Annotated in this window: 57 protein-coding genes and 1 riboswitch (2 of these 58 cut by a window edge); of the genes, 37 read left to right on the top strand and 20 right to left on the bottom strand. The window is 57.5% G+C overall.

Annotated features, from left to right (window positions below; all coding sequences use genetic code 11):
• On the top strand, window positions 1–380 hold the 3' portion of the coding sequence (locus IE151_RS06005; protein ID WP_189488904.1) for a hypothetical protein. Its footprint begins 187 nt before the window's first position; the window shows 380 of its 567 coding nt (coding positions 188–567); its start codon lies beyond the left edge, outside the window; it ends in the stop codon at window positions 378–380.
• A 198-nt stretch (window positions 381–578) separates the two neighbouring features.
• Here the strand turns inward: IE151_RS06005 and IE151_RS06000 are convergent, their stop codons facing one another.
• From IE151_RS06000 to IE151_RS05985, 4 genes are all read right to left on the bottom strand, one after another.
• Entirely contained in the window at window positions 579–1400 is an 822-nt protein-coding gene (locus IE151_RS06000) for an ABC transporter permease subunit (RefSeq protein ID WP_189488902.1), read from the bottom strand.
• 1 nt (window position 1401) lies between these two features.
• Complete coding sequence (locus tag IE151_RS05995; protein ID WP_189488900.1) at window positions 1402–2313, bottom strand: ABC transporter permease subunit; 912 nt, start codon at window positions 2311–2313, stop codon at window positions 1402–1404.
• 12 nt (window positions 2314–2325) lie between these two features.
• Window positions 2326–3468, bottom strand: a complete 1143-nt coding sequence (locus tag IE151_RS05990) for an ABC transporter ATP-binding protein (RefSeq protein WP_189488898.1) — start codon at window positions 3466–3468, stop codon at window positions 2326–2328.
• Window positions 3469–3544: 76 nt separating this feature from the next.
• The gene (locus tag IE151_RS05985) at window positions 3545–4645 is read right to left on the bottom strand and encodes a polyamine ABC transporter substrate-binding protein (protein WP_244636639.1); all 1101 of its coding nucleotides are present in this window, start codon (window positions 4643–4645) and stop codon (window positions 3545–3547) included.
• Between the two features lie 306 nt (window positions 4646–4951).
• On the opposite strand from IE151_RS05985, the gene IE151_RS05980 reads away from it, so the two are divergent.
• The 5 genes from IE151_RS05980 (at window position 4952) to IE151_RS05960 (ending at window position 10767) form a co-directional block, all read left to right on the top strand.
• On the top strand, window positions 4952–5941 hold the full coding sequence (locus IE151_RS05980; protein ID WP_210310864.1) for a TRAP transporter substrate-binding protein: 990 nt from the start codon (window positions 4952–4954) through the stop codon (window positions 5939–5941).
• A 63-nt stretch (window positions 5942–6004) separates the two neighbouring features.
• Entirely contained in the window at window positions 6005–6517 is a 513-nt protein-coding gene (locus IE151_RS05975) for a TRAP transporter small permease (RefSeq protein WP_189488894.1), read from the top strand.
• A 34-nt stretch (window positions 6518–6551) separates the two neighbouring features.
• On the top strand, window positions 6552–7835 hold the full coding sequence (locus IE151_RS05970; RefSeq protein ID WP_189488892.1) for a TRAP transporter large permease: 1284 nt from the start codon (window positions 6552–6554) through the stop codon (window positions 7833–7835).
• Window positions 7836–7930: 95 nt separating this feature from the next.
• Window positions 7931–9361 (top strand): glutamine synthetase family protein, encoded by a 1431-nt coding sequence (locus IE151_RS05965; protein WP_189488889.1) that lies wholly within the window; start codon window positions 7931–7933, stop codon window positions 9359–9361.
• A gap of 110 nt (window positions 9362–9471) precedes the next feature.
• A complete protein-coding gene (locus IE151_RS05960) occupies window positions 9472–10767 on the top strand; it encodes an NAD(P)/FAD-dependent oxidoreductase (RefSeq protein ID WP_244636623.1) in 1296 nt (431 codons plus the stop codon).
• Between the two features lie 32 nt (window positions 10768–10799).
• Here the strand turns inward: IE151_RS05960 and IE151_RS05955 are convergent, their stop codons facing one another.
• Entirely contained in the window at window positions 10800–11549 is a 750-nt protein-coding gene (locus tag IE151_RS05955; RefSeq protein ID WP_189488887.1) for an SDR family oxidoreductase, read from the bottom strand.
• A 78-nt stretch (window positions 11550–11627) separates the two neighbouring features.
• On the bottom strand, window positions 11628–13103 hold the full coding sequence (locus tag IE151_RS05950) for an aldehyde dehydrogenase family protein (protein ID WP_189488885.1): 1476 nt from the start codon (window positions 13101–13103) through the stop codon (window positions 11628–11630).
• Between the two features lie 191 nt (window positions 13104–13294).
• On the opposite strand from IE151_RS05950, the gene zwf reads away from it, so the two are divergent.
• Genes zwf through edd form a run of 3 tightly spaced genes read left to right on the top strand, consistent with a single transcriptional unit; the run spans window position 13295 to window position 17359 of the window.
• Window positions 13295–14767 carry a glucose-6-phosphate dehydrogenase gene (zwf, locus tag IE151_RS05945; protein ID WP_189488884.1) on the top strand — a complete coding sequence of 491 codons (1473 nt, stop codon included), beginning with the start codon at window positions 13295–13297 and terminating at the stop codon, window positions 14765–14767.
• A 2-nt stretch (window positions 14768–14769) separates the two neighbouring features.
• Window positions 14770–15483: a 6-phosphogluconolactonase gene (gene pgl, locus IE151_RS05940; RefSeq protein WP_189489064.1), complete on the top strand. Its 714-nt coding sequence runs from the start codon at window positions 14770–14772 to the stop codon at window positions 15481–15483.
• A 52-nt stretch (window positions 15484–15535) separates the two neighbouring features.
• Window positions 15536–17359, top strand: a complete 1824-nt coding sequence (gene edd / locus IE151_RS05935) for a phosphogluconate dehydratase (protein WP_189488882.1) — start codon at window positions 15536–15538, stop codon at window positions 17357–17359.
• Window positions 17360–17406: 47 nt separating this feature from the next.
• Here the strand turns inward: edd and IE151_RS05930 are convergent, their stop codons facing one another.
• From IE151_RS05930 to IE151_RS05920, 3 genes are all read right to left on the bottom strand, one after another.
• On the bottom strand, window positions 17407–17934 hold the full coding sequence (locus IE151_RS05930; RefSeq protein WP_189488880.1) for a PAS domain-containing protein: 528 nt from the start codon (window positions 17932–17934) through the stop codon (window positions 17407–17409).
• Between the two features lie 179 nt (window positions 17935–18113).
• Complete coding sequence (gene folD / locus IE151_RS05925) at window positions 18114–19022, bottom strand: bifunctional methylenetetrahydrofolate dehydrogenase/methenyltetrahydrofolate cyclohydrolase FolD (RefSeq protein WP_189488878.1); 909 nt, start codon at window positions 19020–19022, stop codon at window positions 18114–18116.
• Window positions 19023–19119: 97 nt separating this feature from the next.
• The gene (locus IE151_RS05920; protein WP_189488876.1) at window positions 19120–21162 is read right to left on the bottom strand and encodes a GumC family protein; all 2043 of its coding nucleotides are present in this window, start codon (window positions 21160–21162) and stop codon (window positions 19120–19122) included.
• A 200-nt stretch (window positions 21163–21362) separates the two neighbouring features.
• Between IE151_RS05920 and IE151_RS05915 the strand changes: the two genes are divergently transcribed.
• Complete coding sequence (locus tag IE151_RS05915; protein WP_189488874.1) at window positions 21363–22622, top strand: lipopolysaccharide biosynthesis protein; 1260 nt, start codon at window positions 21363–21365, stop codon at window positions 22620–22622.
• 9 nt (window positions 22623–22631) lie between these two features.
• Here IE151_RS05915 and IE151_RS05910 read toward each other — a convergent pair whose 3' ends face one another.
• From IE151_RS05910 to IE151_RS05895, 4 genes are read right to left on the bottom strand one after another with little or no spacing between them, the layout of a single operon-like run.
• Window positions 22632–23588 carry an omptin family outer membrane protease gene (locus tag IE151_RS05910; RefSeq protein ID WP_189488872.1) on the bottom strand — a complete coding sequence of 319 codons (957 nt, stop codon included), beginning with the start codon at window positions 23586–23588 and terminating at the stop codon, window positions 22632–22634.
• A 34-nt stretch (window positions 23589–23622) separates the two neighbouring features.
• Window positions 23623–24498 carry a DUF6492 family protein gene (locus tag IE151_RS05905; protein ID WP_244636622.1) on the bottom strand — a complete coding sequence of 292 codons (876 nt, stop codon included), beginning with the start codon at window positions 24496–24498 and terminating at the stop codon, window positions 23623–23625.
• Complete coding sequence (locus IE151_RS05900) at window positions 24498–25268, bottom strand: WecB/TagA/CpsF family glycosyltransferase (RefSeq protein WP_189488869.1); 771 nt, start codon at window positions 25266–25268, stop codon at window positions 24498–24500. The genes IE151_RS05905 and IE151_RS05900 overlap by 1 nt, the downstream gene beginning before the upstream one ends.
• Window positions 25265–26437, bottom strand: a complete 1173-nt coding sequence (locus tag IE151_RS05895; RefSeq protein WP_189488867.1) for a glycosyltransferase — start codon at window positions 26435–26437, stop codon at window positions 25265–25267. The genes IE151_RS05900 and IE151_RS05895 overlap by 4 nt, the downstream gene beginning before the upstream one ends.
• 146 nt (window positions 26438–26583) lie before the next feature.
• On the opposite strand from IE151_RS05895, the gene IE151_RS05890 reads away from it, so the two are divergent.
• From IE151_RS05890 to proC, 3 genes are read left to right on the top strand one after another with little or no spacing between them, the layout of a single operon-like run.
• A complete protein-coding gene (locus tag IE151_RS05890; RefSeq protein ID WP_189488865.1) occupies window positions 26584–27576 on the top strand; it encodes a glycosyltransferase family 2 protein in 993 nt (330 codons plus the stop codon).
• Window positions 27545–28867 carry an O-antigen ligase family protein gene (locus IE151_RS05885; protein WP_189488863.1) on the top strand — a complete coding sequence of 441 codons (1323 nt, stop codon included), beginning with the start codon at window positions 27545–27547 and terminating at the stop codon, window positions 28865–28867. The genes IE151_RS05890 and IE151_RS05885 overlap by 32 nt, the downstream gene beginning before the upstream one ends.
• Window positions 28868–28901: 34 nt before the next feature.
• Window positions 28902–29714 carry a pyrroline-5-carboxylate reductase gene (gene proC / locus IE151_RS05880; RefSeq protein WP_189488861.1) on the top strand — a complete coding sequence of 271 codons (813 nt, stop codon included), beginning with the start codon at window positions 28902–28904 and terminating at the stop codon, window positions 29712–29714.
• On the opposite strand, the gene IE151_RS17705 is transcribed toward proC, so the two are convergent.
• Entirely contained in the window at window positions 29715–30446 is a 732-nt protein-coding gene (locus IE151_RS17705) for an META domain-containing protein (protein ID WP_244636621.1), read from the bottom strand.
• 159 nt (window positions 30447–30605) lie between these two features.
• On the opposite strand from IE151_RS17705, the gene IE151_RS05870 reads away from it, so the two are divergent.
• The 10 genes from IE151_RS05870 (at window position 30606) to IE151_RS05825 (ending at window position 39041) form a co-directional block, all read left to right on the top strand.
• A complete protein-coding gene (locus IE151_RS05870) occupies window positions 30606–31715 on the top strand; it encodes a DUF2157 domain-containing protein (RefSeq protein ID WP_189488860.1) in 1110 nt (369 codons plus the stop codon).
• Entirely contained in the window at window positions 31712–32281 is a 570-nt protein-coding gene (locus IE151_RS05865; protein WP_189488859.1) for a GDYXXLXY domain-containing protein, read from the top strand. The genes IE151_RS05870 and IE151_RS05865 overlap by 4 nt, the downstream gene beginning before the upstream one ends.
• Before the next feature lie 46 nt (window positions 32282–32327).
• Window positions 32328–32435, top strand: a riboswitch (TPP riboswitch).
• A 94-nt stretch (window positions 32436–32529) separates the two neighbouring features.
• On the top strand, window positions 32530–33297 hold the full coding sequence (locus IE151_RS05860; protein WP_382344890.1) for an ABC transporter permease: 768 nt from the start codon (window positions 32530–32532) through the stop codon (window positions 33295–33297).
• The gene (gene thiM / locus IE151_RS05855) at window positions 33294–34097 is read left to right on the top strand and encodes a hydroxyethylthiazole kinase (protein WP_189488858.1); all 804 of its coding nucleotides are present in this window, start codon (window positions 33294–33296) and stop codon (window positions 34095–34097) included. The genes IE151_RS05860 and thiM overlap by 4 nt, the downstream gene beginning before the upstream one ends.
• Window positions 34098–34161: 64 nt before the next feature.
• Entirely contained in the window at window positions 34162–35073 is a 912-nt protein-coding gene (locus IE151_RS05850; RefSeq protein WP_382344887.1) for an ABC transporter substrate-binding protein, read from the top strand.
• Window positions 35073–35804 (top strand): hydroxyethylthiazole kinase, encoded by a 732-nt coding sequence (locus IE151_RS05845; RefSeq protein ID WP_210310863.1) that lies wholly within the window; start codon window positions 35073–35075, stop codon window positions 35802–35804. Before IE151_RS05850 ends, IE151_RS05845 begins: the two co-directional genes overlap by 1 nt.
• On the top strand, window positions 35797–36459 hold the full coding sequence (thiE, locus tag IE151_RS05840; RefSeq protein WP_189488855.1) for a thiamine phosphate synthase: 663 nt from the start codon (window positions 35797–35799) through the stop codon (window positions 36457–36459). The genes IE151_RS05845 and thiE overlap by 8 nt, the downstream gene beginning before the upstream one ends.
• Window positions 36456–37256 carry a bifunctional hydroxymethylpyrimidine kinase/phosphomethylpyrimidine kinase gene (gene thiD, locus IE151_RS05835; protein WP_189488853.1) on the top strand — a complete coding sequence of 267 codons (801 nt, stop codon included), beginning with the start codon at window positions 36456–36458 and terminating at the stop codon, window positions 37254–37256. Before thiE ends, thiD begins: the two co-directional genes overlap by 4 nt.
• A 46-nt stretch (window positions 37257–37302) precedes the next feature.
• Window positions 37303–37761 carry a YbaK/EbsC family protein gene (locus tag IE151_RS05830; RefSeq protein ID WP_189488852.1) on the top strand — a complete coding sequence of 153 codons (459 nt, stop codon included), beginning with the start codon at window positions 37303–37305 and terminating at the stop codon, window positions 37759–37761.
• A gap of 434 nt (window positions 37762–38195) precedes the next feature.
• Window positions 38196–39041 carry a hypothetical protein gene (locus IE151_RS05825; protein ID WP_189488851.1) on the top strand — a complete coding sequence of 282 codons (846 nt, stop codon included), beginning with the start codon at window positions 38196–38198 and terminating at the stop codon, window positions 39039–39041.
• Between the two features lie 73 nt (window positions 39042–39114).
• On the opposite strand, the gene IE151_RS05820 is transcribed toward IE151_RS05825, so the two are convergent.
• The 3 genes from IE151_RS05820 to IE151_RS05810 are packed head-to-tail and all read right to left on the bottom strand — an operon-like array spanning window position 39115 to window position 41659.
• Window positions 39115–39912, bottom strand: a complete 798-nt coding sequence (locus IE151_RS05820; protein WP_189488850.1) for a MetQ/NlpA family ABC transporter substrate-binding protein — start codon at window positions 39910–39912, stop codon at window positions 39115–39117.
• 47 nt (window positions 39913–39959) lie between these two features.
• Window positions 39960–40637 carry a methionine ABC transporter permease gene (locus IE151_RS05815; protein ID WP_189488849.1) on the bottom strand — a complete coding sequence of 226 codons (678 nt, stop codon included), beginning with the start codon at window positions 40635–40637 and terminating at the stop codon, window positions 39960–39962.
• On the bottom strand, window positions 40634–41659 hold the full coding sequence (locus IE151_RS05810) for a methionine ABC transporter ATP-binding protein (protein WP_189488848.1): 1026 nt from the start codon (window positions 41657–41659) through the stop codon (window positions 40634–40636). The genes IE151_RS05815 and IE151_RS05810 overlap by 4 nt, the downstream gene beginning before the upstream one ends.
• 343 nt (window positions 41660–42002) lie before the next feature.
• On the opposite strand from IE151_RS05810, the gene IE151_RS05805 reads away from it, so the two are divergent.
• Genes IE151_RS05805 through IE151_RS05775 form a run of 7 tightly spaced genes read left to right on the top strand, consistent with a single transcriptional unit; the run spans window position 42003 to window position 48457 of the window.
• A complete protein-coding gene (locus IE151_RS05805) occupies window positions 42003–42860 on the top strand; it encodes an amidohydrolase family protein (protein WP_189488846.1) in 858 nt (285 codons plus the stop codon).
• Window positions 42857–44311: a class I adenylate-forming enzyme family protein gene (locus tag IE151_RS05800; RefSeq protein ID WP_189488844.1), complete on the top strand. Its 1455-nt coding sequence runs from the start codon at window positions 42857–42859 to the stop codon at window positions 44309–44311. The genes IE151_RS05805 and IE151_RS05800 overlap by 4 nt, the downstream gene beginning before the upstream one ends.
• Window positions 44312–44364: 53 nt before the next feature.
• Entirely contained in the window at window positions 44365–45186 is an 822-nt protein-coding gene (locus IE151_RS05795) for an acetoacetate decarboxylase family protein (RefSeq protein WP_189488842.1), read from the top strand.
• 33 nt (window positions 45187–45219) lie between these two features.
• The gene (locus IE151_RS05790) at window positions 45220–46242 is read left to right on the top strand and encodes an ABC transporter substrate-binding protein (protein WP_189488840.1); all 1023 of its coding nucleotides are present in this window, start codon (window positions 45220–45222) and stop codon (window positions 46240–46242) included.
• The gene (locus IE151_RS05785) at window positions 46242–46856 is read left to right on the top strand and encodes a cysteine hydrolase family protein (RefSeq protein ID WP_189488838.1); all 615 of its coding nucleotides are present in this window, start codon (window positions 46242–46244) and stop codon (window positions 46854–46856) included. Before IE151_RS05790 ends, IE151_RS05785 begins: the two co-directional genes overlap by 1 nt.
• Window positions 46849–47673: an ABC transporter ATP-binding protein gene (locus tag IE151_RS05780; RefSeq protein ID WP_189488836.1), complete on the top strand. Its 825-nt coding sequence runs from the start codon at window positions 46849–46851 to the stop codon at window positions 47671–47673. Before IE151_RS05785 ends, IE151_RS05780 begins: the two co-directional genes overlap by 8 nt.
• A gap of 13 nt (window positions 47674–47686) precedes the next feature.
• Window positions 47687–48457, top strand: a complete 771-nt coding sequence (locus IE151_RS05775; RefSeq protein WP_189488834.1) for an ABC transporter permease — start codon at window positions 47687–47689, stop codon at window positions 48455–48457.
• 14 nt (window positions 48458–48471) lie between these two features.
• On the opposite strand, the gene IE151_RS05770 is transcribed toward IE151_RS05775, so the two are convergent.
• Both IE151_RS05770 and IE151_RS05765 read right to left on the bottom strand, forming a co-directional pair.
• A complete protein-coding gene (locus IE151_RS05770) occupies window positions 48472–49242 on the bottom strand; it encodes a GntR family transcriptional regulator (protein WP_189488832.1) in 771 nt (256 codons plus the stop codon).
• A gap of 214 nt (window positions 49243–49456) precedes the next feature.
• Window positions 49457–50224, bottom strand: a complete 768-nt coding sequence (locus IE151_RS05765) for an SDR family NAD(P)-dependent oxidoreductase (protein ID WP_189488830.1) — start codon at window positions 50222–50224, stop codon at window positions 49457–49459.
• A gap of 35 nt (window positions 50225–50259) precedes the next feature.
• Here IE151_RS05765 and IE151_RS05760 point away from each other — a divergent pair, with 35 nt between their 5' ends.
• On the top strand, window positions 50260–50964 hold the full coding sequence (locus IE151_RS05760) for a carboxymuconolactone decarboxylase family protein (protein ID WP_189488827.1): 705 nt from the start codon (window positions 50260–50262) through the stop codon (window positions 50962–50964).
• Window positions 50965–51007: 43 nt separating this feature from the next.
• On the opposite strand, the gene IE151_RS05755 is transcribed toward IE151_RS05760, so the two are convergent.
• Window positions 51008–52618, bottom strand: coding sequence for a GMC family oxidoreductase (locus tag IE151_RS05755; protein WP_189488825.1), 1611 nt, complete (start codon window positions 52616–52618; stop codon window positions 51008–51010).
• 108 nt (window positions 52619–52726) lie between these two features.
• On the opposite strand from IE151_RS05755, the gene IE151_RS05750 reads away from it, so the two are divergent.
• From IE151_RS05750 to IE151_RS05725, 6 genes are all read left to right on the top strand, one after another.
• Entirely contained in the window at window positions 52727–53476 is a 750-nt protein-coding gene (locus tag IE151_RS05750; protein WP_189488823.1) for an SDR family NAD(P)-dependent oxidoreductase, read from the top strand.
• Between the two features lie 10 nt (window positions 53477–53486).
• Complete coding sequence (locus IE151_RS05745; protein WP_189488821.1) at window positions 53487–53942, top strand: heme-binding protein; 456 nt, start codon at window positions 53487–53489, stop codon at window positions 53940–53942.
• A gap of 60 nt (window positions 53943–54002) precedes the next feature.
• On the top strand, window positions 54003–55070 hold the full coding sequence (locus tag IE151_RS05740) for an ABC transporter substrate-binding protein (protein WP_189489055.1): 1068 nt from the start codon (window positions 54003–54005) through the stop codon (window positions 55068–55070).
• 2 nt (window positions 55071–55072) lie between these two features.
• Window positions 55073–55855 (top strand): ABC transporter ATP-binding protein, encoded by a 783-nt coding sequence (locus IE151_RS05735; protein ID WP_189488819.1) that lies wholly within the window; start codon window positions 55073–55075, stop codon window positions 55853–55855.
• Window positions 55856–55866: 11 nt separating this feature from the next.
• Entirely contained in the window at window positions 55867–56703 is an 837-nt protein-coding gene (locus IE151_RS05730) for an ABC transporter permease (RefSeq protein WP_189488817.1), read from the top strand.
• A gap of 82 nt (window positions 56704–56785) precedes the next feature.
• Window positions 56786–57226, top strand: the 5' portion of a protein-coding gene (locus IE151_RS05725; RefSeq protein WP_189488815.1) for a hypothetical protein. It continues 267 nt past the right edge of the window; the window shows 441 of its 708 coding nt (coding positions 1–441); the start codon lies at window positions 56786–56788; the stop codon falls past the right edge of the window.

Raw genomic sequence — 57226 nt, 5'->3', positions numbered from 1 at the left:
TGCCAAAGAACGAGTCGCTGCGGTTCGAATTTGCCACTTATAATGAGAAGCCCGTCGTCCTTCATGGAAACAAGATCGTCCAGCAACTCGATTTCAACAATGGTTGGCCATCGGACGACCTGAATATGCCCAACACGAAATTTAACAGCAGCTCGACCATCAAATATAAGAGCGGCAAGAGTCTCCCCGAGACCATCGCCGTAAACCTCCATGCCCGCAAGGACGGCTCGCAGCACGTCTCGGAGTATCTTCCCTCCGCAGTCGACCAGGACGGCATCGACGACGGCCCGGCAGCTCAAATTCTTTTCCTGTTCAACGACGACACGCTGACAGCACGGATCGTTTCAATGACGGCAGATGGCGGCCTCGGCGTCGTCTGACCTCTCAAGCCAGGCGGGGGCCAAGGCCTGGCGATATGGCCGCGCACGGACAGCGCAGGCGACGTCGTTGGAACCGGTCATTTTCCGCCCTATGCGGAGCAGGATGAATTGCTCATCGTCATGTCTGCGACCTCCGATGAATGGTCGCGAGGAAGGGCAGGAACGCATCGGCAGGCTAGCCTGCCGATGCGTCTTCCGTCAGCCTCCCATTGCCGCCAAACGCTCATCACGCGCTCGTTGCACGACCCGACGCTTGTTGACCAGGGACGCTATGATGACGCCGATTGCGATGATGCCTATCAGGATCGTGCAGATCGCGTTGATCTCGGGCGTCACGCCAAGACGTACCTGGCTGTAGATCTTGATCGGAAGTGTCGTTGCGCCCGGCCCGGTCGCAAAACTCGCGATCACCAGATCGTCGAGCGAAAGCGTGAAAGCCAGCATCCAGCCCGAAACGATAGCTGGCAGGATGATGGGCAGTGTGATCTGGAAAAAGGTTTTTACCGGCGTCGCCCCGAGATCGAGTGCTGCCTCTTCCAGCGACCTGTCGAAAGATAGAAGGCGCGACTGCACGACAACCGCGACATAGCACATGCTGAAGGTGATATGCGCCAGCGTCACCGTGAGAAAGCCCCGATCGAGGCCGATGGCGACGAAGAGCAGGAGCAATGACAACCCCGTGATAACCTCCGGCATGACGAGCGGCGCGAAAACCATGCCTGTGAAGAGGACGCGTCCCCGGAAGCGCGTGTGGCGCGTCAGCACAATTGCCGCCAATGTCCCCAGCACGGTCGCAACCGTTGCCGAGACGAAGGCAACGCGCGCCGTTACCCAGGCCGCATCCATCAGTCCGGTATTGTTGAAGGCCGCCGTATACCACTTGGTTGAAAAGCCCGACCAGACGGTGACAAGGCGCGACTCGTTGAACGAGTAGATCACCAACAACAGGATCGGCAGGTAGAGGAAGGCGAAACCCAGCGTGAGCGAAACGATATTGAAGGTAGAGAGGCGTCTATCCATGTCAGCGCCCTCCTTCCTGCGCGCGGGCCTGAACCTGCTGGAATATCATTATCGGAATCACGAGGATGAACAGCAGCACGATCGCGACGGCGGATGCCACCGGCCAATCACGATTGTTGAAGAACTCGTTCCATAGCGTCTTGCCTATCATCAGAGTCTGTGAACCGCCGAGAAGATCGGGAATGACGAACTCGCCAATTGCCGGGATGAATACCAGCAGACAGCCGGCGAAGACCCCAGGCAGAGACAGGCGAAACGTGATCTTCCAGAAAGCCGAAAGCGGCGGACAACCTAAGTCCTGCGCCGCCTCGATCAGGGAAAAGTCCATCTTTTCCAATGTCGCATAGAGCGGCAGCACCATGAATGGAAGATAGGAATAGACTATACCAATATAGACGGCCGTATTCGTGTTCATGATCTGCACAGGTTGGTCAATCACCCCCAGCCAAAGCAGAAACTGGTTCATCAGGCCTTCCGGCTTCAATATGCCGATCCAGGCATAAACGCGGATCAGGAAGCTCGTCCAGAAGGGCAAGATGATCAGCATGAGCAGGATCGGGCGGATCGATTCCGGCGCACGCGCCATCCCATAGGCCATAGGATAACCGATCAGCAGGGTCAGGACCGTCGAAACAAACGCAATGCCGACACTGGAGAGGTAGGCGTTCACGTAGAGTGGATCGTCGATCAGCCAGAGGTAGTTCTCGAAAGACAACTCCTTGAACGATTGCCAAAGCCCGGCGACCCCTTCGGCAATGTCGAATGTCGGCAGGTAAGGCGGCATCGCGATCGCCGTCATCGACATCGAGATCTTGAACACGATAAGAAAGGGAATAAGGAAGAATACCGCCAGCCACAGATAGGGCACGGCGATCACCAAGCGGTTCCTTATTGCGCTAGCGATCTTCGACATGCAGCCTCCCCCCTATCGCGTCAGCGTAACGCCGGAATCCGGCGCGAAGGATATCCAGGCGCGATCATACCACGTGAAGGGCTTGTCCACGTGGCGGGAGTCATTGACGACGCTGGTGCGGATGATCTTCCCGTCATCGAGCTTGACATTGTAAAGCGTCATGTCGCCCAGATAAGCGATATCCCAGACTTCGCCCTCAATGGCATTGAAGCTCGCGTCGAGAGGCTTTTCATGGGTGATCTGCACTTTTTCTGGTCGAACCGAAAGCCAGACGGTTTCACCTTCATTGGCCGGCGCACCATTGGTTGTGACGAGCTTGAAACCGTGGGCACTGTCGATTTCGGCGCGCGTGCCCTCCTTCGCCATTACCCTGCCCTCAATGAGATTGACGCTGCCGATGAAGTCGGCAACGAAACGACTGGCCGGCGCTTCATAAATTTCGGCAGGCGTCGCCACCTGCATGATCTGCCCCTTGTCCATGACCGCAATGCGGTCGGACATGGTCATCGCCTCCTCCTGATCATGCGTGACGACGACGAAGGTAAGGCCGAGATCCTGCTGCAAATCCATCAGCTCGAATTGGGTCTCCTCGCGCAGCTTCTTGTCAAGCGCGCCGAGCGGCTCATCGAGCAACAATACTTTTGGGCGCTTGGCTACCGAACGCGCAAGCGCGACGCGCTGTCGCTGGCCGCCGGAAAGTTGATGCGGCTTGCGCTTGGCGAACTTGCTCAGCTTCACCAGATCGAGCATCTGCTTGACGCGGGTGTCGATGTCGGCCCTGTTCATGCCGTCCTGCTTGAGGCCAAAGGCGATGTTCGCCTCCACCGTCATATGCGGGAAAAGAGCATATGACTGAAACATCATATTGACCGGGCGCATGTAGGGCGGGATACCCTTCAGGTCTTGGCCATCCAGCAGGATGCGCCCCGAGGTCGGGTGTTCGAAGCCAGCCAGCATACGCAGCAGCGTGGACTTGCCGCAGCCAGAAGCACCCAGCAGCGCGAAGAATTCCCGCTCGTAGATATTGAGTGAAAGATCATCGACAGCGGTGAAATCACCGAAGATTTTCGTTACGTTTTCGAACACGATGTAAGGACGCGCATCCGCATCCTTCCAGGGAGCAAAACTACGACGGATACTGCCCAGCGACTTCATGATTGCTCCGGAAATTCGTGAGGACAAGCCGCTTCTTCTTACGCCTTGTCCATTGGGATGTGGGCGAAATACGACTCTATTGGCCGGTAATCACCGTCGTCCAAAGGCGCGTTACCACACGCTGCGTGCGCGGGTCGAGCGGCTTGACCGTGAAGAGTTTGTCCATTGTTTCTTCCGGCGGATAGATGGCGGTGTCCTCAAGAATTTCCTTGTCCAGGAACTCCTGCGAAGCCTTGTTGCCGTTGGCATAGAAGACATAGTTCGATGCCTTGGCGATGACCTCCGGCCTCATGATATAGTTGAGGAACTCGTGTGCTTCCTCGACATTCTTGGCATCGGCGGGGATCGCCATGACGTCGAACCACATCTGTGCACCCGTCGGCGGAATCGAATAGTCGATCGAAACGCCGCGATCGGCTTCCGCAGCGCGGTCACGCGCCTGGAAGACGTCGCCCGAATAGCCCAATGCCAGGCAAATATCGCCGTTAGCAAGCGCGTTGATATATTCGGAAGAGTGGAATTTGCGGATCGAGGGACGGATGGCGACCAAGGTCTCCTCCACCTTCTTCAGATCCTCCGCGTTCGTCGTGTTTGGATCCAGGCCGAGATAGTTCAGGACCGAAGGCAGTACGTCGGTTGCAGAATCGAGAACATGGATGCCGCAATCCTTGAACTTGGCGGCGACTTCCGGCTTGAAAAGTATATCCCAGGTCGGCTTGCCATCCGGTCCCAGCGCCGCCTTCACGTCCGGGTTGGCGTCTGCGACTTCCTTTAGTTTCTCGACATTATAACCGAGGCCTGTTGTGCCCCACATATAATCGATGGCATATTCATTGCCCGGATCATAAGCGGCGACGCGCTCGGTGATCACATCCCACATGTGGGAAAGGTTAGGCAGCTTCGACTTGTCGAGCTTCTGAAAGACGCCGGCTTGTATCTGGCGCTCCAGGAAATTCGCGGTAGGCACGACGATGTCATAACCGCTGCCGCCTGCAAGCAGCTTCGTCTCAACGATCTCATTGCTGTCGAAGACGTCGTAGGTAACCTTGATGCCGGTTTCTTTCGTAAAATCTTCGATAATCGAGTTATCGATATAGTCCGACCAGTTGTAGATCTTGACTTCGCGGCTTTGCGCGAACGCGTTGCCAGTCTGCAAAGCGCCGAGTGCACAAAACATTGTCAAACCAAGCGTCCAGCGCTTCATAAGCTCTTCTCCACGTTCCCAATCGGCCTGTCGCGATGGTTCGGACCCAATGCCGAAGCGTTGGCCTGTTTTCAAGCCTATTGACGTTTCAGAAGTGCGACAAGAGCGATTTTTTTAGACAATAAGTCGATGTACAAGCTAGTTTTGCGATGCAGCGCTTTACGCCACGAAACAAAATTTCTAAGACTGTCGGAAGGGAAGCGCCGGAGGAAAGATCAACGTAGCGATACGTTCGAATATTGCTGCGCTTCCGAGTTGCAGGGGTGAGGAGATTTTCCCATGAAAATGCTTATCGGGCGTATGCTCGCATTCACGCTGGTTGCTGGCTCGGCTTTCGCCGCCCATGCCCAGACCACCGACGTCAAGATCGCCTATGCGCTGGCGCGGGATTCCCACTACGGCGTCGCCGCCGACGCATGGGAAAAGAGCGTTGGCGAAGCGACCAACGGCAAGTTCAAGTTTACACACTTCCCCTCATCCGCCCAGGGCGGGGAGCGCGAAGTGATTGAAGGTCTGCAGCTCGGCACCGGCGTTCAGGCTGCCGTCGTTTCATCAGGAACCCTGGCGAACTTTGTGCCGGAAACCGGCGTCACCGACATTCCCTTCCTGTTTCGTGATCTCGCTCATGCGCGCGCCGTGCTGGACGGCCCCATCGGACAGGGCATTCTGGAGAAATTTCCCGATAGCGGCCTGATCGCGGTCTCGTGGGGCGAACAAGGCTTCCGTCACATCACCAACAACCGCCTCCCGATCGAAAAGCCTCAGGACATGGCCGGCCTGAAAATCCGCACGATGGAGAACCCGGTGCACATCACGGCGTTTCAAACGCTGGGCGCCGCCCCGACGCCCATGTCGTGGACGGAAGTGATCAGCGGCCTTGAAGGCGGTACGATCGACGGTCAGGAAAATCCGCTTTCCGTCATTGTTTCCGCCAAGCTGTGGGAAGTTCAAAAATATCTTACGCTTTCCGGCCATGTCTATTCGCCCGCCATGTTGATTGTTTCGCCAAGCTTCTGGAACGAACTGTCCGACGACGAAAAGACCGCCTTCAAGAACGGCGCAGCTGAGGCTTTGAAGGCCATGCGCGTCTATGTCGATGACGCAGAAGTCAACGGCGCCAAGAAGGCGGAGGAATCAGGAATGCAGGTCAATACGCTGAGTGCCGAACAGAAGGCCGAGTTCCAGAAATCCATCCAGTCGGCCTACGAAAACAGCTATTACAAGACATATGGCAAAGAGCTGATCGAGCAGATCCAGAATACCAAGTAAGTCTCTCGTTATGGGGAGCGGCTTGCGACCGCCCCCATCCTCAGACCTGTCGGAAAACATCTCATGAAGCGCTTCGAAGCTATCATCATCGCCGTCAATCGCTGGGCGCTGATCCTGCTACTCGCGGCGATGGCAATCATTGTCTTTGCCAATGTATGTCTACGCTATTTCACCAACAACTCGATCATCTGGTCGGATGAAGTGGCGCGCTATCTTATGATCTGGATGGCATTCCTGGGCGCTGGTCTGGCCTTTCGACATGGCGGGCTGGTCGCGATCGACAATGTCCAGTTCGCGCTCTCGCAGCGCAATGGTCGCATTATGCGGGGTATCGTTGCCGCTATCATGTTCGCCTTCTTCTGCGGCATGATCTGGGTCGGCATCACCTATGTCCAGAGGACAATGTTTCAGATGACCCCAGCCACGCGCGTCCCCTTCGCCTATGTCTATTCGGCGATCCCCATCGGCTTCGGGCTTCTCATCCTCCATTTCCTCTTCGTCGTGAAACAATTCGTCCTTGGCGGCATGGGTTCGCTGCAGGAGGAAGAGGACGCACCGCCGCCGGTCACCGGCTGATTTTTCACTTCTTCAGCATTCAAGCGGTCGTCCCATGATCATCATCCTCTTCGCTTCCTTCTTCGTTCTGCTGGCGATCGGCGTTCCCGTCGCCTTCACGCTAGCTATATCCACCTGGGTTGCCGTCGTGCTCGGCAGCAATTATCCGCAGATCGTCGTCATCAAGGAGATGTTTTCTGGCCTTGACAGCTTTCCACTTCTGGCTGTGCCCTTCTTCATCCTTGCAGCAGAGTTGATGACTGGCGGCGCGCTGACGCATCACCTGCTTCGTCTCGCCACACAGTTCGTCGGCCATTTTCGTGGTGGCCTGGGCTATGCCAGCATTCTGTCTACCACGCTGTTTGCCGGCATCTCCGGCTCCGCCCTTGCGGCTGCCGCAGGCCCCGGAGCCATGACCATCCGCATGATGGAGAAAAGCGGCTACGAGAAGCGGTACGCCTCGGCGCTGGCCTCATCGGTTGCCGTGGTCGATCCGATAATTCCGCCCTCGATCACCATGATCATTTACGCCTTGCAGGATAGTCGTGTGTCGGTTGGCGGTCTCTTCATGGCCGGCGTCATGCCGGGACTGCTGATCGCGCTCGCCATGTGCGCAGTCAATTTCTATGTGGCACGCAAACGCGGCTACCGTTCGATGGATTTACGCCCGACTGCCAAGCAGATGGTTTCGAACACGCTCTATGCCATTCCAGCATTGATGCTTATCGTCATCGTCGTGGGCGGTATTCGCCTGGGCTGGTTCACTCCCACCGAAGCTTCCGTGATTGCCGTGTTCTATGCCCTGTTCTGTGGCCTGTGCATTTATCGCTCGCTCAAGCTCAAGGATTTGCCGGAGATCATCTTTCGAGCTGCACTCGTTACCGTCGGCATCCTACTGATCCTGGCTTCCGCGCGTGCATTCGCCTGGGTTCTCATCATCGAGGGCGTTCCACAGGCGCTCGCCGATACAATCATTTCCTGGAACCTCTCGCCAATCGCGTTCCTCCTGGCGATCAACGTGCTTCTGCTCGTTTTCGGGATGTTCATGGATCCGCTACCCGGCGTCATGATCCTCGTGCCAATCCTGGCACCGATCGCCTATGCGCTCGGCATTGATCCGATCCACTTCGCCATGGTCGTCATCGTCAACCTGACAATTGGCCTTATCACACCGCCGGTGGGAGCCTTGCTCTTCGTCGTGTCTTCCGTGGTCAAGATCAGGGTGAGCGAGATAACGCGCGAGATGCCACCTTTCCTGCTGACCTATCTGGTCATCCTGATGCTGCTAACATTCTGGCCCGCGCTCTCGACATGGCTGCCACATGTGACCGGCTTTTGACAGGAAAAGGGGATGGCGCGTCCTTGATGCTCATCCCTTTTCATTAACGCCAGTGCTTGTATAGTAGCCAGCAACTGCAATCCAACTGGTGATGAATGTCTGCCGAAAAAACGGAAGTCCGGGCTGCTGGCAACCGCCGCGCGCGTATCCCCGCCTTTGTAAAGAATGTCCGCGGCGTCAAGAACTGGAAAGAAGTCGCCGACTGGCTGGCGTGGCGCGGCATCGAAGACATAGAATGCATTACCCCCGATCAGGCAGGTGTTGCGCGCGGCAAGATGATGCCGTCGAAGAAATTCACTTCCAATACGTCGCTCGCCCTGCCCTCTGCCGTATTCATGACGACGATCAATGGCGGTTATCCGGAAAATGGCCACGGCTTCATCTACCCGGAGGATGATGGCGATCTGAAACTGGTCCCAGATCTCTCGACGCTTTCGGTGGTGCCCTGGGAAGACGACCCGACAGCGCAAGTTATCTGTGATCTCGTGCGTCGCGATGGCAGCAAGGTCGAGTTCACACCTCGCAACGTGCTTCGCCGCGTCGTCGACGCCTACAAGAAACATGGCTTCGAGCCGGTCGTCGCGCCTGAAATCGAGTTCTACCTTGTCAACAAGAATCCGGATCCCGATTACCCGCTGCAACCGCCGGTAGGACGGTCCGGACGCGCTATCGCCGGTGGCTCCGGCTATTCAATCGCCGGCATCAACGAGTTCGACGAGTTGATCGACGACATCTACCATTTCTCGGAGAGCCAGGGGCTGGAGATCGACACACTCATCCATGAAGAAGGTGCGGGCCAGCTCGAAATCAACTTGCGCCACGGCGATCCGATCAAGCTTGCAGACCAGGTCTTCCTGTTCAAGCGCACGATCCGCGAAGCGGCTATGAAGCATAACATATACGCGACTTTCATGGCCAAGCCCATCCAGGGACAGCCGGGTTCGGCCATGCACATTCACCAGTCCGTAGTCGAACGCAAGACAGGAAAGAGCATTTTTTCCAATCCGGATGGCACGGAAACGGACACCTTCCGACACTTCATCGGCGGGATGCAGCGCCACCTTCCCAATTCTATGGCGGTGTTTGCACCCTACGTGAATTCCTATCGCCGTCTGGTCAGGAATTCGTCGGTTCCGGTCAACACGCATTGGGGCTATGACAATAGGACCGTGGCGTTGCGTGTGCCTTATTCCGATCCGGCGGGACGCCGTGTCGAAAACCGAATTCCGTCCTCCGATTCCAATCCCTATCTTTCGCTCGCTGCGTCGCTTGCCTGCGGCCTTCTCGGGATCTTGAGCAAGATCGAGCCAGACGCGCCCATGGACAAGTCCGCCAATTCCGATTCCATCGACCTGCCGCGCGGGTTGCTTGAAGCCGTCGAGCTTTTTGAACAGGATGAGCCTTTGCGCAAATTGCTCGGCAATAGTTTCGTCTCGACCTATGGAGCGATCAAGCGAGCAGAATATGAAACCTTCATGGAAGTGATCAGCGCCTGGGAACGCGAATATTTGCTGCTCAACGTTTGAGCCATCAAAAAGCCATTGCGTCTTTATTGGATGAATGAAAACTATCGGCTGTGGTCGCTCTTCGCGCTCACGGCCTTTTCTTTCCGGCACATGATTTCCAAGGTTGTTCCGTGTCCCCGACCATCTATCAAAGCCCGATTTCTCCTGGACATTCCTGGTATGAGGATACTGCTGGCGAGCGTCCATCCTACCCGCGGCTGGATGGCGATTTGAACGTCGATATTGCCATCATTGGCGGCGGCTTTACCGGCCTTTCCGCTGCTGCCCATCTGGCGATGGATGGCACTCGGGTTGCGCTGATCGAAGCCCATCGATTGGGCGATGGCGCGTCGGGCCGCAATGGCGGGCAGATGGGGACCGGCCAACGCTTATGGGTTGAGGAGCTCGAACCAAAGCTCGGATTTACACGCACCAAGGCCCTGTTCGGCCTCGCGGAAGATGCGAAGGCACATATGCATGCCTTCACCCGAGCACATAATATCGAGGTGGACTACCGCCCCGGGCAGCTTTCGGTGGCGCATAAGGCGCGGCTGGTCGATGGTTACAAGCGGCACTCCGATATTATGGCCGAACGCTATAATTATCGCCATGTCAGCTTCATGGATCAGGCCGAAACCGCGGAACGGCTCGGGTCATCAGCTTATGCCGGTGGCCTTCGGGATACCGGTACAGGTCATATCCATCCACTCAAGCTGGTGATCGGCACGGCACGGGTAGCCGCACAGGCGGGCGCTAGGCTTTTCGAAGGCACGAAAGCCACCAGTATTGTCGCGGAAAACGCGAAGGTGAAAATCCGCACGGCCTCCGGCACCATCACCGCTAAGAAAGCACTGATCGCGACGAATGCACATGGCAACGGACTGGAACCGAAGAGCGCGGCGCATATCATGCCCATCGGCTCGTTCATCGGCGCAACAGTGCCGCTGGGCGACACCTCTCCGGTCATTCCAGGCGGTGAGTCTATTGACGATTCGCGTTTCGTAGTTCGCTATTTCCGCAAATCGTCAGACGGCCGCCTGCTTTTCGGCGGACGCGAAGTCTATGGCGTATCGGAGCCGGGAGATATCAAGGACGCTATCCGCCGCCAGATTGCCGAAATTTACCCGGCGCTGAAAAAGGTTGAAATGACACATGCCTGGGGCGGCTATGTCGGCATCACCATCCCGCGCATGCCCTATGTGCGGGAGGTCATGCCGAACGTGATTGCCGCGGGCGGTTATTCCGGTCACGGCGTCATGCTCGCTAATTTTGTGGGTAAACTCTATGCCGATATGGTGGGCGGCAAGCGCGAACAGCTGAAGCTGCTGGAAGAGCTGAAAATTCCGGCTTTCCCGGGTGGGCGCAGCTTTCGGGCACCCCTGCTCTTCCTTGCACTCAGCTGGTATGCGTTGAGAGATCGGTTCTAAAGAGGCGGCATGAGACCGCCCCTTTCTTCAAATCAGATACACCGCCCGCCATCGACTTCCAGCGCGACGCCGGTGATGAACTCGGCCTCGCTGGAAATCAGCCAGAGCGCGGCATTGGCGATGTCGAGCGGGGTGGAAAGACGGCCCAAAGGAATCGAAGCGCGGAACTGGGCACGCTTTTCCGGGGTATCCTCGCCCATGAACTGCGACAACATGCCGGTTTCGCCTGCTACCGGGCAAAGGCAGTTGACGCGAATATTCTTCGGCGCCAGTTCCACGGCCATCGACTTGGTCGCGGTAATCGTCCAGCCCTTTGAGGCATTATACCAGGTCAGGCCCGGGCGAGGACGCAGACCCGCGGTGGAGGCTGTCGTCAGAATCGAGCCACCGCCCTGTTTCTCCATGATTGGCGCAACCGCAAGGGCTGCATAATAGATCGCCTTCATGTTGACGGCGTAGATCAGATCGAAGGTCGTTTCATCGATCGCCAGCATGTCACCATTGGGGTAGGTATAGCCGGCATTATTGATCATCGCATCGACGCGGCCGAACTTCTCCATTGCCGTTTCGACCATGGCATCGATCTGGCTCTTCTGCGAAACATCAACGGTGACCGCGACGGCAGCATCGCCGATTTCGCCGGCAACGCGTTCGGCGCCCTTAGCATTCAGGTCCGCGACGATGACTTTCGCACCTTCCTGTGCGAACCGTTTGGCCATGCCCTCACCGAAACCCGATGCCGCACCCGTGACGATGGCAACCTTGCCCTCAAGACGCCCCATATTCTCACTCCCTGATTTTCAACAGTTTCCTGCGTACCGCAAAGCTGCGGCACGTCCGAGCCTCACTTGGCTTCTCGATCAATCGTGCTTGAAGACAACCGTTTTGGTAGCGGACATGTCATAGAGCGCCTCGAAGCCCTTCTCACGTCCATGTCCTGAGCGCTTGAACCCGCCGAAAGGCAATTCAATGCCTCCACCCGCCCCGTAGCCATTGACGAAGACCTGACCGGCGCGAACACGCTTGGCGACGCGATGTTGACGCGCGCCATCCCTCGTCCATACGCCGGCGACGAGGCCGTAATCGGTGGCGTTGGCCAGGCGAACTGCTTCCTGCTCGTCACCAAAGGCAAAAAGGGTCAGGACCGGACCGAACACTTCCGCCTGCGCAATGCCGGCCTTTGGGTCAAGCGCACCAAACAGCACCGGCGCGTGATAAAAACCGCCTTCCGGTGCACTTTCGGCAATTGACCCGCGAGCGATGACCGACGCCCCATTGGCTTCTGCGTCAGCGACCAACCCGGCGACGCGATCCGCCTGTTTGGCGTTGATCAACGGGCCCAGATCGCCATCGGCGTAATGCGCATCCGCAGTCAGCTTGGCGAAGCGGTCAGCCAGCGCATTGGCGACCGCATCGAAGATCGATCGTTCTATGAGAATGCGGCTGCCCGCCGAGCAGGTCTGGCCGCCATTCTGGATGATCGCATTGACCAGAACCGGCAGTGCCGCCTCAATATCAGCGTCTGCAAAGACGATCTGCGGCGACTTGCCGCCAAGTTCCATCGTCACGCCTCGATTATGTGTGGCTGCCGCCTGCTGGATTGCAGTTCCGGTGCCTGTCGAACCGGTGAAAGTCACGTAATCAACGTCTGGATGAGCAGAAAGCGCTGCACCCGCCTCTGCGCCATAACCGGTCACGACGTTAAGAACACCTGCCGGAATGCCCGCTTCGAGCGCCAGTTCGGCAACACGGATAGCCGTCAGCGACGCGTCCTCCGCTGGCTTAATCACCAGCGTATTTCCCATAGCAAGTGCTGCACCCACGACACGCGCCATGATCTGCAGCGGATAGTTCCAGGGAATAATCCCGGCGACGACGCCGTGCGGTTCACGCAGCGTCAGAGCTGTATAACCCTCCAGGAAGGGAATCGTGTCGCCGTGAATCTTGTCGGCGGCACCGCCATAAAATTCATAATAACGCATCGTCGCTGTCACGTCCGCCTTACCCTGGCGCAGCGGCTTTCCGGTGTCGCGTGATTCCAGCGCCGCCAGTTCCTCGCCTGCACCTTCGATAAGGAAGGAAAGGCGCGTCAGCGCCCGGCCGCGCTCGACGGCAGGCATGCGGCTCCACGGACCGTCCTCGAACGCCTTGCGGGCAGCCTTTACGGCAAGATCGACATCAGCCGCGCCTGCTTGTGGAATGGAAGCAAAAACCTTGCCGTCCGATGGACACAGCACATCAATCCGCTTGCCGGACAGAGCCTCAACGCTCCTGCCGTCGATCAGCTGGTTGAAGGCGATGCCCTCCGCCACTGTCTGCGAAATATGCAATGTCATGAATGACCCCTCCCAAAACTCGTTTTGCAACCATCGTAAGATTGCGTCATTGTCGCATGGAGACAAAGGCCTGTCATGCGGCGCTGTCAAGCTGCTGCCGGATTGTTTCTTGACCTAATGACAGGCACTGGTAATTTTAAACCGATTAGCATAGAGAAAAATCTTAGCGGTCTTCATATGATGGGTAGGTAATGACCAGCCAGACAATTCCAGTCGATCCTTTCGATTTCATCATTTTCGGTGGCACCGGCGATCTCGCTGAACGCAAACTCATTCCAGCACTCTACCAGCGCCAGGTCGCCGGCCAATTCTCCGAGCCAACGCGCATTATCGGCGCGTCGCGTACGCAGATGAGCGACAAGGAGTATCGCAACTTTGCGGAAGCCGCCATCAGGGAGCATGTGAAGAAGGAAGAGGTCGATGCCAAGGAACTGAAGGCGTTTCTGGAGCGACTGACGCACCTTTCCATCGATGCCGTTTCCGGCGAAGGTTTTGCGGGTCTTCGCAAGGCTCTGGGCGAAACCAAACGCATCCGCGCCTTCTATCTCGCGGTGGCACCTTCGCTGTTTGGAAGCATTGCCACCAACCTGAAATCCAACAAGCTGATTACACCCGCTACCCGCATCATCGTCGAGAAGCCGATCGGCCGCGATCTGGAATCGGCGATGAGCCTCAACGACGAGATCGGCAAGGTCTTCAACGAGCGGCAGATATTTCGCATCGACCACTATCTCGGCAAGGAAACAGTGCAGAATCTGATGGCGTTGCGCTTTGCCAACGTGCTTTTCGAGCCGTTGTGGAATGCCACTTATATTGACCACGTGCAGATTACCGTGGCCGAAACAGTCGGACTAGAAGGCCGCGTCAGCTATTATGACAAATCGGGCGCCCTGCGCGATATGGTGCAGAATCATATAATGCAGCTGCTTTGCCTCGTCGCCATGGAGCCGCCCGCCTCGATGAGCGCGGATGCGGTGCGGGACGAAAAGCTTAAGGTTCTGCGTTCGCTCAAGCCTATCCAGGGCAATGACGTTCCCAAGCTTACCGTGCGCGGCCAGTATCGGGCAGGCGCCGCTCCGACCGGTCCGGTGAAGGGCTATCTGGAAGAACTGGAAGACGATGCCAGCACGACAGAAACCTTTGTTGCGCTGAAGGCGGAGATTGCCAATTGGCGCTGGGCGGGCGTGCCCTTCTATCTACGCACCGGCAAGCGCCTTGCTTCACGCGTTTCGGAGATCGTCATTCAATTCAAGCATGTGCCGCACTCGATCTTTGCCGATAATGCGGGCGAAATCGTCGCCAACCAATTGGTCATCCGGCTGCAACCGGACGAGGGCGTCAAGCAATGGCTGATGATCAAGGACCCGGGGCCGGGCGGCATGCGCCTGCGCCACGTGCCGCTCGATATGAGCTTTGCCTCAGCCTTCAACGTCCGCAACCCCGATGCCTATGAACGTCTCATCATGGACGTGGTACGCGGAAACCAGACGCTCTTCATGCGCCGGGACGAAGTCGAGGCCGCCTGGCGCTTCGTAGATCCTATCCTCGGCGGATGGTCCGATGGCGTCCAGGATGTGCAGGGCTACACTTCGGGTACCTGGGGGCCATCCGGCTCGATCGCCCTGATAGAGCGCGACGGCCGCACCTGGCATGAGAGCACTTGACGATGAACATAACCGATCTCGACTGGCACCTTTACGAACAACGCGACCATCTAGCCGAAAGGCTCGCGTCAGACGTGGCGGAGCGGCTGCAAAATGCGATCGAAAGCAGAGGCGGCGCGACGCTGGCAGTGTCCGGTGGATCGACCCCCGCCTTGTTCTTCGAGCAGCTGTCATACGCGGCAATTGATTGGCAGAAGATCACGGTAACGCTCGTCGATGAACGCTTCGTACCGGAAAGCCACGAGCGTTCCAACGCGAAGCTGGTTAAAGAGAAGCTACTGAAGAACGCAGCTGCCGAGGTTCGGTTCGTACCGCTTTACCACGATACGGCGCGCGTCGAAGAAGCAGCTGCGCGTTCGAGTGGCGAAGTTGGGAAGTTTGATTGGCCCCTGGATGTCGTTGTCCTCGGTATGGGCCTGGATGGACACACCGCTTCCTTCTTCCCCGATGCTACCACGCTGGAGATGCTCCTCGATCCGTCCACGAGTGAGCGCGTTCTTCCGGTGCAGGCGCAGAGTGCCGGGGAACCGCGTTTGACGCTGTCGCTTCCGGCTATCGTTTCCGCCTCCTTCCTTGCCCTCCACATCGAAGGCGAGAACAAGCGTGACGTACTTGAGGAGACGCTTGGCGAACTCGGGCCCGAGTTCAGCCGAACACCAACCCGCCGCGTCCTCGACGCGGCTACCACGACGCCCCATATCTATTGGGCTCCCTGACGGAAGCAATCTCCCCGCCCGTCGGAAATTTGCGAAATGAGGATGAAAAGCCATGAGTGTCGCCAACGAACTCCACGCCATCACCCAGCGCATCATCGAGCGTTCGAAGCCGAGCCGCGAGCTCTATCTCGAACGTCTGGCGATGGCCGAACGGAAAGGCGTCAACCGGGCGGTGCTGGGCTGCTCCAATCTGGCACACGGATTTGCCGCCTGCTCTGTGCATGACAAGACCGCGCTCTCCGGCGACACCGTTCCCAATCTCGGTATCATCACCTCCTATAATGACATGCTCTCGGCGCATCAGCCATTCGAGACCTTCCCTGCCCTGATAAAGGAAGCGGCGCGCGAGGTCGGTGGCGTGGCGCAGGTCGCCTCTGGCGTGCCAGCCATGTGTGATGGAGTGACGCAAGGCGAAGCCGGCATGGAGTTGTCGCTTTTCTCCCGCGACGTGATTGCGCTCTCAACGGCAGTCGGGCTGTCGCACAACATGTTCGATGCGGCAGTCTATCTCGGTGTCTGCGATAAGATCGTCCCGGGCCTCATCATCGGTGCCCTCACCTTCGGACATATTCCGGCAGTGTTCATTCCGGCGGGCCCGATGACCAGCGGAATCACCAATGACGAAAAGGCCAAGACGCGCCAGCTCTACGCCGAGGGTAAGGTGGGTCGCGCGGAACTGCTGGAATCTGAATCGAAGTCCTATCACGGTCCCGGCACCTGCACCTTCTACGGAACGGCCAATTCGAACCAGATGCTGATGGAAATCATGGGCCTGCACATACCGGGCGCGTCCTTCGTCAATCCCGGCACTCCCCTGCGCGACGCGCTGACGCGCGAGGCTGCCAAGCGCGCGCTTGCCATTACTCAACAGGGCAATGAGTATACGCCGGTCGGGCGCATGATCGACGAACGCTCCTTCGTCAACGGCATCGTCGGCTTGAACGCCACCGGCGGTTCGACCAATCACACGATCCATATCATCGCCATGGCGAATGTTGCGGGTATCAAACTCACCTGGCAGGATTTCTCCGACATCTCGGAAATCGTGCCTCTGCTCGCCCGCGTCTATCCGAACGGCCTCGCCGACGTGAACCATTTCCACGCTGCTGGGGGACTCGGCTTCATGATCCGTGAATTGCTGGATGCCGGTCTGCTGCATGAAGATGTGCAGACGTGTTGGGGCCAGGGACTTCGTTCCTACACTGTCGAAGCAAAGCTCGGTAGCGACGGCAATGTCGTGCGCGAAGCTGCGCCCGCCGTCAGCGGCAACGACAAGGTCGTCACCACCTTCGACAAGCCGTTCCAGCCCAACGGAGGCCTCAAGCTGCTTGAAGGCAATATAGGGCAGTCAGTCATCAAGATTTCTGCCGTGAAACCGGAACATCGTTTTGTCGAGGCTCCCGCCCGGATCTTCCACAGTCAGGAAGAATTGCAGGTCGCATTCAAGGCCAAGGAACTGGAGAGAGACTTCGTCGCCGTCGTGCGCTTCCAGGGTCCGACCGCCAACGGCATGCCGGAACTGCACAAGCTAACCCCGCAGCTCGGCATTCTGCAGGATCGCGGTTTCCATGTCGCACTCGTCACCGATGGCCGCATGTCGGGCGCTTCAGGCAAGGTACCGGCCGCCATCCATGTTACGCCGGAAGCCGCGGAAGGCGGTGCTATCGGACGTATTCAGAATGGTGACATGGTTCGGCTCGACGCCGAAAAGGGTACTTTGGAGGTTCTGGTGCCGGCAGAAGAATTTGCTACCCGTCCGCTAGCAAAAGCCGACCTGACCGCGAACACTTTCGGCATGGGACGCGAATTATTTGCCGGCTTCCGGCATCTGGCAGGACGCGCCGACCAGGGAGCGCATACGTTCGAGCCAGCGTGATGAGATAATTGAGGGGCGCTCCCCGCGGCCCTCACCTCCATATACGGCTATTGCAGGCGGCCTGTTGCTGCGCTCATATCGTTGACGGATGCCAAGACGGCCAGCATCTGATTGGCCAATCGTTCATTGCCGCTTGTGATCGCCAGATCATAGACGGCAAGACAATGTACCAGTATCTGGTCAGTATCCTTCCTGTCTTCCGCGTGGGGAATGACAACGCCGGAACAATGCAACGGTACACCTTCGGTTGTTCTGAAACACCGGCCGATCACCGTAACATCGTGATAAAAATCGTCGCCCCTCTGCACTGGATAAGTCTCGTGATATGGCACTCCGTGCATCAGCGTATCTGCAATGGAGCGAGCCATTCTGCCCCGGTGTTCGGGATGGACCCGGTCCAGATAGTGCTCCAGAGACAGTCCGCTTGCCGATAGTGAAAGATCATGACCGAATATGTCGGCCGTATTCCCGTCAGCGTAGATCTTCCCTTGAGCTAGATCCCAGCTGAAGAAGCCAGGCTCCAAATATTGTTCCGCGGTGCGGAGTTGCGTTAGCTCCTTGAACGCTGTCCTCATGTTTGCTCCGGCTGATTTCGTCCACATCTGACTGTATCCCCTCTACAGCGAACAGCATGTGGCTAATTATACTGATTTATTTTAGTACCGAGCGTCTCCTCACCCGCGTACCTTACCTTACGGAAATCCAGCCTCAACGTCTTTAAAGTTGCGTGACTAACGTTACGCAGACACGAAACTCAACCGACGGTTATATTCGGTGTACCCTTGCCGGCGCGCAAATACGCACTGCGCAGCGTGTTTGCCATCAGAAGCGCAATTGTCATTGGCCCAACGCCACCCGGAACAGGTGTAATCGCTGCGGCCTCGTCCTTTGCGCTAGTGAAATCGACGTCGCCGACGAGGCGCGTTTTGCCTTCACCTTTTTCGGGGGCGGGAACGCGATTGATACCAACGTCGATGACGGTCGCACCTTCCTTGATCCACTCGCCCTTGATCATTTGGGGACGACCGACTGCTGCTACGAGTATGTCGGCGGTGCGGCAAAGCTCCGGCAGGTCACGCGTCCTGGAATGCGCAATCGTTACTGTCGCATTGGCCGCCAACAGCAGACTCGCCATCGGCTTGCCGACAATGTTGGAGCGGCCGACAACGACAGCGTCCAGACCGGAGAGGTCCTTGCCGTGGATCATCTCAATCAGCAGCATGGACCCGGCCGGTGTGCACGGAACGAAACCTGTGCCCAATTCTCCGGTCGTCAGCTTGCCGACATTGCTGAAATGAAAGCCGTCGACATCCTTCTCCGGCGCAATCGTCTGAATGACCTTGCCGGCATCAATCTGTTCGGGAAGCGGAAGCTGTACAAGAATACCGTCAATGGCTTCATCGGCATTCAGCGTCTCGATAAGCACCAGGAGATCATCTTGGGATGTATCGGCGTCGAGCGTGTGCTGCACGGAATGAAAGCCGCATTCCTCGGCTTTCTTGCTCTTGGAGGCGATATAGACCTGACTCGCCGGATCTTCACCGACCAGGACGACTGCCAGGCCTGGCACCCGATCCGTGTCCTGTTTGAAAAGTGCCGTGTGATCTTTCACTTGTTCGACTACGTTAGCGGCAACCGCCTTGCCATCGATGATCCGGGTCATGGTGTTCTAATCCTGAGCAATGGGGCATTTGCATCATATCAAAGTTGCGCCTTAGCACTCCGATGCCGCAAGCGCTAGTCGGCGCATTACAATGAAATCAATGGCGAAAGCGCTCCCTGTCGGCATTGTCGCGATAATCCTCGACCGCTTCTCGCAGATTGCGCAACCGGCTACGCAGTTCTTCGATGCGCTCGTCTTCACCCGTTTCATCGCCGGCGGCGGCGAACTCGCTCCTATCGCCACGCCTCTCCAGAGCGGCGTCTGGCCCTGACCGGTCCCGGCGAATGATCGCGGTCCGATTATCGTCGCCGATAACTGCCATTTCCGAACCGCGTTCCTCGTGGCGCGCGCGCGCGCCACCACCCGGGTCCGGCCGACCGTCGCGATGCCGGCGGAAGCTTGCCCATGCGCCACGCAATATTCCGATGCCAATGCCGACGAGAAGTCCAACCATGGTCAGCGCAGCAGCGATGGTGGAGCGCGATGGTCCCGTAGGCTGCAACGGTGGATAGGCTGGCGATATTATGCTGATATTCGTCGTATTCAGATCTTGCTGCTCGGTCGTCTCGCGCGAACGCAACAGATACGCCTCGTAGACGCTCCTCTTGGCGCTCGCGTCTCGCTCCAGTTCACGCAGGTGCACCAACTCGCTGGAAACACGGGTCTGACGCTCTTTCAGTTCATCGAGCCGGGCCTGCAACTGCTCTTGCAGCGCCTGCGCGCGTCGACTTTCGATGTTCAGCGTTCCTGCCGTGCGGCGAAGTTCATTCTGGATTTGCGACCGGATGCCGGCAAGCTGCGCCTCTGCACCCTGCCGCTGTGGATGGCGCGGTCCCAGCCGGATCGCAAGACGATCGACTTCCTGCTGCACAGACGAATATTGCGCGCGCAATTCACCCAGCACATTTGACGAAACCTGCTCCGGCAAGGTGCCTCCCAGAACGTCGTCAATGCTGGCGCCTTGCGCGCTCTCAGCGCGGGCAGCCAATTCCAGCGCGCGGGCGCGCGCATTGGTCAGCTGCTCGTTCAGACGCACGATCTCATCATCGGTAATCAGGCGGCCTTGCGCATCGACAAGGTCGTTCGCGGCCTTGTATTGCTCGACCGCACGTTCGGCATCTTCCGTCGTCTGCCGTAATTCACCAAGGCGCGCCTCGATTTCACGGTTCGCACGTCGTGCGGTACTTTGCTGCAGCTCACCAGTCGTATCCAGAAATACTTCCGCCATCGTATTGGCAATCAGGGCAGACTTCTCTGGATTCTGCGTCCTTGCGTTAATCGTCACAACGAAGGTACGGTCGCCGCGTGCAACGCTGATCGCCTTGGCAAGACCTTCTACCGCCAGCGCATGTCGACGGTCTTCATTGCTTTGGCCGGTGGTCGTGGACACCAGGTCCTCGATCAGCCCGCGTATCGACAAGCTATTGCTGCCCCGGCCGTTAAACTCTGGGTCCTCGTCAAGCGACAGGGTATCTACGACCTTGTTGAGCACGATGGATGAGGTCAACACCCGCACCTGATTCTCCACGACGGCAAGAGTGGCGTCGGATGGCAGTTGCGATTGTGTCAGGTCGCGCTCAACGATGAGGATATTGCGGGGATCGACGAGCAATTCCGTCACCGACTCGTAGAGTTTCGGCGTAGAGAGCGCAATGAACACACCGGCTACCGCGCCCAGAATCGTGAACAAAGCGATGATCAGCGGCGAGCGGATAACGCCCATGACCACGTCTACCGGGTCAATTAATGGGTTCCACCCTTGCGGATCGTGACGCGATTGATCCCGCGGGACCTCGAACCGCGTGATTTCGCGTTCGCTCTGGTGGGCTGTGACTGCGGCGGGCGCTGTTGCAACAGGTGCAGCCTCCTCTCCAGCGTCGCGACGGGTGAAAAAGCGCTTTAGCAAACCTGGACGTTTTTCTAAAGTTTCCGTCGGGGCCACCTGCTCCTTCGATGATGCCCGTATGCGCGCGACGAGATCCCTCGTCGTTTCAGGCTTCTCATCCGTCAGGTCCGAAGATGCTACAACATCCGCATCAGAAGCGGCCGGGGTATGCGCTGCATTTTTTTTCAATGCCGGATCGAGGTCGAGAATCGACCCTGGCCGCGCATAGCTGCCAAATTCGCTGCGATCAGCCATCCGTTACCCAGACTATTCGAAAAAGCATCACTATTGATTAAGTGACGCTAAACATTCGCGGAAAACAAAAGGTTAATTTACGGCTTTTATGGATAAGAATTCGCGTGAGTGCTTGCCAAGCAAGAGAAACTGCGCGCACTGCTCAATTACAGTGCGTTAAAGTTTCGCCTTTAGCCTCTGCACCTCGAAAGGACACCCTCATGCAGCGATTGCGGGCGCTCGTTGCGAGCCAGCGCAGGCTTCTGGCCGATTATGCCTCCGCGATCAGCGGCTCGGCGGGGCGGCTGGTCTTCTCGCTCGCCTATTTTATGGCGCTCGCCAATACTTTGCCTATAGCCGAGTTCGGCCTTTTCGCGACCGCGTCGGCTGCGGGGGTCATGCTCTCGCGCATCCTGTCCTTCGGCTTTATTTCGGCGCTATATCGCACCGCCACCGTCCGGCCCAAACTGATAGGCACCTATACCGCCGGCTTCTTGCTACTCGCCGCCGCCTCATTGCCGTTCCTTGCATTGGGAAGCGGTATCACCTACGCGTTGTTCTTCTCGCGGGAGATGGCGTTCTTGCCGTTTGCCCTTATCATCGTAGCTGAAGCACTGCTGTGGCGGCCGGTCGAGGTCGTTATCATCGTCAATAATGGGCAGGCGAAGTTCGGGCGCGCTGCATTCCTGGTGATCCTCGGCACAGCCTTGCGTGCACTCGCCGCCGTCATCTTTGTGCTGACACCTTATTCCGGTCTCGGCGTCTGGATCTGGTTTTATCTGGCAGCCAATGCCGCCTCACTGCTCATCGCCGTCATTTTCTACTATCCGCGCCAGCGCCTGCGCCTGCATCCGGCTCTTTATTGGCGCAGGCTGGTCGATTCAATTTACGTCGCCGGTGCGGAAATGCTCTTCTATATCCAGGCAGAGCTCGACAAGCTTCTGGTGCTGTCGCTGGGCGGCGCGCATCTTGCAGGCATCTACGCCATCATCATGCGCCTGGTTGACCTGACGGCCCTGCCGATCCGGGCCTTCTCCATGATGCTGGTGCAGAAGTTGATGCGTGCGCCGCAGCTCCTGGCGCGGTCCAAGGTCAAGATCGCGCTCGAGACCGGTGTCTTTGCCGTATCGACGCTTGCGCTCCTGACGCTCGCAATCATGCTTTGGTTCGTACCGAACCTGCTTGGCAATACAGTCGCGGAGGTCACGCCCTTCATCGCGCTTGCCATGCTGATCCCTGGCCTGCGCAATCTCGTCGAATATCAGAACGAGCTGCTCTTTGCGCGCGGGCTGACCCTGCTGCGTGTCGGAAATCTGGCGCTGCTTACCATTTTGAAAGGCGGGATGCTCTGGCTGCTCCTGACGCTCTTTACTGACCCGCAGCCGATTATCATCTGGTTGAACGCCGTCTTTGTCGTGCTCTACCTTACTTCCGCGTTGATCACATACAGCGCCATGCGCAGACCGGCGCGGAAGATCTGAAAAGCAAGATCAGAATGCGTATTTGGCCTTCAGCCCGATGGTCGCGGCTTGAAAGGCCGCGCCGCCTCCATCGCGTAAAAACAAGTTCATCTCATTACTTGGGATAGTTACATCTCCGCGCCTTTCGAAAACCTTGTCGAATGATGCATGTCCTACAAGCGTAGTCTTCTTCGATACGCGGTAACCAACCTCGGCCTTCAAACCCAAGGTCGGCGCCGTCTTCATTTTTCCGCTAAAGTACATCTCCCGAAGCAAGTGATGGTCATGATCTCTGTTCAAGAGCGTGAAACCTGCCCGGCCTGACAGCGAATATGACCAGCAATCAAATTCCTGCGAGAAAGTTGCTCCCACAAATCCCTGGAGATGTCTTTGTCGATAGGTGATGCCCAGCTGCGAAACCGGAAAACTCCCTCTATCGTCGCGAAAATCATCTACAGAGTAAATGTAGGGCCCGCCATATGATTTCCAGTAGACGTCGGAATATTGGAAGCCGCCGCGTAAATTGACTTGATATGACTTATTTTCCTGTATCAAATCATAACCTAAGGCCATGTCCGCGGACACGTAATGTTGCAGCTTCGCCAGGTCTAAAGACCAATCCGTCCAATTCGAAAAGCTTTCTTTCTCTTCATATTCTACGATTTCTCTATTCCAGTCATAATCCGCCATCTGGCCGCTAGCGAAGCCGCGGCCGGCGAACGTTCCCGAAATGGATAAAATCCACCGAGGCGCAATCTGGTAAGAGATATCCCCCAGGAGAACGGGCGTTGTCGTCTCCCATATCAAATGACTGATCTTGGAATTGCCGTCCCATACGAGTTCATCGGCCCGCAGAAACGTTAGCCCAACGCCGCCGCTTACCTTCAGCGCGCCGTCGACGCTTACCCAATCAAGATCGCGAGCATGTCCAGTGGACGCAAGAACGCACCCCATGCCCGCTAATGCGGCCACACAAAATGTCTTCATTTAAGATACTCAAATCAAAAGGAAAAATGAATTCTCAAGTCGCAAAGTCGAAAATAATCTTGCGGACCATGCCTATATCCAGCCCGATGAACGACTGCAAGCCCACAGCCACCTGATGCTCCTTCAGATCACCGACAAAATCGCGCAAGTCGTGCTCATCCAGCTTGGGTCCGTTCCAGTAGACTTTGCAGAAATCATTCGTGTCCAAGAAATGGCCCTCGCCGCCCAGCGAATCATCGACGTAGCGGCCATAGATCATGCATTCGGAGAACTTGCGTTTCTTACCAATAGCGGCGACCCAATGGCTGCCTTGCACTGTTTCGATTTGCGCGCACATGTCGAGAACGGTCCGCCGGTCCCAGGCGATCAGCGTAGCGATATAATCCCGCGCAGACACATGTGGCGGCGTAATTCCAAGCACCTTGGCTGCGTTCACCGACCAGACGGGATGATCGCCGGACAGCTTCCGTTCCGACATAGGTCTGTGGAACAGCCGGATCGCTCCGTCATGATGAAAGGTGCTGCAATCGAACGGCCTGACGAAAGCGACATCGGAATCGCAGTAGACTAGCGTCTCTTCCGGTACGTGTCGCGCGATCGCGATACGGCGCAACTGCTGCACGTGCCAGCCCCGCAGGGGTAGGGTGAACGGGCTGATCCAAAGACGGCGCTCTCCCCAATTTGTAGGGTCCGGGATATTGACTAGCCAGCGCGGCAGGATATCGCGCTCGTCCACGATGATACGACGCGGTCCTTCCAGCACCTTGAACATCGCTACATCCCGTCCTTCGACGAGAATATAGTGGGTACTCAGGCCGCTCATGAAACGATCGACTGTTTCGCACAGCATCCTGCATCGCTCCAAATCGCCACGATAGCTCGGCGTTATCAGAGCATAATTATGTTCCATCAGGGGTCTCCTACGCCGCTGCGAAAGCCGAGCCGCTGCCTGGCAACGCGCGCCAGAAACAGAGGGTTGCCAAGAATATAGCGGCGCCAGAGACGCTTAGGCTCGAGATAGAGCCGATAGACCCATTCGAGACGTGCCTTGCGCATCCATACTGGCGCACGCGTCACGTTCTCCGACAGAAAATCGAACAGGGCTCCAACTCCCATAGCCACGCAGGCATGCGTGACGTCGATCCTGTTTGCAATCCACATCTCCTGGCGGGGAACGCCCATCGCGACAATCAATATGTCGGGTTTTTGCACCGCGAGACGCTTGAGGATCACCTCCTCCTCCGGGGCGGTGAAATATCCATCGCTGATGGAGATGAATTTATGCTGCGGAAACCGCTCGCTCAACCTGCTATGAGCCGTTTCCAGCACATTCGGCTGCGCGCCCAGGAGCGCGACACGCAAGGACGTTTGATGCGCTTGCAGGAAGGCTGGCACGAAGTCGGTGCCGTTGAGATTGTTGCGGAAGTTCCGCCCTCTCAACAGTCGCGCCGCCAAATCCACGCCAATACCGTCCGGCACCACGTCGAACGCCTTCAACGCACCCCGGAAATCGGGACGCGCTGCTGCTTGATTCACGAGGTGCGCATTTGCGAAAGCAAGCTTGAGATGAGCCCGTCTGGCAACCACCTCGGAGAGATGCATAATCATCTCAGCCTGACTAGCATCGATCACCCTAACGCCAAGGATATCGACTGTCTCGAAACTGTCCGGCGTGGTCATTCCAGCCCTCCGCCTCGCTGCTCTGACGCCACGTCGAGTCCAAGCAGCAATGCCCGATCAAGTGCATCGCGCTGACTTTCGTAGAAGGTACTGCCGTCGGCACGTGGCGCGTCTCCCATCATCGCGCCTATTGCGGCGGCAAAGGATTTGGCATCATCGGCTACCCGACAGTTGCCGGGGAGATAGGAAATGCCGCGCAGAGAACTCGGCGTCGCCACTGCCGGCACGCCCAGCTCGAAGGTTTCGATGGTTTTCAGTTGCACGCCCGTGCCGACCCGGCTTGTCAGGGCCATGAGACGCGACGACGTCACGAATTGCGTTGCATCCGGCACACGACCGATGAATTTCACACGGGGATGAGCAGTCACGAGATCATGTGGCGGTGTTCCGGCAATTTCCACCCGCACAGATTTATCGAGCAAGGGCACGACATGATTTAAAAACCATTCGAGACCGATACGGTTGGGTTGCCACGTCCACGTGCCGATCAGCCCGACATCGCGGATAATCTCGGCCGCTCCGCGGCTGGCCGGGGCTTGCCGCCCGACCACCAGAGGCAACGTAATCGACCGGGCCGGGCTATCGACGCCTAGCTCGGCACGATCTTCTTCCGCCAAGGTAAATACGAAGTCCGCATTGGCACAAAGGCGTTCTTCCAGCGCTTTCAGCAGTCGCGCCTCCCGACGATAGAGTATCTGTTCAAGGATGCTTTTTGCCGCGTCGGCGTTCTGCTGCGCTGAGATATGCTCGACATTATGCGCAACGAAAATTGTGGGCTTGCCAGCAAATAATCCTTCGTAAGCACCTGCGAATTGCGCCGCATTGGCGATGAAGCCGTCGAAGGGTCCGATCTTGTCGAGCGCTTCGCGGACTTTATCCAGCGAGCGCAATTGCAGCTTCGCCGAGGAAAACGTTAGGCCTTTGGCCAGCGCGGTGAACAGCCATTTGAGCTTTTCCCTGGGTCCGGCAACATGCGTGCGAAGCTCCAGTTCCCCAAGCAGGACCGTCTCATCGGGATTTTCAATCGCATGGCCGGGCCAGCCATAGCCCAGAACAGTCACACGGCAACCAAGCCGGCGTAAACCGTCGATAATCGCCTGGTTGGCTATTTCGTAGCCACTGGTCGCGGTTTCATGCGGCACCAGCGACGTTGCGAAAACCAGATGCATGCCCTCTCCCGTCAATAGCCGATGCCCTTGCTGCCGCTTCTTATACGCGCAACAGCTTTGGAAAGCGCACCGATTTGTGATGATATTTAACGCGTCCTTAAAGGGAAGCGGCAAATATCACGCAAAACAGATTAGCGGCTGCTTTCATGGTTTCACTTCCCGACAATATCACTCTTCTCGCACAATCGCCGGGCTTAAAACCGACGATGACGGAAGTCATCGTGATCCTGCCGACGTTCCGCCGCCCGGGTCATCTGCGCAAGACGTTGGATTCGCTGATTCTGCAGCAGACGCAGCGCATCTTTGCGGTGATCGTCATGGAAAACGACGCGGAGAAACGCGAAGGGGCCGAGGCGGTCACGAAGCTTTTTACCGCCGATACGCTTTCGGGCATGCTGATCATCGCGCATGATCGCGGCAATTGCAGCGCCTATAATGCAGGCTTCATCACCGCGCTGCAGCGCTTTCCAACATTCTCCTATCTGCTCATCATCGACGATGACGAGATCGCCGACCCGCATTGGATCGAGCGCATGTGCTCAGCCGCGGAAGAGCAGACCAGCGATATTGTCGGCGGGCCACAAGTTCCAATGTTCGCCGTCTCCGGCTTTCAGCGTCTCGAAAGCCATCCAGTGTTCCATCCGCCCTACAGAAAGAGCGGCCGTGTCAAGGCGCTTTACTCCTCTGGTAATCTGCTGATTGCACGTGACGTGCTGGAAGCAATGGGGCCGCCGCATCTCGATCTGCGCTTCAACTTTCTTGGTGGGGGCGATTCCGACTTCCTCAGCCGTTCGGCCGAACAGGGATATCGCCTCGGATGGTGTGCGGAAGCGCCTGTCTTCGAAACCGTTCCGGCCCGCCGCACCAAACCCGACTGGATCAGGTCGCGTGCCATTCGCAACGGCGTGATCTCGACGCTGGTAGAGCGCAAGAAGCGCGCCGGCGACCCGCTCGGTCGGATAAAGACAATCGCGAAAAGTCTGGCTCTTCTCGTGGCCTCACCATTGCGCGGCCTTGTGGATCTCGTAAAAACAGGTTCGCTGTCTGTCGGGCTTTACCCGGTTTACGTAGCATTCGGGCGGCTGGCCGCCGAATTCGGATACATAAATGAACAGTATCGCCAAGCCGAGAAGAATTAACGCGGGCCGCCCCCCTCTGAGCGATGCGACGCTCGCACGCATCGCTCTCGTCGTCGCGACGGTACTATTCACCGTTGCGCTCATCTCCGTTCGCCCATTCCAGCCCGCGGGCGGCGATCCTGCCGTGCAGGGCGGCGATATCATGAACCAACTCGGCTATGGCGGGCTTGGCGCGCTCTCCATCTTTGCCTTGATGACGCTCGCCAATCGCAACGCTCTGCGCGTCATCATCAGTCCCTGGTGGATTGTCGCGATCGCGTTCGTGCTGATCTCCGTCACGCAGGCGATCGATCCGGCCGGCGCGATGCGCTCGGCGATCTTCACCGTGATCGCCATCATTATCATGATGACGGCCGTATCCCTGCTGGAAGACGGAAACGGTTTCGCGACCCTTCTCAGTATCAGCGCATTTTCGGTTCTCGGCCTCTCCTATATCGGCCTGGTCCTTTTTCCCTATGCAGCAATCCACCTGGGAGACACTTACGAGCCTCAGCACGAAGGCCTTTGGCGCGGTCTGTTCAGCCACAAGAACATTGCCGGACCGGTGATGAGTTTCTTTGCCTTCGTCGGCGTCTATCTGATGAGACGGGGTTGGCTCTGGCGTGGCAGCATCATTCTCATCCTCTCCCTCTTGTTCATATCCCATACCGGGTCAAAAACGACGATGGGCCTCGTGCCGCTCGTCATGATCCTGGTCGCACTGCCAAACGTTCTGGGCATGCGTGCGCTTGCCGTGGCGATCATTGCAACAACGCTCGCCTTGTCTGCGCTGGCGACGCTCGGCATCGTCTTCATCCCGGCTCTGCATGATCTTGCCGCACAGTTTCTGCCCGATCTGACCTATACGGGGCGTGTCACCCTTTGGGCGTTTTCCGGTGAGCATGTCCTCCAGCGTCCCTGGACCGGCTATGGCTTCGAAAGTTTCTGGCGCACCCCAATCGTCTATCTTGCCGATCGGCATTTTGACTGGGCATGGGACATTCGCGGCATCGTCCATGGGCATAATGGCTATATGGATATCGCTGTAACCATGGGCCTCCCCGCGCTTTTCGTCTCGCTTGTCGTGTTCGTTGCAGCCCCCCTGCACGATTATCTGCGCACCCCGCGTTATCGCGAGAACATCTATCTTGCCGACCTCTTCATGATGATCGTGCTTTTCGCCCTGCTCAATGCCTTGCTGGAATCCTTCTTTTTCCGGCGCGCCGACCCGGTCTGGCTTTTCTTCATCTTCGCGACCTTCGGATTGCGTCTGGTCGCACGTGTCCCCATGGCCTCCAGGCTCCGCAACTGATAGAAGCAGGCCTACAAGATCGAAGGAGAAGAATATGAGCAACGAGATCATCCTCGTCGGTGCGGGGCATATGGGCTATGCGATGCTGGAGGGCTGGCTTGGCGCTGAGATATTGAAGCCTGAACAGGTGGTCGTCGTGGAACCGGCGGAAGCGCTACGGGACCGCGTCGAAGAACATGGTTGCGCGGCCGTCTCATCGGCTGCCGATCTCGGTGACGATCTCAAGCCGCAGATCATCGTGCTGGCCATCAAGCCACAGATGATGAACGATATTCTTCCCGATTATAAACGCTTCGGCGCGGCCGAGACGACCTTCCTTTCGGTCGCTGCCGGAACCTCGATTGCCACCATCGAAGGTCACACCGGTCCTTCGCCGGTGATCCGCGTAATGCCGAACACACCTTCCGCTATTGGCGAAGGCATGCTTGGCGTCTTCGCCAATGAGCGCGTTTCGGACGAAACGATGCAGTTCGTCGATCAGCTGCTTGTTACAAGTGGCGATGTCGTGCATGTCGAGCGCGAAGAGCAGATCGACGCCATCACCGCCATTTCCGGCTCCGGCCCAGGCTATGTCTTCCATTTCATCGAAGCATTGACCGAGGCTGCCAAGGCAGTCGGTTTCGAGGAAGATACCGCCCTGCTGCTGGCCAAGCAGACAATCTATGGCTCTGCCTGCCTCGCAATGGAGAGCGAAAACAGTCCCACCGAACTGCGCAAGCAGGTGACTAGCCCGAATGGCACGACTGCCGCCGCACTTGCTGTTCTGATGGAAGGTGATGCGATGACAAAGCTCGTCACGCGCGCAGTTACCGCCGCGCGTGACCGGGCTGTCGAGCTTGGCAAATAATCAGCCGGCGACGACACAGGCGACGGGGGCGGCATCTTCGCCCTTCGTCAAATCCTCAAGAGTAGCATCGGCGCCGCCCTTCGCGTGCCAGATGAAACGATCGCCCGCATAGCGCGCTCCGGAGCCGGTGATGACGTTGGCGGCGACAACGAATTCATTGCCGATAGTCAGTGTCGCCAGTGAAACCGAGCCTGCATTAATATAGGTAACCTCCACCTGCGTACCATTGCAGTCATAGGTCGACGATTGCGACTGCGCCTGCTCTGTCGCGTCCGGGATGTCGATGGTGATCGCCGCGCCCTTCGTCGTGCGACCGAATACCAGAACCGGCTGGCCTTGCGTATCGGCAAGGATCAGCTTCGACTGGTCTTCTTCCAGCTTCCAGCTGGCGACCGTTTCGAACGCCTTGAGGTAGACTTGCTCCAGCTGCATCGCGGTCTCGTCACAAGCCATCTTGGTCGAAGCCAGCGCGCCGAAACTCATCTCGTCGTCGCGGATTTCTGCCTTGCCGGCGAAGCGATTGCAGCCGCCCACACCGCTGACATCGCCGGTGTCCACGATATCGAGCGTCGGCACACGCTCGGCCTGCACTTCCTCGCCATCAATCTCCGCAAGGGTCCAACTCCCGGTAGGGGTGGCCGTTTGCGTGGAGATCGCCCAGGCGGAACCGGCCGTCGATGCCAGCATAGCGGCAGACAGAAAGGCGATGGATACAAACGTTTGGTTGCGCAACGGCATTCTCCTTAGCAGAATCAACATTGGGAGGATGCCCCGAACGCAGATGGTTTGGGAGCCTCTTTCTCATCCGCCCGGGTTGGAAAACGCCCCGCGGGTCGGGCTGGTTGCATCTCCACTTGCGGTTTCACCGGACGCAACGGTACAAATGGCAGCATGAACCTGCGCTTTTACACATCTGTGCACGCCCATATCGACCGTTGGGAAAAGAAGAATCTAATCGATGCCGGTATGGCGCGGGCGTTGCGCGAAGAGGCGCAGGAGCAAAAGAGCTTCGGGCTCGGCGCATTGCTCGCCAGCCTCGGCGGCGTCCTGATTAGTGCGGCGATCATTACGCTGATCGCCGCCAATTGGGAAGCAATCCCGCGCCTCATGCGCGTCGGCCTTATCCTGTCCCTGATCTGGGGCGGCTATCTCGGCGGCGCATGGCTGCAAAACAAGGGTAGCAAACCGCTGGCGGAAGTTTTCTATCTCGTTGCCGGTGTTTCCTTCGGGGCGGGCATAGCGCTTATCGGTCAGATGTATCACATTTCCGGAGATACGATCTCCGCCATTCTCATCTGGTTTTCGGGCGTTTTCGTCTCCAGCCTCATTCTGCGGTCTTCTCTGCAGGCTGGTGCGGCAAGTGCCATCGCCGCCTTCTATCTGTATACGGCTGTGCTGGATTCAAACCTCGCTGGCAACAATTACATCTGGATCACGCCGCTCCTGATCGCCCTTTGCGGCTTTGCCGGGTGGTGGGCGGGAAGCCGCCTCGCGGCGCATCTCGCCTTCCTGCTCGGCATCTGCTACTTCCTCGTCCTTTATTTCGATCTCGACCGGGTTTCTGTCCTCTTTGTTTCGGGCGCGCTTGGCCTTGTCTTCTATCTGGCCGATGCGTTCTTCCCTGCCATCGTTGAACGCCGGACGCGCTTTTCCGAACCGATCGGAGCCTATGGTCTGTTCCTGCTCCTCGCATCGATCGGCACGCTGCAATTCGAAAATCTGATCGAGCGCAATGACAGCCTGATGATATTTGGCATCGCCATCATTGCAATTGCCGTCGGCGCGATCGTCCTTTCAGGCATGCGCAACGCGTTTGCGCGACGCGTCGCCTATCTCGCCTTCTCCATCGAAGTGCTGATACTCGCGCTTGAAACGATCGGTACGCTTCTTTCCACTTCCGGCCTATTCTTCGGCCTTGGCATCATCGTGCTGGCGCTGGGCGCACTTGTGCTGCGGCTTGAAAAACGCCTGGCTAAACCAGCCGCCGGAGATGCAGCATGATCCTCCACCAAAAGCGTACGGGACTCTTCGTCATCGCTGGCATCATGGCAATGTTCCAATCGGGTTTTCTGCTCGCTTCGATCCAGCAGCGCGCCGACGTTCTCCGCAACGGCGCAGAAATTGTCCTGCAAACCGCGCCCGTCGATCCGCGAGATCTTTTGCGCGGCGATTATGTGACGCTCGGCTACGACATTACCCGCATCGAGCTTTCGCGCGTTGAAGGCAGCAAGGAAAATACCCGCCGCAATCAACCCGTTCGCGTCTTCGTGCAGACCGGAAGCGACGGCGTGGCATCCTTCACCCGCGCCAGCTTCGACAGCACTGCAATGCCGCGGGAAGGCGAGATCATGCTCCTTGGCACTGCGCGATCAATCGGCAGCACAACGCTGCTGATCAACTACGGCATCGAGCGCTACTACGTTCCCGAGGGCAAGGGGCTCGCCATCGAACATGCGCAGCGTGAGCAGCGCGTCGACGCTGTCATCGCTGTTTCCAATGGCGGCAAGGCGCAGATCAAGGCGCTGCGCATCGACAGCAAAACGATCTTCGAAGAGCCCCTGTACTGACGCCTTCCAAGCCCGATTGACAAGCCGGCTTTTCATATTATGGTGCGCCCCATCCGAGGGGTGTGCTTCCAGAGCGAAGCGCTGAGATGGCTCTTGCCGAACCCTTGAACCTGATCCGGGTCATGCCGGCGTAGGAACGGAAAGCGCATCGTCTTCACGCGCAACTCCCCATTTCTCAACGCTGCCAGGCCCGTGTCGCAAACGGGGTACCGAGCTTGTACAAGCGCGTGGGCGAAAGCGAAGGCAGGATATCGACGGTGCTGACGGCAGCTGCCGCACCGCTCGTCATTCTCCTGCTCTGGCAGGTGGCTATCGTGCTTCTGGCCCCTCCATCCTATATTTTCCCAGCGCCCGCCACCGTCTTCGAGACACTCGCTGCAAAGCCAGACCATTTCCTCAAACATACGCTGATTACATTACAGGAGATCGGCCTGGGCCTCTTTTTCGGGACGATTGCGGGCGTCGTGACCGCTATCGGCGTCGCCTCCTTTCCACGCACCGGACGACTTGTCTGGCCGCTGGTCCTGGTGGCACAGGCACTGCCGGTTTTCGCCATAGCGCCGCTCCTGGTTCTCTGGTTCGGCTTCGGCACGACGTCCAAGGTCGTGATGACATCGCTCATCATCTTCTTTCCCGTTGCTTCGGCCTTTGCTGATGGCATTCGCCGTACCGACCGCGACCTGCTCGATTTTTGCGCCCTCACGGACGGCACACATCGCCAGATCCTCTGGCGCGTGCGGCTGCCGCTGGCCTTGCCGGGACTCGTCTCCGGCCTGCGCGTTGCAGCCCCTCTTGCCCCGCTCGGCGCCATCGTCGGCGAATGGGTCGGTGCATCCGGTGGCCTGGGTTTTATCATGCTCCAGGCCAATGCCCGCATGCAGACCGCGGATGTCTTCGCAGGGCTGGCCATTCTGGCCTTTCTCACATTGGCTTTACGTGCAGCCATCGATCTTCTCAGCCCTCTCCTCGTGCCATGGGCGAGAGAGAATGGCTTCCAGCAACAGGCAAAACCATGACGAACCAAACACGCGACAATGTTTCCGCCCTCGTCTCAAGGATGCGTGATCGAAAACCGCTCGTTCACTGCATCACGAATTATGTGGCAATGAATATTTCCGCCAATGTGCTTTTGGCGATCGGCGCTTCTCCAGCCATGATCCACGCGCCGGAGGAAGCGGGAGAGTTTGCCTCCATAGCCGACGCGCTGCTCGTCAATATCGGCACCGTCTCGCCGCATTGGTTTAACGGCATGTCAGTTGCTGCGAAGGCGGCGAACGCAGCCGGCAAACCCTGGGTGTTCGATCCCGTCGCACATTTTGCGACAGCCTATCGCCGTGAAGCTACCGCGCAGTTGATGACGCTCGCGCCGACGATCATACGCGGCAATGCCTCAGAGATCATCGCCCTCGCCGGGGCGAGCGGGGGTGGTCGCGGTGTCGACTCCGGTGACAGCGTGGAGCAGGCCAAGGAAGCCGCGCGGACATTGGCACGCCGGTATTGCACCGTCATTTCGGTCAGCGGCGAACACGACTTCGTGACCGATGGAAAACGCGAGGCCATTATCATCGGCGGCAGCGCATGGATGCCATCGGTAACTGCGCTCGGCTGTTCCCTTTCGGCAACCACGGCGGCATTCGCAGCAATAGCTGAGAAGAACTTCTTTTGCGCTGCGATCGCAGCGCTCGCCTGTTTTGCCGAGGCTGGCGAGAAAGCGGCTGAACGAGCCGAAGGCGCGGGCACATTCGCCATCGCCTTTCTTGACGCGCTTTCGACACTCGACAGCTCGGCTCCTGCCCAGAGGATCGCGTCCTCATGATCACCCTCCTCAAATGTCCGAAGGCCAATCGATGAAACAATTGCCCAAATTCCTCATCGCTATCATGCTCTGGTGCGCAGCCGCTCTTCCTGTCTCGGCTGCGGACAAGCTCGACGTCATGCTCGAATGGTTCGTCAATCCGGACCACGCACCGCTTGTCGTTGCCAGAGAACTCGGACTGTTCGACAAGGCCAATCTCGACGTTAATCTGGTCGCGCCGTCCGATCCCTCGTCCAGCCCCCGCCTCGTCGCTGCCAAGCAGGCGGACATTGCCGTGCATTATCAGCCGAACCTTTATCTCGATCATGCACAGGGCTTGCCGCTGGTGCGTTTCGGGGTTCTGGTCGAAACGCCGCTGAACACTATTACCGTTATGAAGGACGGACCAATCCAGTCGCTCGCCGACCTGAAAGGCAAGAAGATCGGCTTTTCGGTTTCGGGCTTCGAGCAGTCGCTTGTTGCGGCCATGCTCAGGTCGGCAGGTCTTTCGCCTGACGATGTGGAACTGATCAACGTCAATTTCGCTCTCTCGCCCGCGCTCATCTCCGGTCAGGTTGATGCCACGATCGGCGGCTATCGTAATTTCGAGCTGACGCAGATGAAGCTCGAAGGACAGGAGGGCCGTTCCTTCTACGTTGAAGAACATGGCGTTCCGCCTTATGAAGAACTGATCTACGTGACCCACACGGACAACGCAAAAGACCCTCGTCTGCCGCGTTTCCTCGCAGCGGTGGAGCAGGCGACGATCTATCTGACGAACCATCCGCAAGAAGCGTGGCAGCTCTTCATCAAGGCTTATCCCGACCTCGACAACGCGTTGAACCGTGAGGCCTGGGTCGATACGATGCCGCGCTTTGCCAAACGTCCCGCCGCCATCGACGAGGCTGCCTATGCGCGCTTTGGTGCCTTCATGAAAGAGCAAGGACAGATCGAGCGCGCGCCGGCGGTTTCCGACATTGCCATACAGGTGAAATGATGCAGAACCTGCCAAGACATGCCGGCACGCTGCTCATGCGTATTCGCGAAAACGCACCGCGCGTCCATTGCCTGACCAATGCCGTCGTCAAGGAACTGACCGCCGATGGGCTGACCGCAATCGGCGCCATTCCCTCCATGACCGAAAATGCTGACGAGATGCCGGATTTCATGGACGTTTCGAAAGCTCTTCTCGTCAATCTGGGAACGCTCGATCCGGCTCGGACCGAGGCGATAAAGACCGCCGTGTCACTTATGGCAGCAGCACAAAAGCCCTTCATCATAGATCCGGTAAAGGTCGAGATTTCCGAAAGCCGTCTGGCTCTTGCGCACACGCTCTGCGCGCAGAGACCCGCCGCCATTCGCGGCAATGCAGCAGAAATCGCGGCGCTCGCACCTTCCGCGCCTTCCGCCGCGCTTGTCACGACGGGAGCGGACGATACGATCCGGTGGGGTGGCAAGAGCATTACCGTCCACAATGGCGACCCGCTCATGGGTTATGTGACGGGTACGGGCTGCCTGAGCGGCGGTGTCATAGCGGCATTTTTGACGGTTGAAGAGGATCGCATGATCGCCGCCGCTTGCGCCATGCTCGTCATGGGAGTGGCCGCAGAGATCGCCCGTCCGCAGGCACGAGGGCCCGGCACGTTTCGTGCTGCTTTGCTCGACGCGCTTTACAGCCTCGACACCGAAACCCTGATTCAACATGGAAGGATCAGCCAGAATGGCTAAGGTGGACTATCGTCTCAACGGTATCGTCGATGTCGACAATCTAGGCGGTGAAAATCTGCCCGTACTTGCCCGGCTTGCGGCCGACAACGGCGTCACCATCCTGCAATATCGCGACAAGAACAGCGACACGCGCGCGATGATCGAGCGCGCCCGGGAAATCCGTGCAGCGCTCGCCGGCACGGGCGTCCCGCTTCTCATCAATGATCGCGTCGATGTCGCGCTGGCGGCAGAAGCCGATGGCGTCCACATCGGACAGGAGGACATGACACCCGCAGATGCACGCGCCCTGCTTGGTCCGGACAGAATCATCGGCCTTACCGTGAAGAACGAGGCGGATGGACAAGCAGCGCGCTCCAGCCCCATTGATTATGCCTGCGCGGGTGGTGTTTTCGCCACGGCTTCGAAGGAAAATCCCGACAAGCCGATCGGTACGGAGGGGTTGCGCAAGATAATCGCCCAGATCAAGGCATCGCGTCCCGATATGCCCGTCGGGGCCATTGCGGGTATCGATCTCTCCAACGTTCCGGAGGTGATTGCTGCGGGAGCGGACGGGATCGCCGTCATCTCGGCGATCTTTCGCGCACAGGATCCGGCAAAGGCAGCCCGCGATTTAAGGCATGCAGTGGATCGCGCCCTCTCGGAGCGCGCATCATGACGGCCAAGGCGCTCACGATTGCAGGTTCGGATAGTGGCGGCGGTGCCGGGATCCAGGCCGACTTGAAGACGTTCTCCGCGCTTGGTGTCTTCGGCACCAGCGCGATCACCGCGATTACTGCGCAAAACACGCTGGGCGTTCAGGCCATTGAGAATATTTCACCAGCCATGGTTGCCAGCCAGATCGATGCGGTGCTTTCCGATATAGGTGCCGATGCAATCAAGATCGGCATGGTTTCCGTCACGGCGACGATCGAAGCGATCGCCGATCGCCTCGATGCACATGCGCGTAACGCCATCGTCGACCCCGTCATGGTTGCGACCTCCGGCGACCGTCTGCTCGCAGAAGAGGCCATGGCCGCGCTAATAAATCTGCTTATCCCGCGCGCAAAGCTTGTCACGCCCAATCTGCATGAGGCAGCGCTGATCACCGCCAGCGACATTGCGCAAACGGAAGCAGCGATGGAAGAGCAAGGCCGCGCTATCCTGGCCATGGGCGCAGAGGCCGTACTTGTGAAAGGTGGTCATGGTACCACGGCGGAAAGCGTCGATCTCCTGGTGCGCGCGTGTTCACCTGCCTTTCGTTTCCCCGCCCCACGGATCGATACGCAGAACGATCACGGCACGGGATGTACGCTTGCCGCAGCCATCACGGCAGAACTTGCAAAAGGTTCGCCGCTCGAGAAGGCGATTGCCGACGCAAAGGGCTTTCTAACCGAGGCACTGGATGCCGGGCGCGACCTGGCGATAGGCAAGGGTAGCGGTCCGGTGCATCATTTCCACCGCTGGTGGGGCTGAGGCGAAGGGCTTTTCTTTTGCCCGTTCCATGTTCTAAATATCCGGCATGAGCATAGAATCCGTTCGTGCCTTCTTCGCGGCACATGCACCCGACATCGAAATCCTTGAAACGCCCGGCAGCTCGGCAACCGTCGCGCTGGCTGCCGAGGCCTTCGGCGTCGAACCCGGCCAGATCGCCAAATCCATCGCGGTCCGCGTCGGTGAGGAACCCATATTAATCGTGGCGGCCGGAACGGCGCGCATCGACAATCGCAAGTTCAAGGACCGTTTCGGCACCAAGGTGCGTATGCTCGATGCCGCGCAGGTCGTGGCAGTCACCAGCCACCCAGTCGGCGGCGTCTGCCCCTTCGGCCTGCCCGGCCCCTTGCCGGTCTATTGCGATAAATCACTGCAGAGCTATGCAGAAGTCGTGCCCGCAGCCGGTTCGACCAATTCAGCCGTACGCATCGAAACCCAGCGCATGGCCGATCTCATCAGCGCCGAATGGATCGACGTCTGTCAATGAAATGAATTTTTATGGAGGAGGCACTGAGAGCGGTGCCTTCTTACGGTCAACGGAAAGAAAAAGCCCGCCGGGGGAGGAGATCCGGCGGGCTTGATCTGAAGATACGATGTGGGAGGAGGATACATCGTATCTGAGTGTTGGATCTCGGGGAGGAGGTCGATCACCAACACTTACAATCTACGCAATGCCTAACATGATGGCAACCAACGTTTATGCCTATTTGCTATGCAAAATCGTCAGAGCTTATGGCGGCCAATTGCCCTTCACGGACATGCGAAGACCTTGATGACTTTACCCGGCGTCCGTGACCATAAAATGACGATTAAGATTTATCCGCTGATGGAGGAAATATCTTTCCCGTATTGGTAGAAACACATGGTTAACCAGCGCTTGCTACATAAGAATCATGGTTAATTCACGTGGGGCGCGTGGGCATGATATTCGTCAAGGGCATTCTGGCCGCAGGTATTACCGCCGCGGCCATCGGCGGCAGTGCACACGCGGCCGATTATGATCGGCCGATCTTCTACCCGGAAACGAATGGCGGCCTCAGTGGCATGACGGGTAACGTCGAGGGAGCCTTGGCCAAGTCTGAGAATGACCTTCTCGATTCGCGGAACTGGTCGATCCGAGGTAGCGTCAACGCCAGGGTGAGCGGTGGCCTCAACATCCAGGGCGACCTCGGCTACGGCAAGCACGATTTCGATTTTATCGGCGACGGCTCGTCCTATTACGGGACGTTGCACGGCTATTATCGACCGGAGGAAGTCTTTGCAGTCGGGGCCTTTATACATGGCGCCAAGACCGATCTGGATGCACTCGGCTCCGCCGATCTTCTTGAAACGCGCATGGCTGGTCTTGAAGTTGCGTGGTTTAGCGACGCGGCAACCTTCTACGCACAGGGCGGCTACGGCAAGACCGATCTCCTCGGCCTCGATGCCGATCACCTGATGGGTCGCCTCGGCATACGCTACTTCCTGGCCGACAATATCCGCATCGATGCGGAAGGCACGGTAAACCGCCTTTCGACCGATATTGGCGATATTGATCACGCCAGCGCCAAGGCTCTCCTCAACTACCGTCCCGACGGCCTCCCTGTCTCGGTCTATGGCGGCTACCGCAAGGATTGGCTCGAACCGAAGAGCGGAGGGGCAAGCCCCGGATCGACGGACAGCCAGAGCATTTTGGCTGGGCTTCGCTTCCACTTCGGCTCCGACAGCCTGAAGGAAGAAGAGCGCAACGGTCCCATCTGGTCGAGCGCGCCAATCCTCCAGCCGTAAAGGCAGCACGCAAAAAGAAAACCCCCGCAAGCACTATGCTGCTGCGGGGGCTTTTTCACGTCGGGAGCAAGGCTTATTCGCTGACGGGAAGGACAGCCCCCTTGTACTTTTCCTTGATCCAGTCCTGGATCTGCTTGGAATGCAGGACTGCAATCAGTTCCTTGATTTCCGGCTTGTTCTCGTCGCCTTCACGTACCGTAATAATATTGGCATATGGATTGTTCTCACCGCTTTCGACAGCGATCGGCTCATTTACCGGATCAATGCCAGCCCCCAGCGCATAATTAGCATTGATGACGACGGCATCGCCTTCCTCATTCTGGTAGGCCTGCGGCAGAAGGGCAGCTTCGATCTGGGTCGAGAAGTCGATATTCTTCGGATTCTCCACGATATCGTCAATGGTGGCGGAAGTCTTTTCGACACCATCCTTGAGCTTCAGAACGCCTTCCCGCTCGAAAATCGACAGAATGCGGCCCTGATCGGCGACGGCATCACGAATGACAATCTTCGCGCCATCCGGCAGATCCTTCAAGCTCTTGACGCCCTTGGAATAAATGCCGATCGGCTCTATGTGGATCGCACCGGCATTGACGAACTTATAGCTCGGATTCTGGCTTAGGACTTCGTTCAGGTAAGGGATGTGCTGGAAATAATTGGCATCGATTTCCTCATTGGCTAGAGCCGTGTTCGGCAGGATGTAGTCCTGGAACGGAATGATTGTCAGATCGACGCCCTTCTCCTTGAGAAGCGGCGCAGCTTCTTCGAGTATCTCGGCGTGCGGCACGTTCGACGCGCCAATCTTGAGTTCGGCGGCGTGGGCAGCAAGCGCGCTCGCGGATAGTAGAGCTGCAAGGGCGATTTTTTTCAACATGGCTCAATCCTCATTTTATTAGGAACGACAATGCGGCGTGTCTCCCGTCACCGCTTGTCGAGTTTGCGTACGAGCGTGTCGCCGACGAATTGAATGACGAACACGATCAGGAGAATGGTTACCGTTGCGACCAAAGTCACGTCGGGATGATTGCGCTGGAAGCCTTCGAGATAGGCGAGATTGCCGAGGCCGCCTGCACCTATCGCACCTGCCATCGCAGTATAACCGACCAGGGCAATCAGCGTCACGGTGATACCTGAGACCAGCGCCGGGGCGGATTCCGGGATCAGTACGCGCCAGATAACGGTAAGCGCGCCCCCGCCCATGGCCCGCGTCGCCTCGATCACACCCTTGTCCACCTCGCGAAACGCGAGCTCGACCAGACGCGCATAGAAAGGAGCCGCACCGATGATGAGTGCCGGAAGTGCTGCATTCGGCCCGAGCATTGTGCCGACGACGAAACGCGTGAAGGGAATAAGCAGCACGAGCAGAATCAGAAATGGGATCGACCGGAAGATATTCGTAACGATCGACAGCACGAAATAGGCAGTGCGACTGGCAAGTAATTGCCTCGGCGAAGTCAGGAAGAGCAAGCAACCAAGCAGCAGGCCGAGCACAAAAGTTGCAACCCCGGACCACGCGGTCATGTAGAGCGTATCCCACAAAGCCTTGGTAAGCTGCGGGATTTTCACATAAGGGAAGAAGGAAGCGACGGTCTCGATCATGACTTACTCACGATCTGCGCGTCCACGCCTGCATCGCGAACGAAGGAAAGAACCGCTTCGAGCGCCTCGCCTTGCGCCGGAATATGCACATAGAGTTCGCCGAACGAGCCGTCGCGCGTCTTGTTCAGCTGGCCATGCACGACATTGATGCCGAGCGCGAATTTCTGAATTGCCTGCGCCAGCACCGGCTCCTGCGCACGGCGTCCATCATAGACGAGGCGCACGAATGCGCCCTCTCCGGTCGCGTATATTGGCGGTTCGAAAGCAGGGATTGCCTCGTCGGCGCGCTCGATCTGACGCACGAAACGGCGGGTGATTTCCTGCTTGGGGCGCGAAAAGACTTCCAGCACGGGACCTTCCTCGACGACCCGCCCCGCTTCCATCACCGCGACGCGGCTGCAGATGTGGCGAACGACATGCATTTCGTGCGTGATCAGCACGATGGTCAGGTTGAGTTTCCTGTTTATATCAAGCAGAAGGTCGAGAATGGAATCTGTCGTCTGCGGATCGAGCGCGGAGGTTGCCTCGTCGCACAAAAGCACGTGCGGGTCGTTCGCCAGCGCGCGCGCAATGCCAACGCGTTGCTTCTGACCGCCGGAAAGCTGTGAGGGCCAAGCATTCTCACGCCCTTCGAGACCAACGAGCGCCACAAGCTCCTTCACGCGCGCATTGATTTCGACCTTGTCCTTGCCGGCGATCTCCAACGGAAAAGCGATATTCTGCGCCACCGTCCGTGACCAGAGCAGATTGAAATGCTGGAAAATCATGCCGAGCTTGGGGCGCACACGACGCAAAGTCGCCTCGCTGGCATCGCCAATACTGGTACCGGCGACGGTGATCGTGCCGCCACTCGGTTTTTCCAAACCGTTGAACAGGCGGATCAACGTGCTTTTGCCTGCACCGCTATAGCCGATGATGCCGCAGATAGTCCCTGCCTCGACATCGAGGCTGACATTATCGACAGCCAGCACTTGGGCATCGCCTTCACCAAACGTTTTTGAAACTTGCCTGAGAGAAATCATTTTCGGAACCAGAGAAATCGCCGCTACAATAGAGTCGCTAACCGGGGATTGAAGGAAAATCATTCCATATATCGGGTATCGATGAAATGAAATTTCCCGTTTACAGCTTTCTAACGCGAAAGCGTCACAAGGCGCCGTTCATACGACTGGACGGCGATAATGTCGAGCCGGACAATTGCGCGTTAGCCCCATCTTGACGGGAAAAGCCTGGGCATTTTGGCAAGGTGCCTCAGCTATTGACCCGCTCGATATTCAAGAATTTCCGCGACTGAAACACGGCCTTGTCACGTCGCACCAAGCGTGTCTATTGTTATACCAATAGTAACACTGGGGTGAACATCGCATGACACGCGGCATAATCGACGCAGTGGTCAACATCTGGACAGAGGAAGCCCTGGCAGGCCGCCCCGACCGGACCGACTTCTATACAGGTAAGGTCAAGGTCGATCGCGAGACTTTCGAGGGTATATCTCTGGAGGAGATGATCACGCGAATGGACAAGGCTGGCATAGAGAAATCCATGCTGATCGCCGCCAAGGTCGGCCCTGCCGATCATCGCAAGTGCTACCATGTCCCTTACAAAATGGTGGTCGATGCCGTGCAAAAATATCCAGATCGCTTTCTGGGCCTCGCCGGAGTGGATCCGACGGAGGGTATGCATGGGGTTCGCGAACTGGAAAAGGCCGTACGCGAGTACGGCTTTATCGGCGCGCATCTTTATCCGCACTGGTTCGAGTTAGCACCCGATCACGCTCGCAACTATCCCTTCTATGCCAAATGCGTGGAGCTGGACGTTCCAATTCAGCTTCAGGTGGGTCAGTCGCTTGTCTACGACAGAACTTTTCCGCGCCGTAGCGTCGGCCGTCCGATAACGCTCGACAGCGTGGCCTGCGACTTTCCGGAGCTGAAGCTGATCGGTATTCATGTCGGCATTCCATGGGCGGAAGAGATGATCGCCATGGCCTGGAAGCATGAAAACGTCTTCATCGGCTCGGATGCACATGCACCTCGCTATTGGCCCCAATCCTTTGTTCATTACATAAACACCTACGGACAGGACAAAGTCATTTTCGGCACGGATTTTCCTGTGCTCGATTTCGAGAAGACCATCCAGCAGATCGACGAACTTGACCTGCGACCCGTTCCGAAGCAGAAATTTCTGCGCGGCAACGTGCTTCGTATATACGGCCTCGATAAATGATGAACCTTGCCGAAGCCATCACGATCAATGCCAAGGCACGTCCTGACCATATCGCCATCATTGAGGGCAGCAGGGTCCTGACATATGCGCAACTCGATACGCATATTCGCAGTCAGGCTGGGCGCCTTCATGCCAAAGGTATAAGGCCCGGCGATCTGGTGGGCTTGTGTCTCGGCGATACGACCGAACATATCGTCAATCTTTATGCTCTCGCCTATATGGGGGCGGTCATTCTTCCCATGGACGTACGGTGGACAAATGCCGAGCGGCAGCGGGTTTCAGATCACTTCCAGGCAAAACTCGTGCTTGTCGAGCAAGATAGCGACAGGTTCGGAACGGTTGAAACGGTAGCACTTGATAAACTACCGAAGAATGGTGAGGAGCCTGTGCTGCGAACCGGCAACGAGATCCCCCTCTTGCTTTCGCTTTCCTCCGGCACAACGGGACGCCCGAAAGGTCCGCGAATCACGCATTATCAGATGCTGCGACGGTTCTGGACGCACTGGATCAATCTCGCGCTCAACAGCAATGCACGTTACGTTTCTGCCACCCCCCTCTATTTCGGTGGCGGGCGAACCTTCGCCATGTCCGTCCTTTTTGCCGGCGGAACGCTGGTTCTCTTTCCACCACCATTCCAACCGGATGCACTCTGCCGCGAGCTGGCACGAGTTGACGCAACGAGCGTCTTTCTCGTGCCTACGCAGTTGCGCAAGTTGCTGGAGCTACCTCGCGAAACGCTCGTGCCATTTGGCAGACTTGATCTTCTGATCTGTAGCGGCGCGCCGCTCGATACGGCTGAACGGGTCGCAATCGACAATCTTTGCCCCAACTTCGTTGAGTATTACGCGTCGACGGAAGGTGGCGGTGTGACGCTCGGAACGCGTCAGACGCGGGCAAAACAGCCGGATTCGGTCGGAATTCCGGTCTTCGGCGTCAGTGTAGAAGTCGTAGGTGACGATCATATACCGCTTCCACCCGGGCAGATCGGACGTTTGCGCTACCGTGGACCAGGGGTTGCAACCGGCTATTACAATGACGAGGAGGCCGGGGAGGACGCGTTTCGCGACGGCTGGTTTTATCCAGGCGATCTGGCGGAAATAGACGCCTCCGGTCACGTGTCACTGCGCGGTCGCAGCAAGGACATGATCCTCCGAGGCGGGATCAACATATATCCCGGGGACATCGAGACGATTTTACGCGAACATGACGATGTGAACGAGGCGTCGGTGGTCGGTTGGAAAGCGGGGCTCATGGGAGAGGAGATCGCGGCGTTTGTCGTTGGCACAAGACCCCTGGAGCAGGCCGAGCTTGAGGCTTGGTGCAAGGAACGTCTCGCCCCCTACAAAGTGCCGAGGATATTCATTCAGGTCGAAGACCTTCCTCGCAACAGTTCCGGCAAGGTCCTGAAGACGCAACTCGCGGAAAGATTACCCGTCTTCCCTGTTGCGTAAAAATCAAAGACGCGATTAAATGTTATAATAATAATACAAATACCGAGGGTAGCATGACTGGGAGCAGACCGTGGGCGGGGCAGTCCTTGCCGCGCACCCGAACCGGAAAATCCGCGCTCGTAGAGCCGCTGCCGCATCATATCAGCTGTGATGCGCTTCATGTCAGCTTTCGCGCTGACCCGTCCAGGATCATGCATTTTCTGCCACCTGGCCTGGAGCCTCTGGAGGATGGGGCCGGCTGGGTTATGATTGCCGAAATGGCAAAAGTTTCCGCCGACAATCCTGATCGCTTCTTCAGCGACCCTGCCCGCTGCACCTATAATGAGTGCGTGCTCGGGTTCTATTGCCGCTTCGGCGACAGGATTGGTCGTTACAGCGCCCTCGTCTGGGTGGATCGCGACTGGTCGCTGGCCATGGGTGCGATTTTCGGGTGGGGTAAGCGGTTGGCCCAAGTCGATCGCACGCGCCTTCAACTGGCCAATCCTGTTTTCGCGGATCAACCCGTCAGGCTTGGCGGCACGGTGACCCGCTATGGTCAGCCGGTCATTCGTCTTTCCGTTACGCTCGATCAAGACGCCCTCCCACTGGAAGCTTTGCCCGGACATGGCGGATCAACCTTTACCTACCGTTATCTCGCCAGTCCCGGGCCGGACATTGCGGAAGTAGAACAGCTCCTCGAGCTTCCTTTTACAAATGTATCGATGCGCAACATCCGTCCCGGACACGGCGAAATCGAGCTGTTCGACGGCATTGACGAGGAGCTGGGGCAACTTGGGGCGCTCACTGTCACGGGAGCCTTCATATACGAACGTGGCTGGACCACGGATCGCACCGCCCGACTGCTGCACGACTATACAAAGGACGGATCGCCATAAGCGACCAACACCACCATAATAAACGAGGGAACAATGACGCTTTTAACCATGAACCGCCGCAAATTCCTGGTCGGATCGCAGGCTATGGCCCTTGGCGCGCTTCTGCCCGGTATATGTAGTGTCGCCAATGCGCAAGAGCCGGTCGATATGACCTATCTGACACCGTTCGGGTATATTTTCGGCTTTTCCGAGACGCTCTATGGCGATACCTCCGGCATCTTCCGAAAGCATGGCATCAATATCACCATTGAGGGCGGGCGTGGCTCTTCCATGGCGGTTCAGCAGGTGACGGCTGGCAACGCGCTGGTTTCGCGCACTGGTGGCACCGACATGATCAAGGCGTACGCGCGCGACCCCTCTATTGTTGCCATCGGCGAAATCCATCAGCGCGACATCTTCTTCGTCATTTCATCGGAGGAGAAACCGATCTCCAAGCCGGAAGACATGGTCGGCAAAACGATCGGCATCGTTTCGGCCGCTGGCGCCACGGAAAATCTGCTCGACATGATGCTGGTTGCAAAAGATCTGCCAAAGGCCGAGGTGCGTCGCGAGGTTGTCGGCAACGCGCCTGCTGCTTTCCAGCTCATAAAGCAGGGCCGCATCGACGGCTTCATTGCCACCAATGATACAGTTTTTCAGCTCCGTGCGGCCAAGGAACCGATCATTGCCTGGTCAACCGACGACGTCGCACGTTGTCCGGGGCAGGTCTACATAACCTCCAAGGCACAACTGGCGGAAAAGAAGGATGAGATATCTCGTTTCTTCGCCGCGATTTACGAAAGCATCGAGACGATGAACGCGACCAGTGACAAAACGGCAGTGGTCGACAGCATTCTCAGCAAATACCAGCTCTCTGAGGCAAGCGGCCCGGATAAAGGCGTATCGGTCCTGCAAAACACGTTGAACAATTTCAAGCGTTCCTTTGACGTGAAGCTCAAATCCGTCGAAGATGCCTGGACCAGCGCTTATGATCTCATGGTCAAAGCCGAATTGATTCCGGCGCTTGAAGAACGCAACTTCTATGATGACTCCGCCAGAGTCCAGGCGCTGGGGTGATGCCGGGCATAGACCAACCAGCGCTCCTCATCATCGATCCGCAAGTGTCGTTTTGCGACGCTGGCGGGTCTATGGCCAGACAGGGGCGACCGATTGACAGCTTGCGTGCCGCGGCTACCAACTGCGGCAGACTCGCCGACCAAGCGCGCGATGGCGGCGCAATCGTGATCTGGACGCGAATGATCTTCGAAGAAGGCTACGCCGATGGCGGTGAATTGATCAATACCATCCGTCCGGGGCTCGCCAAGATCGGCGCTCTGCTGCGCGGTAGCGGCGACGAATGTTTCTCCGAGGTCGTATGCCCCGCCGCCGACGATCTGATCATCGACAAGAACCGTTTCTCCGCGTTAGTCAATACGTCGCTCGAGGCGATCCTGCGGGAGAAAAACGTCAAACGCGTATTCGTTTGCGGGGTGACGACCTCAATGTGCGTGGAAAGCACTGTGCGCGATCTTGGCCAACGCGATTTCAAGACTTTCGTGGTGCAGGATGCCTGTGCCGACTTCGATGAGCCACGCCATGAAAGCGCGCTTGTGTCTATGGCGTTCGGCTTCGCGCGTCTCATAACGATGAAAGACGCTCAAACAGCTTTGAATGGAAATTCCGATGAGTGATGATTTGCTCGCAACCTCGCCCGTCCCCGTTCGAGCGGGTGCGGCAATCAATCTGACGAATATCGAGCAGCGCTACGGCGGCAAGACGGGCTCGGTTCTCGCCCTGACCGAGGTCAATCTGGACATTGCAAGTGGCGAGTTTCTCGTCCTGCTCGGGCCGTCCGGCTGCGGCAAAACCACCCTTCTTCGTATCATTGCCGGCCTTTTAAAATCGACCAGCGGGGAAGTGAAAATCAATAATGAATCGCTCTGGTCGGACGGACAGCGCAACGACAAGGTGATGCAGGAACTTGGCGTCGTTTTCCAGGATGCCAACATGTTTCCCTGGCTCACCATCCAGGACAATATCGCGTTGCCGTTAAAACTGCGCGGCGTTGGCAAGGAAGAGCGGCGCAAGCGCGCGGCTGAACTTTGCGAACTCGTCGGCATCAAGGGCTTCGAACATCGCTGGCCGCGAGAGCTTTCCGGGGGCATGCGCCAGCGAGCCGCCATAGCTCGGGCGCTTAGCTGTCGCCCACGTCTACTGCTGATGGATGAGCCATTTGGCGCACTCGACGCGATGACGCGCGAACAGATGAACCTCGAATTGCAGCGCATATGGCAGGAGAGTGGCTGCACGATCGTACTCGTCACGCATTCGATCCGGGAGGCCGTTTTTCTGGCCGACCGCGTCCTTCTGCTTTCTCCCCGGCCGGGTCGCATGGATACATTGCGCGAGATTCCAATCGCCCGCCCGCGGAACAGCTATGTGCAATCTTCACCGGAATTCCAGCAGCACGAGCTGGAATTGCGCCGACGTCTCGATACATTTGCCTGAACGGGGAACGATTATGAAAAACAACGCCGCCTGGATCACCACCCCGCTTGTATTGCTCGTGCTGATCGGCATCTGGCAATTCTATGTAACTTCTTTTTCGGTCTCACCCTTCATTCTGCCCTCGCCTGTCGCCGTTGGAAAATCCGTCGTGACGCTGCTTGCCGATCCCCGCACATGGCAGCACACGCTGATCACGCTGACTGAAATAGTAGCCGGGTTCGCGATCGCCGTCATCGTCGGCATTACTTTTGGCGGCTTGCTGGGTAAAAGCCGCTGGCTGGAGCAGACACTCAATCCCCTGATCGTGGGCTTGCAGGTGATGCCGAAGGTTGCGCTGATTCCGCTCTTCATCGTCTGGTTCGGTTTCGGAATGACGTCGAAGATCGTACTCGCGGCTGTTATCTCGTTCTTTCCGATCATGACAAACACGATTCTGGGCATCAAGTCGGTGGAACATGGTCACCGCGACGTGATGCTGGCGCTGAATGCCACGCGTTGGCAGACATTTCGCGACGTCGAACTGCCGAATGCGCTGCCCTTTATCCTTACGGGTATGGAAGTCGGCATTGTCCTGGCCACTATCGGCGCCATCGTGGGCGAATATCTTGGCGGCAGCCAAGGACTGGGTTACATGGCTGTGTCGACACTGAACGCCTTCGACGTGCAGTCGATGTTCGGTGTAATCCTTATTTTGACCGTTCTCGGTTTGATACTATATTTCCTCGTCGTCATGTTGCGTCGCTATCTCACGCCCTGGCACAATGCAGTGGCGGGATCGCGCTAGGCCGTTCAAACAAATCAGTTGGCGGCAGGATCGGCATCGAGATGGCTCCAGACGTCGCCTTCATGGACAAGGTTGATTTTGTACTCGTACATGTCGGGTCGATACAGCGCTTCGATATATTCTATTTGACGTCCGTTTTTTGAGCGGACGTCGCGCTGCACCCAGAGGAGCGGGCTCGCCAGCTCGACCTGCAATAGCGGCGCGACGATATTGTCTGCCAGTTTACAGGAAATGGTCTGTTCCGCATCTGCGGGTGGAAAACCAATATCGCGGAAGATGGCGAGCAACGGACGTTCGGCCATATCCTCCGGACGATAGTGGTGACCAATGTCCTCCGGCACCCAGGTAGTCAGATAGCTGAAGGGCACCCCTTTGCTGGAGCGTATTCGAACTGATTTTTGAACCACAGACCCGGTTTTGAGATTGAGATGGCGCGCAATATCTGCCGGGGCTGCGACATAGGTGAAGCTCAGAAGCTTAACCTCGGTACGCAAGCCCATTTCGACCAGGTTTTCCAGAAGACCTTGCAGCTTCTCGCTACGCCGCTCTGGCTTCGGCGGACGTACGAAGGTTCCTGCGCCCTGGCGGCGGAAAATTAGCCCCTCGCTTTCCAGCCTGCTCAAGGCACTGCGAATTGTGATCCGCGAGACGTTATGAGCAAGCGTCAGCTCATTCTCGCTGGGCATAGGTGTGCCTTCAGGCCACACGCCTTCCATAATCTTCTGCCTTAAAAGCAGATAGATCTGATGATAGCGGGGCATTGGACTTGCAGTCATATCATTCATGGCTCGCCCTCGACTGTTTCAGGTTCTTTTTTAGCATTGAGAGATGCTGATAGCTTCAGTATGCACGACGAAGGAGCATGCCACCTACGCGTCGAGTGCTGAAAAGTAAATGTCTGCTTCATATGCCGACTGCTCATCTTCAGCGCTGTGCGGGGATCACGCAAAGTACATATTCCTCCGGCAAGAATCATACAGGAACGGCGCCCGGATCGGCTCACGCCGCCGTTGTGCCGCCATCGACGCAAAGGACCTGACCCGTGATGAAGGATGCTGCGTCCGACGCCATGAAGCGGATTGAGGCTGCTACCTCCTCCGGTGTGCCAAAACGGTGAAGCGGGATCGAGGCGAGCAGGCTTTTTGAACGCGTATCATCATTACGGGCAACTTGCGTCATCGGCGTAGCGATCGGCCCTGGCGCCACGGCATTGACGCGAATGTGACGCGATGCAAGTTCAAGCGCCATCGATTTCATCAGGCCATTGACGGCGGCTTTCGACGCCGCATAGGCCGCAGCACGCGGGTGGCCAACAATGCCGATCTGGCTTGAAACGAGAACGATAGACGCGTTGTCGGGCATCAGACGGGCCGCATCCCGAGCAAGCATGAAGCTGGCCGTCAGGTTGATATCAAGCACCTTGCGCCAAACATCGAGCGACGTTTCCAAGGCGGGAGCATGTTCAAAGATACCAGCGCTGGCCACCAGACAGTCCAGACCTCCCATGAGACTTTGGGCCTTCTCGGCAACCGTGGCGCTCCACCCGAAATCCGTCAGGTCGCCGACAAGAACATTTCGCTCCGGAACAGTCGTTGAGGAAACCACCTCTCCCTTTTCCTGCTGAGTACGGACGAGCGCCACGCACTGTCCGCCATCGGCGAGCGCCATTTCGAGAAAGCTGCGCCCGATACCCGAGCCGGAACCTGATATCAGGATTTTTCGGTCGCGCAGATTTGTATTACTTGTCTTGCCTATGAAAGAAGTCATGCTAACTATTCCTCACAAAATTCAGGGGAAGAACAATGTCCGACGAAATGTCTCTGGCCGAACGGCTATCCGAAATTCGCGCCAAACGCGGTTATCTTCTGCCACATCACGGTCTCATGGCGGTGACCTCGCCGAAGCTGCTCGGAGCGTATGACGCGGCCTATACGGCAATGGCACTGGACGACCGCGTTCTCAATCACCACGACCGTGAGTTCGTCTGGCTCGCCGTTTTGATCGCCACTGATGAAGCTGCCGCCACGCATCACATTGCCAAATTCGTCAAGGCGGGAGGCACGGACGACGAGATTGCGGCAGCCCTGTCGCTTGCGGCCGTCGCGCTTGGCTTCAAGGGCTTTCGTTTCGTCGAAAATCATTGGTTGTCGCATCTTCCGAATTTCAAGCCGGAGGAGGTCTATCTCAACGCGATGGCCAATGTCTCGACTGCTGTAAGCCCCCGCCTCCGGCATCTCGCTGCTGCGGCCGTCCACGTCTGCAAGGCGGCCTGGGACGCGCTCGAAATGGAAATCCGCGCCTGCTACCGGGAAGGCGTCGCCGAAGCGGATCTTGCTGAAGCTATGTCGCTTGCCATGTTCCCGGGATCTGTTCCGCACTTCGTCGAAGCCGCAGGCGTGTGGCGCGAGATGATCGTGGCCGGCAAGGTGGAGGCCTCCCCGGCGTTCCATGAATGGGCGATCATGTCCGGGCAAGGCGGGTTCGACGAGGCCTCGAAGCAGCGCTAAGGGGCCTTGGTCCTCCTGGACATTCGCTTCCAATCGGAAAGCTTCATGCGGCATCAAGAATGAACTCCGCTGCACGCTCGGCAATCATCATGGTTGGCGCGTGTGTGTTAGAGCTTGGCATGCGCGGCATGATCGATGCATCGACGATGCGGAGGCCGGAAACTCCGCGTACGCGCAGCTGCGAATCGACCACAGCCAAAGCGTCTGTGCCCATCTTGCAACTGCCGACCGGATGGAAAACCGTGTCCGCATTCTGACGAAGCCAGATCTCGATTTCGCTGTCGGTCTGCACATGCGGGCCGGGCGCAAGCTCGATGCCGCGATACTCGTCGAAGGCTTTCTGAGCGAAAATTTTACGCAAAGCCTTCACGCCCTCGCGCAAGACCCGCACGTCTTCCGGCTCCGACAAATAATTAGGCCGGATGACCGGAGCTGCCAGCGGATCCGCCGAACGCAAGGCGATTTCGCCGGTTGAATGCGGCCGTAGCTGATAGATATTGGCGAAGAATCCATGCCCCTGATAGCTGGTTTTCGCTTTCTTGATGAAAGGCAGGCGCAAGGCAGCCGTGGAAAGACCGGGGAGGAAATGCGACTGCAAGTCCGGTTCTGAAAGCGATGGATCGGATTTGAGAAACGCGCCGCCCTCCAGCGGAAAGGATGATGCCGGGCCGCTCTTCAGAAGAAGCGCCTGAAGAAGCGCACGCGCGGCGCGATCCCCGCGTAGCGTGTCGTAGAGTGTTACGGGTTTGAGACAGACATGTTCTACCCGGGCCAGTAGATGATCCTGCAGATTACGGCCGACACCCTTGAGATCGTGTAGCACGGGAATGCCAACTTCGCTCAACTTGTCAGCATCGCCGATCCCCGAATGCATTAGCGCCGCTGGCGAGTTTACCGTGCCGCAAGAAAGAATAACTTCGCGCTCCGTCAGATAACGTTGCGTCTTCCCATTGATCTGCACGTCGACGCCGATTGCGCGGTCTTTCTCCATTACAACTTTCAGAAGCCGGGCACCGGTCTGAATGGTCAAATTGCTGCGGCGCATAGCCGGATGCAAGAATGCACGCGCCGCGCTCCATCGCTCGCCTTCGAAGGTGGTGAAGTCGTAACGCCCCACCCCTTCTTGCGATGCGCCGTTAAAATCCTCGTTATATGGATGGCCTGCCTGCTGACCTGCGGCAATGAAAGCATCAAAAAGCGGATTTGGCGTATTGGGGCGCGAGATCGGCATTGGCCCTTCCTCGCCATGAAAGTTCGACATCTTTCCCTTGTAGGATTCCGATTTTCTGAAGGCTGGCAGCACCTTATCGAATGACCATTCGGGCATACCCATTTGCGCCCAGCTATCATAGTCAAGCGCGGTGCCGCGCGTGTAGACCATGCCGTTTATGGCCGATGATCCACCAAGCACCTTTCCGCGAGGCCAGAAGATTTTCCGGCCATTCAAGTTCGGCTCGGGATCTGTTTCATAGAACCAGTTCGCATAACGGTTGCGCAGCAGCACCCCCGTCATCAACGGAACACGAAACAGCGGATTCCAATCATTTCCTCCCGCCTCGAGCAGCAATACCCGGTTTCCAGCATTCTCCGAGAGGCGACTGGCGAGCACGCACCCCGCCGAGCCAGCCCCCACGACGATAAAATCGTATTTCACTGTTCCCACTCCGTTGACCTTCAACTTGTCTTTTAGTTATAACAATATAAACACTATAAAAAGAAAAGCCGGCACAACAAGCAAAAAGCATCGAAACGAGGGGTTCGAATGTCGAAGTGCAGTGTTCCAAGCTATCTTGACGGTCAGGTCGCCCTTGTCACCGGTGCAGCCCGTGGCATAGGCGCCGCAACAGCTCGCGCTCTGGCAGAGGTCGGCGCGACGGTGGTGATAGCTGATGTCCTGGATTGCAGACCTGTCGTCGATGCACTTGAGGCAGACGGCCTCAAGGCGTTCGCGCTTAAACTCGATGTAACGGATCGCGAAGGCTGCGCTGAAGCCGTAAACGATATCGTTGCCTCGCATGGCAGCATCGACATCCTGATTGCCAACGCAGGCATCTGTCCGCCCGGCAAGGTAACCGGTAACTGGGAACAATGGGACCATGTCATCGATGTCAATATAAACGGCACCCAGAACTGCGTTGCCGCAGCATGGGAACACATGGTGGCGAACGGCTATGGCCGTATCGTTCTCGTCAGTTCAATGGCTTTCTATCAGGGCGGAGTGATCGTCGGAACCGAGTATTCCGCCTCCAAGGGAGCTGTCGCAGCCATGACACGCCACCTCGCCCGCAATGGTGGCCAACACGGCATTCTTTGCAATGCTGTTGCGCCTGGGGTGATCGCCACAGAGATGACCTCGAGCTTTTCCAAACCGGATGCCAGCGCCATCCCGGTTCGCCGTGTTGGCACGGCGGAGGAAGTCGCTGGTCCGATCCGTTTCCTCTGCAGCCCCGACGCCGCCTACATGACCGGCACTATTCTCAACGTCACCGGCGGCATTGTGCTGGCAGCCTGAAGGAATCGGCATGGATCATCAAAGGGCAAAAGCCGATATCATCATTCAGGAAGCTGCGCTGGAACGCCTGCCGCTCGCTGCGGATACATTGCTTGCACTGGCCCGGCGCATGGTCGAGAGCGCCCCGGCTCCACTTTCCGTCAAGATCGTCGTAGGTCGTCGCACGATCGTGCAGATTTCCGCAGATGGCACGAACAGGGATAACGAACATTTTCTCGATCTCAAGATCAACACTGTCTTCAATTGCGGACATGCCTCACTCTGGTGGTTTCATCATCTGCGTTCGACAGGGCGGACATTGGCAGATGTCGCATGGGCTGATCCGAGCAAAGTGATCGATATGGGGGGTGGCATCCCGCTGCTGCGCGACGGGCAGATCGTGGGCGCAATTGCCGTCTCCGGCCTGCCGCACGAAGACGATCATGCGTTGATCATGAGCAGTCTACAATTCTTTCTGGAGACCTGAGCGAAGCTGAAATCTCCAGTCTGCATGTTTTGAAAACAACCATAACCGGGAACCAAAACGATGACTTTCAATGGGATGATAACACGCCGAAACGCGCTGAAGCTCGCCGGAGCAGCGGGCGCTGCACTTTCCTTTCCAACAATTCTTCGCGCGCAAGCTGCGCCGGAACTGGTGACACTTCGTTCGACCTCGAAATCATGGCTCTGGGCTGCTGAAGATTATGCGACTGCCGGCGGTTTCTTTGAACAAGCAGGCGTCAAGGTTACGTCAAACGCTTCCAATCGCGGCACCAACATCGCGGCCCTTCAGGGCGGTGGTGTCGATATCGTCCTCGGAGATCCGGGCGAGGCGTTGCGTGGTCGTGCCTCAAATCTGAAAATTCGCATCATAGCGTCGATGGTCAATAGATATGCAAGCCACGTCGTCCTGAAAAAAACAGTACTTTCCGAAAAAGGCGTGACGCAGGAATCTCCCCTCGCCGATAAGGTGGCGGCGCTGAAAGGCCTCAAGCTAGGCACGACCGGGCCTGGCGCCGCTCCCGACGCCTTGTTCCGCTACCTTGCCAATGAAGGGGGCCTGGATCCTAATTCGGATTTCCAGCTCGTGCCTGTTCAGGGTGGCGGCCCCGCCGTTCTTGCGGCATTGCAGCAGGGCGTGATTGACGGCTTCTGCCTCTCCTCGCCGACTGCCGACATGGCGGTGGCGCGTCAGGAATGCGATTATCTCTTCCAGATGGTGCTCAATCCTCCACCTTTCATGTCGGAAGTACAGTATATCTGCGCTTCCGCTGGAGAGGAGACCATCGCCAACAAACGCGATGCATTGGTACGCTATTGCAAGGGATTGGCACTTTCCATGCAATCGATCGCGCAGGAACATGACAAGTTCAAAGAGTGGGCAAAAGGCTGGTTCGAGGGCATCGAGCCGCAAATCTTCGATACGGCTTTCAAAAACAACGGCTCGATTTATTTCGACGCTCCTCTACCGCGTGAAGATCTATTTGCGAAGAACATCGAGTTCATCAACATCGTCAACGGCAAGATGGGTGCAGCCCCCCTGCCCGGGTCTCTGGACTTCGCCAGCGTGGTCGACCCATCCATGGCCGACGAAGCCATCAAGGGGCTTTGATCATGCAGGGCGCAATAACAGTCGACAGCGTCGACAAACGCTATGTCGGCCGGGGGCGCGAAACCGTCGCTCTCGATAAGGTTTCCCTGTCGATAGAGCCGGGTGAACTCGTGGCTTTCGTGGGGCCTTCGGGTTGCGGGAAGTCCACGCTGCTCAACATGATTGCCGGGATCATACCGAAGACCTCCGGCAAAATCGTTCATAATGGCAATTCGGTCAACGCGATCAACCGCGACGTGGGCTATCTTACACAGGCAGACAGCGTACTGCCGTGGCGGACGGTGGAGCGCAATGTCGGGCTGCCGCTTGAATATCGCGGCGTGCCAAAGGCCGAGCGTGAGAAAACGGTCGAAGCGATGCTGGAGCTTGTCGAACTTAAAGGGTTCGGGAAAGCTTTCCCACGCGAATTGTCAGGCGGCATGCGCAAGCGTGTCGCGCTGGCGCAGATGCTGGCCTATGGTCCCAACACGCTCTTGATGGACGAGCCGTTTGGTGCCCTTGACGCTCAGCTGAAGCTGATCATGCAGCAGCAGCTTTTGCGTATATGGCAGGAGCAGAAGAAAACCATCGTGTTTGTAACGCATGATCTGTCGGAGGCCATCGCGGTTGCTTCGAGGGTCATCGTGTTTTCGGGACGTCCGGGGCGCATCAAGCATATCGAAAACATCGACATTCCCTACCCGCGGGATGTCTTCAAGGTTCGCTTCCTGCCCGAGTTTGAGAAGGCCTATGACAATCTTTGGAGCGAATTGTCTTCGGAGATTGGCAAGGGCGAGGACCTGTAAGGAGAATGACCATGCAAATGGATGAAAGCGCCGCAATGGGTACATCCGCTCCGGCCAGTCGCTCAAACGCGCTCAAAGCCTACGAGGCAGGCCAGGTCCGACGCAAGCAGATGGTCTTCCTGTCGCAAATTTTGTTTGCCGCCGTATTTCTGTCTTTCTGGGAATGGGCGTCCGGTCGGATCATCGATCCGTTCTTCGTCTCCTCCCCCTCGGCAGTTTTCGGCAAGCTCTATGCCTGGACACTTTCTGGGGAACTCTGGACGCATCTGTCAATCACACTTTACGCAACAGCTTTGGGTTTCCTTATAGGGGCCGCCATCGGTTTTGCTCTCGGCATTCTTTTCGGCAAATTCGCTTTTCTGGCGGAGGTGATGGATCCGTTCATCACGGCTCTCTACTCGATCCCGAAGCTGGCACTCGCTCCCTTGTTCATCATATGGTTCGGTATCGGGATCGAATCCAAGATCGCGGTTTCTGCGTCCATCGTTTTCTTCGTCGTCTTCCTGAACACCTATTCGGGAGTACGTGAAGTCAATCCGCTCTTCATCAATGCGACCAAGATCATGGGAGCATCATCCTGGGCAGTGACCCGCACGGTTATTATTCCTTCGGCGACTGCATGGGTCATCACAGGCCTGAAGGTTTCCGTGCCCTACGCGCTTGTTGGCACAGTCATAGGTGAGTTCATGTCGTCCAATCGCGGCATCGGTTTCATCATTGCTCAGGCCACCGGTCTGTTTGATACGAATTCGGTGTTTGCAGGCATCATCATTCTCGCTTTTGTCGGCGCCCTCATCAATGTCGGCCTGAAGAAAACAGAAGCTCACCTGCTGCGCTGGAAAGACTGACCTTCTCGACAAGACCCGAATGCCCCAATCAATGGATTTGGGGCATTCGCCATCCAGCCTATTGCTTTCCAGGAGATCGCTTGTGTCTATCGAGGAAATCCGCGACCGTATCGAGACGCTACGCCAGGGGCGTGGTTTCCTGCTCCCGCATCATGGAGCCATGGCAACAGCCGCACCCGACCTTCAAGATGGATATTTTCATATGTACCGGGCGCTGACGCAAACGCCCCGCCATCTCACCGGCTTCGAACGCGAAACGATCTGGCTTGCGATCCTCATTGCCGTAAAGGAAGGCGTCGGCACCCATCACGTCGAGCTTTTCTTCAAGGAAAACGGCCGGCAGGAACAGGTGGACCATCTGACCGCGCTGACGGCCTTCGCAATGGGTTCGGAAGCATATGCCTTCATGGACAAGTCCTGGGCTGGCCTTTTTCCGAAACTGAAAGGCGAGAGCGCCTACCTCTCGGCATTCGATGCGCTGATCGAAGAAGGGCTTTTTCCAAGAGAGCTTTGCCATCTGGCT

The organism is Limoniibacter endophyticus, assembly GCF_014652835.1.
Classification (GTDB): Bacteria; Pseudomonadota; Alphaproteobacteria; order Rhizobiales; family Rhizobiaceae; genus Limoniibacter; species Limoniibacter endophyticus.
The sequence above is the reverse complement of the archived record's forward strand: the minus strand, read 5'-3'. Positions and strand labels throughout refer to the sequence as shown.

Coding starts and splice junctions, on each gene's coding strand:
- IE151_RS05765 (WP_189488830.1), bottom strand. CDS start 50,224: ATGACTTCTTTCATAGGCAAGACAAGTAATACAAATCTGCGCGACCGA.
- IE151_RS05985 (WP_244636639.1), bottom strand. CDS start 4,645: ATGTTTTGTGCACTCGGCGCTTTGCAGACTGGCAACGCGTTCGCGCAA.
- IE151_RS05995 (WP_189488900.1), bottom strand. CDS start 2,313: ATGTCGAAGATCGCTAGCGCAATAAGGAACCGCTTGGTGATCGCCGTG.
- IE151_RS05760 (WP_189488827.1), top strand. CDS start 50,260: ATGTCCGACGAAATGTCTCTGGCCGAACGGCTATCCGAAATTCGCGCC.
- IE151_RS05790 (WP_189488840.1), top strand. CDS start 45,220: ATGACGCTTTTAACCATGAACCGCCGCAAATTCCTGGTCGGATCGCAG.
- proC (WP_189488861.1), top strand. CDS start 28,902: ATGAGCAACGAGATCATCCTCGTCGGTGCGGGGCATATGGGCTATGCG.
- IE151_RS06000 (WP_189488902.1), bottom strand. CDS start 1,400: ATGGATAGACGCCTCTCTACCTTCAATATCGTTTCGCTCACGCTGGGT.
- IE151_RS05850 (WP_382344887.1), top strand. CDS start 34,162: ATGCTCTGGTGCGCAGCCGCTCTTCCTGTCTCGGCTGCGGACAAGCTC.
- IE151_RS05950 (WP_189488885.1), bottom strand. CDS start 13,103: ATGACATTGCATATTTCGCAGACAGTGGCGGAGGGCATCGCCTTCAAC.
- IE151_RS05885 (WP_189488863.1), top strand. CDS start 27,545: ATGAACAGTATCGCCAAGCCGAGAAGAATTAACGCGGGCCGCCCCCCT.
- IE151_RS05800 (WP_189488844.1), top strand. CDS start 42,857: ATGATGAACCTTGCCGAAGCCATCACGATCAATGCCAAGGCACGTCCT.
- IE151_RS05820 (WP_189488850.1), bottom strand. CDS start 39,912: ATGTTGAAAAAAATCGCCCTTGCAGCTCTACTATCCGCGAGCGCGCTT.
- IE151_RS05785 (WP_189488838.1), top strand. CDS start 46,242: ATGCCGGGCATAGACCAACCAGCGCTCCTCATCATCGATCCGCAAGTG.
- IE151_RS05745 (WP_189488821.1), top strand. CDS start 53,487: ATGGATCATCAAAGGGCAAAAGCCGATATCATCATTCAGGAAGCTGCG.
- IE151_RS05795 (WP_189488842.1), top strand. CDS start 44,365: ATGACTGGGAGCAGACCGTGGGCGGGGCAGTCCTTGCCGCGCACCCGA.
- IE151_RS05845 (WP_210310863.1), top strand. CDS start 35,073: ATGCAGAACCTGCCAAGACATGCCGGCACGCTGCTCATGCGTATTCGC.
- folD (WP_189488878.1), bottom strand. CDS start 19,022: ATGACCCGGATCATCGATGGCAAGGCGGTTGCCGCTAACGTAGTCGAA.
- IE151_RS05955 (WP_189488887.1), bottom strand. CDS start 11,549: ATGGGGCGTCTTGAGGGCAAGGTTGCCATCGTCACGGGTGCGGCATCG.
- IE151_RS05910 (WP_189488872.1), bottom strand. CDS start 23,588: ATGAAGACATTTTGTGTGGCCGCATTAGCGGGCATGGGGTGCGTTCTT.
- IE151_RS05990 (WP_189488898.1), bottom strand. CDS start 3,468: ATGAAGTCGCTGGGCAGTATCCGTCGTAGTTTTGCTCCCTGGAAGGAT.
- IE151_RS05825 (WP_189488851.1), top strand. CDS start 38,196: ATGATATTCGTCAAGGGCATTCTGGCCGCAGGTATTACCGCCGCGGCC.
- IE151_RS05740 (WP_189489055.1), top strand. CDS start 54,003: ATGACTTTCAATGGGATGATAACACGCCGAAACGCGCTGAAGCTCGCC.
- IE151_RS05970 (WP_189488892.1), top strand. CDS start 6,552: ATGATCATCATCCTCTTCGCTTCCTTCTTCGTTCTGCTGGCGATCGGC.
- IE151_RS05775 (WP_189488834.1), top strand. CDS start 47,687: ATGAAAAACAACGCCGCCTGGATCACCACCCCGCTTGTATTGCTCGTG.
- IE151_RS05895 (WP_189488867.1), bottom strand. CDS start 26,437: ATGCATCTGGTTTTCGCAACGTCGCTGGTGCCGCATGAAACCGCGACC.
- thiD (WP_189488853.1), top strand. CDS start 36,456: ATGACGGCCAAGGCGCTCACGATTGCAGGTTCGGATAGTGGCGGCGGT.
- IE151_RS05905 (WP_244636622.1), bottom strand. CDS start 24,498: ATGGAACATAATTATGCTCTGATAACGCCGAGCTATCGTGGCGATTTG.
- IE151_RS05980 (WP_210310864.1), top strand. CDS start 4,952: ATGAAAATGCTTATCGGGCGTATGCTCGCATTCACGCTGGTTGCTGGC.
- IE151_RS05750 (WP_189488823.1), top strand. CDS start 52,727: ATGTCGAAGTGCAGTGTTCCAAGCTATCTTGACGGTCAGGTCGCCCTT.
- thiM (WP_189488858.1), top strand. CDS start 33,294: ATGACGAACCAAACACGCGACAATGTTTCCGCCCTCGTCTCAAGGATG.
- IE151_RS05830 (WP_189488852.1), top strand. CDS start 37,303: ATGAGCATAGAATCCGTTCGTGCCTTCTTCGCGGCACATGCACCCGAC.
- IE151_RS05810 (WP_189488848.1), bottom strand. CDS start 41,659: ATGATTTCTCTCAGGCAAGTTTCAAAAACGTTTGGTGAAGGCGATGCC.
- IE151_RS05735 (WP_189488819.1), top strand. CDS start 55,073: ATGCAGGGCGCAATAACAGTCGACAGCGTCGACAAACGCTATGTCGGC.
- zwf (WP_189488884.1), top strand. CDS start 13,295: ATGACCAGCCAGACAATTCCAGTCGATCCTTTCGATTTCATCATTTTC.
- IE151_RS05915 (WP_189488874.1), top strand. CDS start 21,363: ATGCAGCGATTGCGGGCGCTCGTTGCGAGCCAGCGCAGGCTTCTGGCC.
- IE151_RS05965 (WP_189488889.1), top strand. CDS start 7,931: ATGTCTGCCGAAAAAACGGAAGTCCGGGCTGCTGGCAACCGCCGCGCG.
- pgl (WP_189489064.1), top strand. CDS start 14,770: ATGAACATAACCGATCTCGACTGGCACCTTTACGAACAACGCGACCAT.
- IE151_RS05890 (WP_189488865.1), top strand. CDS start 26,584: ATGGTTTCACTTCCCGACAATATCACTCTTCTCGCACAATCGCCGGGC.
- thiE (WP_189488855.1), top strand. CDS start 35,797: ATGGCTAAGGTGGACTATCGTCTCAACGGTATCGTCGATGTCGACAAT.
- IE151_RS05865 (WP_189488859.1), top strand. CDS start 31,712: ATGATCCTCCACCAAAAGCGTACGGGACTCTTCGTCATCGCTGGCATC.
- IE151_RS05730 (WP_189488817.1), top strand. CDS start 55,867: ATGCAAATGGATGAAAGCGCCGCAATGGGTACATCCGCTCCGGCCAGT.
- IE151_RS05900 (WP_189488869.1), bottom strand. CDS start 25,268: ATGACCACGCCGGACAGTTTCGAGACAGTCGATATCCTTGGCGTTAGG.
- edd (WP_189488882.1), top strand. CDS start 15,536: ATGAGTGTCGCCAACGAACTCCACGCCATCACCCAGCGCATCATCGAG.
- IE151_RS05780 (WP_189488836.1), top strand. CDS start 46,849: ATGAGTGATGATTTGCTCGCAACCTCGCCCGTCCCCGTTCGAGCGGGT.
- IE151_RS05805 (WP_189488846.1), top strand. CDS start 42,003: ATGACACGCGGCATAATCGACGCAGTGGTCAACATCTGGACAGAGGAA.
- IE151_RS05930 (WP_189488880.1), bottom strand. CDS start 17,934: ATGAGGACAGCGTTCAAGGAGCTAACGCAACTCCGCACCGCGGAACAA.
- IE151_RS05815 (WP_189488849.1), bottom strand. CDS start 40,637: ATGATCGAGACCGTCGCTTCCTTCTTCCCTTATGTGAAAATCCCGCAG.
- IE151_RS05920 (WP_189488876.1), bottom strand. CDS start 21,162: ATGGCTGATCGCAGCGAATTTGGCAGCTATGCGCGGCCAGGGTCGATT.
- IE151_RS05870 (WP_189488860.1), top strand. CDS start 30,606: ATGAACCTGCGCTTTTACACATCTGTGCACGCCCATATCGACCGTTGG.
- IE151_RS05770 (WP_189488832.1), bottom strand. CDS start 49,242: ATGAATGATATGACTGCAAGTCCAATGCCCCGCTATCATCAGATCTAT.
- IE151_RS05975 (WP_189488894.1), top strand. CDS start 6,005: ATGAAGCGCTTCGAAGCTATCATCATCGCCGTCAATCGCTGGGCGCTG.